Source organism: Kocuria sp. CPCC 205231 (genome assembly GCF_040980965.1).
Taxonomy (GTDB): Bacteria; Actinomycetota; Actinomycetes; order Actinomycetales; family Micrococcaceae; genus Kocuria; species Kocuria rosea.
Map to the genome: position 1 here is coordinate 167,648 of NZ_JAVKPP010000001.1, position 55,885 is coordinate 223,532.

The 55,885-nt window shown below is 72.6% G+C and carries 54 protein-coding genes and 1 riboswitch (1 of these 55 only partly in view); of the genes, 31 read left to right on the top strand and 23 right to left on the bottom strand.

All coding sequences use genetic code 11. The features are described 5' to 3' along the window. The 3 genes from RF640_RS00855 to RF640_RS00865 form a co-directional block, all read right to left on the bottom strand. On the bottom strand, positions 1–432 hold the beginning of the coding sequence (locus RF640_RS00855) for a sugar porter family MFS transporter (RefSeq protein ID WP_017835090.1). The gene continues 984 nt to the left of window position 1, outside the view; only the first 432 of its 1,416 coding nucleotides appear in the window; the start codon lies at positions 430–432; its stop codon lies off the left edge, out of view. A gap of 186 nt (positions 433–618) precedes the next feature. Beyond that, positions 619–1,812 (bottom strand): ROK family transcriptional regulator, encoded by a 1,194-nt coding sequence (locus RF640_RS00860; protein ID WP_017835091.1) that lies wholly within the window; start codon positions 1,810–1,812, stop codon positions 619–621. A gap of 104 nt (positions 1,813–1,916) precedes the next feature. Beyond that, positions 1,917–2,249 carry a glutaredoxin domain-containing protein gene (locus RF640_RS00865; RefSeq protein ID WP_186374839.1) on the bottom strand — a complete coding sequence of 111 codons (333 nt, stop codon included), beginning with the start codon at positions 2,247–2,249 and terminating at the stop codon, positions 1,917–1,919. 437 nt (positions 2,250–2,686) lie between these two features. Here RF640_RS00865 and RF640_RS00870 point away from each other — a divergent pair, with 437 nt between their 5' ends. Continuing rightward, positions 2,687–3,520, top strand: a complete 834-nt coding sequence (locus tag RF640_RS00870) for a phosphatase PAP2 family protein (RefSeq protein ID WP_244296610.1) — start codon at positions 2,687–2,689, stop codon at positions 3,518–3,520. A 41-nt stretch (positions 3,521–3,561) separates the two neighbouring features. Here the strand turns inward: RF640_RS00870 and RF640_RS00875 are convergent, their stop codons facing one another. The 3 genes from RF640_RS00875 to RF640_RS00885 all read right to left on the bottom strand — a co-directional run bounded on the left by RF640_RS00875 (position 3,562) and on the right by RF640_RS00885 (position 7,822). Then, a complete protein-coding gene (locus RF640_RS00875; RefSeq protein ID WP_109268887.1) occupies positions 3,562–5,802 on the bottom strand; it encodes an MMPL family transporter in 2,241 nt (746 codons plus the stop codon). Positions 5,803–5,929: 127 nt separating this feature from the next. Continuing rightward, positions 5,930–6,319 (bottom strand): universal stress protein, encoded by a 390-nt coding sequence (locus RF640_RS00880; protein WP_017835095.1) that lies wholly within the window; start codon positions 6,317–6,319, stop codon positions 5,930–5,932. 39 nt (positions 6,320–6,358) lie between these two features. Then, positions 6,359–7,822 carry an APC family permease gene (locus RF640_RS00885; protein ID WP_368826182.1) on the bottom strand — a complete coding sequence of 488 codons (1,464 nt, stop codon included), beginning with the start codon at positions 7,820–7,822 and terminating at the stop codon, positions 6,359–6,361. Between the two features lie 129 nt (positions 7,823–7,951). On the opposite strand from RF640_RS00885, the gene RF640_RS00890 reads away from it, so the two are divergent. Continuing rightward, on the top strand, positions 7,952–9,031 hold the full coding sequence (locus tag RF640_RS00890) for a nitronate monooxygenase (protein WP_017835097.1): 1,080 nt from the start codon (positions 7,952–7,954) through the stop codon (positions 9,029–9,031). 22 nt (positions 9,032–9,053) lie between these two features. Here RF640_RS00890 and RF640_RS00895 read toward each other — a convergent pair whose 3' ends face one another. From RF640_RS00895 to RF640_RS00905, 3 genes are all read right to left on the bottom strand, one after another. Beyond that, positions 9,054–10,580: an oligopeptide:H+ symporter gene (locus RF640_RS00895; RefSeq protein WP_229586511.1), complete on the bottom strand. Its 1,527-nt coding sequence runs from the start codon at positions 10,578–10,580 to the stop codon at positions 9,054–9,056. 171 nt (positions 10,581–10,751) lie between these two features. Continuing rightward, positions 10,752–11,591, bottom strand: coding sequence for an aldo/keto reductase (locus RF640_RS00900; protein ID WP_109221592.1), 840 nt, complete (start codon positions 11,589–11,591; stop codon positions 10,752–10,754). Between the two features lie 229 nt (positions 11,592–11,820). Then, a complete protein-coding gene (locus tag RF640_RS00905) occupies positions 11,821–12,660 on the bottom strand; it encodes an NAD-dependent protein deacylase (protein WP_368826185.1) in 840 nt (279 codons plus the stop codon). Positions 12,661–12,771: 111 nt separating this feature from the next. On the opposite strand from RF640_RS00905, the gene RF640_RS00910 reads away from it, so the two are divergent. From RF640_RS00910 to RF640_RS00950, 9 genes are all read left to right on the top strand, one after another. Continuing rightward, positions 12,772–13,149, top strand: coding sequence for a hypothetical protein (locus tag RF640_RS00910; RefSeq protein WP_017835101.1), 378 nt, complete (start codon positions 12,772–12,774; stop codon positions 13,147–13,149). 104 nt (positions 13,150–13,253) lie between these two features. Then, on the top strand, positions 13,254–13,406 hold the full coding sequence (locus RF640_RS00915) for a hypothetical protein (RefSeq protein ID WP_160291625.1): 153 nt from the start codon (positions 13,254–13,256) through the stop codon (positions 13,404–13,406). A gap of 91 nt (positions 13,407–13,497) precedes the next feature. Further along, positions 13,498–16,425: a DUF4040 family protein gene (locus RF640_RS00920; protein ID WP_368826188.1), complete on the top strand. Its 2,928-nt coding sequence runs from the start codon at positions 13,498–13,500 to the stop codon at positions 16,423–16,425. After that, positions 16,425–16,871, top strand: a complete 447-nt coding sequence (locus tag RF640_RS00925) for a sodium:proton antiporter (protein WP_052132767.1) — start codon at positions 16,425–16,427, stop codon at positions 16,869–16,871. Before RF640_RS00920 ends, RF640_RS00925 begins: the two co-directional genes overlap by 1 nt. Continuing rightward, positions 16,868–18,373 carry a monovalent cation/H+ antiporter subunit D family protein gene (locus tag RF640_RS00930; protein ID WP_035924319.1) on the top strand — a complete coding sequence of 502 codons (1,506 nt, stop codon included), beginning with the start codon at positions 16,868–16,870 and terminating at the stop codon, positions 18,371–18,373. The genes RF640_RS00925 and RF640_RS00930 overlap by 4 nt, the downstream gene beginning before the upstream one ends. Beyond that, complete coding sequence (locus tag RF640_RS00935; protein ID WP_017831716.1) at positions 18,370–18,789, top strand: Na+/H+ antiporter subunit E; 420 nt, start codon at positions 18,370–18,372, stop codon at positions 18,787–18,789. Before RF640_RS00930 ends, RF640_RS00935 begins: the two co-directional genes overlap by 4 nt. After that, positions 18,786–19,043 (top strand): monovalent cation/H+ antiporter complex subunit F, encoded by a 258-nt coding sequence (locus RF640_RS00940; protein ID WP_017831717.1) that lies wholly within the window; start codon positions 18,786–18,788, stop codon positions 19,041–19,043. The genes RF640_RS00935 and RF640_RS00940 overlap by 4 nt, the downstream gene beginning before the upstream one ends. Before the next feature lie 2 nt (positions 19,044–19,045). Continuing rightward, entirely contained in the window at positions 19,046–19,441 is a 396-nt protein-coding gene (gene mnhG, locus RF640_RS00945) for a monovalent cation/H(+) antiporter subunit G (RefSeq protein WP_237740394.1), read from the top strand. Beyond that, positions 19,438–20,115: an MOSC domain-containing protein gene (locus RF640_RS00950; protein WP_368826191.1), complete on the top strand. Its 678-nt coding sequence runs from the start codon at positions 19,438–19,440 to the stop codon at positions 20,113–20,115. Before mnhG ends, RF640_RS00950 begins: the two co-directional genes overlap by 4 nt. Before the next feature lie 10 nt (positions 20,116–20,125). Here RF640_RS00950 and RF640_RS00955 read toward each other — a convergent pair whose 3' ends face one another. After that, positions 20,126–20,818 (bottom strand): hypothetical protein, encoded by a 693-nt coding sequence (locus RF640_RS00955; protein WP_017831720.1) that lies wholly within the window; start codon positions 20,816–20,818, stop codon positions 20,126–20,128. Between the two features lie 73 nt (positions 20,819–20,891). Between RF640_RS00955 and RF640_RS00960 the strand changes: the two genes are divergently transcribed. From RF640_RS00960 to RF640_RS00975, 4 genes are all read left to right on the top strand, one after another. Continuing rightward, positions 20,892–21,380 carry a MarR family winged helix-turn-helix transcriptional regulator gene (locus tag RF640_RS00960; protein ID WP_368826193.1) on the top strand — a complete coding sequence of 163 codons (489 nt, stop codon included), beginning with the start codon at positions 20,892–20,894 and terminating at the stop codon, positions 21,378–21,380. 61 nt (positions 21,381–21,441) lie between these two features. Next, positions 21,442–21,933, top strand: coding sequence for a DoxX family protein (locus RF640_RS00965; RefSeq protein ID WP_081615660.1), 492 nt, complete (start codon positions 21,442–21,444; stop codon positions 21,931–21,933). 259 nt (positions 21,934–22,192) lie between these two features. Next, positions 22,193–24,040 carry an ABC transporter ATP-binding protein gene (locus tag RF640_RS00970; protein ID WP_051063693.1) on the top strand — a complete coding sequence of 616 codons (1,848 nt, stop codon included), beginning with the start codon at positions 22,193–22,195 and terminating at the stop codon, positions 24,038–24,040. 3 nt (positions 24,041–24,043) lie between these two features. Continuing rightward, complete coding sequence (locus RF640_RS00975) at positions 24,044–24,613, top strand: DUF421 domain-containing protein (protein WP_017831724.1); 570 nt, start codon at positions 24,044–24,046, stop codon at positions 24,611–24,613. Positions 24,614–24,628: 15 nt separating this feature from the next. Here the strand turns inward: RF640_RS00975 and RF640_RS00980 are convergent, their stop codons facing one another. Beyond that, positions 24,629–25,636, bottom strand: a complete 1,008-nt coding sequence (locus tag RF640_RS00980; protein WP_115163273.1) for an AsnC family protein — start codon at positions 25,634–25,636, stop codon at positions 24,629–24,631. 162 nt (positions 25,637–25,798) lie between these two features. Here RF640_RS00980 and RF640_RS00985 point away from each other — a divergent pair, with 162 nt between their 5' ends. The 3 genes from RF640_RS00985 to RF640_RS00995 are packed head-to-tail and all read left to right on the top strand — an operon-like array spanning position 25,799 to position 28,620. Next, complete coding sequence (locus RF640_RS00985) at positions 25,799–26,554, top strand: DUF5058 family protein (RefSeq protein WP_017831726.1); 756 nt, start codon at positions 25,799–25,801, stop codon at positions 26,552–26,554. Between the two features lie 58 nt (positions 26,555–26,612). Beyond that, the gene (locus tag RF640_RS00990) at positions 26,613–27,365 is read left to right on the top strand and encodes a hypothetical protein (protein ID WP_035924306.1); all 753 of its coding nucleotides are present in this window, start codon (positions 26,613–26,615) and stop codon (positions 27,363–27,365) included. Positions 27,366–27,393: 28 nt separating this feature from the next. Further along, positions 27,394–28,620, top strand: coding sequence for an amidohydrolase (locus tag RF640_RS00995; protein ID WP_368826196.1), 1,227 nt, complete (start codon positions 27,394–27,396; stop codon positions 28,618–28,620). A gap of 25 nt (positions 28,621–28,645) precedes the next feature. Here the strand turns inward: RF640_RS00995 and RF640_RS01000 are convergent, their stop codons facing one another. The 7 genes from RF640_RS01000 to RF640_RS01030 all read right to left on the bottom strand — a co-directional run bounded on the left by RF640_RS01000 (position 28,646) and on the right by RF640_RS01030 (position 37,030). Further along, positions 28,646–29,740 carry an SDR family oxidoreductase gene (locus tag RF640_RS01000; RefSeq protein WP_368826198.1) on the bottom strand — a complete coding sequence of 365 codons (1,095 nt, stop codon included), beginning with the start codon at positions 29,738–29,740 and terminating at the stop codon, positions 28,646–28,648. Positions 29,741–29,831: 91 nt separating this feature from the next. Further along, positions 29,832–31,262, bottom strand: coding sequence for an L-serine ammonia-lyase (locus RF640_RS01005; protein WP_272026399.1), 1,431 nt, complete (start codon positions 31,260–31,262; stop codon positions 29,832–29,834). Positions 31,263–31,385: 123 nt separating this feature from the next. Further along, complete coding sequence (gcvH, locus tag RF640_RS01010) at positions 31,386–31,763, bottom strand: glycine cleavage system protein GcvH (protein ID WP_272026398.1); 378 nt, start codon at positions 31,761–31,763, stop codon at positions 31,386–31,388. Between the two features lie 67 nt (positions 31,764–31,830). After that, positions 31,831–32,952, bottom strand: a complete 1,122-nt coding sequence (gene gcvT / locus RF640_RS01015; protein WP_109221596.1) for a glycine cleavage system aminomethyltransferase GcvT — start codon at positions 32,950–32,952, stop codon at positions 31,831–31,833. A gap of 31 nt (positions 32,953–32,983) precedes the next feature. Next, positions 32,984–35,854 carry an aminomethyl-transferring glycine dehydrogenase gene (gene gcvP / locus RF640_RS01020; RefSeq protein ID WP_017831733.1) on the bottom strand — a complete coding sequence of 957 codons (2,871 nt, stop codon included), beginning with the start codon at positions 35,852–35,854 and terminating at the stop codon, positions 32,984–32,986. A gap of 151 nt (positions 35,855–36,005) precedes the next feature. Continuing rightward, positions 36,006–36,108: riboswitch (glycine riboswitch) on the bottom strand. A gap of 108 nt (positions 36,109–36,216) precedes the next feature. Continuing rightward, positions 36,217–36,453, bottom strand: a complete 237-nt coding sequence (locus RF640_RS01025) for a hypothetical protein (protein ID WP_017831734.1) — start codon at positions 36,451–36,453, stop codon at positions 36,217–36,219. A 49-nt stretch (positions 36,454–36,502) separates the two neighbouring features. Beyond that, positions 36,503–37,030 (bottom strand): 2'-5' RNA ligase family protein, encoded by a 528-nt coding sequence (locus RF640_RS01030; RefSeq protein WP_017831735.1) that lies wholly within the window; start codon positions 37,028–37,030, stop codon positions 36,503–36,505. Between the two features lie 119 nt (positions 37,031–37,149). Between RF640_RS01030 and RF640_RS01035 the strand changes: the two genes are divergently transcribed. The 11 genes from RF640_RS01035 to RF640_RS01085 all read left to right on the top strand — a co-directional run bounded on the left by RF640_RS01035 (position 37,150) and on the right by RF640_RS01085 (position 48,130). After that, positions 37,150–38,259 (top strand): ABC transporter ATP-binding protein, encoded by a 1,110-nt coding sequence (locus RF640_RS01035; RefSeq protein ID WP_109221598.1) that lies wholly within the window; start codon positions 37,150–37,152, stop codon positions 38,257–38,259. Further along, complete coding sequence (locus RF640_RS01040) at positions 38,256–38,930, top strand: ABC transporter permease (RefSeq protein ID WP_284563015.1); 675 nt, start codon at positions 38,256–38,258, stop codon at positions 38,928–38,930. Before RF640_RS01035 ends, RF640_RS01040 begins: the two co-directional genes overlap by 4 nt. Continuing rightward, positions 38,927–39,598: an ABC transporter permease gene (locus RF640_RS01045; RefSeq protein ID WP_272026396.1), complete on the top strand. Its 672-nt coding sequence runs from the start codon at positions 38,927–38,929 to the stop codon at positions 39,596–39,598. The genes RF640_RS01040 and RF640_RS01045 overlap by 4 nt, the downstream gene beginning before the upstream one ends. Before the next feature lie 74 nt (positions 39,599–39,672). Beyond that, entirely contained in the window at positions 39,673–40,608 is a 936-nt protein-coding gene (locus RF640_RS01050; RefSeq protein ID WP_017831739.1) for an ABC transporter substrate-binding protein, read from the top strand. A 470-nt stretch (positions 40,609–41,078) separates the two neighbouring features. Then, on the top strand, positions 41,079–42,950 hold the full coding sequence (locus tag RF640_RS01055) for an amylosucrase (protein WP_284563801.1): 1,872 nt from the start codon (positions 41,079–41,081) through the stop codon (positions 42,948–42,950). Between the two features lie 3 nt (positions 42,951–42,953). After that, entirely contained in the window at positions 42,954–43,271 is a 318-nt protein-coding gene (locus RF640_RS01060; protein WP_095650008.1) for a multidrug efflux SMR transporter, read from the top strand. Further along, a complete protein-coding gene (locus RF640_RS01065) occupies positions 43,261–43,647 on the top strand; it encodes a multidrug efflux SMR transporter (RefSeq protein ID WP_126349584.1) in 387 nt (128 codons plus the stop codon). The genes RF640_RS01060 and RF640_RS01065 overlap by 11 nt, the downstream gene beginning before the upstream one ends. After that, positions 43,644–45,020, top strand: a complete 1,377-nt coding sequence (locus tag RF640_RS01070) for an MFS transporter (protein ID WP_284563016.1) — start codon at positions 43,644–43,646, stop codon at positions 45,018–45,020. Before RF640_RS01065 ends, RF640_RS01070 begins: the two co-directional genes overlap by 4 nt. 455 nt (positions 45,021–45,475) lie before the next feature. Further along, entirely contained in the window at positions 45,476–46,006 is a 531-nt protein-coding gene (locus RF640_RS01075; RefSeq protein WP_126349582.1) for an SRPBCC family protein, read from the top strand. A gap of 115 nt (positions 46,007–46,121) precedes the next feature. Next, entirely contained in the window at positions 46,122–46,742 is a 621-nt protein-coding gene (locus RF640_RS01080; RefSeq protein ID WP_017831745.1) for a superoxide dismutase, read from the top strand. Between the two features lie 206 nt (positions 46,743–46,948). Further along, the gene (locus RF640_RS01085) at positions 46,949–48,130 is read left to right on the top strand and encodes an NADP-dependent malic enzyme (protein ID WP_368826205.1); all 1,182 of its coding nucleotides are present in this window, start codon (positions 46,949–46,951) and stop codon (positions 48,128–48,130) included. A gap of 89 nt (positions 48,131–48,219) precedes the next feature. On the opposite strand, the gene RF640_RS01090 is transcribed toward RF640_RS01085, so the two are convergent. The 4 genes from RF640_RS01090 to RF640_RS01105 all read right to left on the bottom strand — a co-directional run bounded on the left by RF640_RS01090 (position 48,220) and on the right by RF640_RS01105 (position 51,830). After that, a complete protein-coding gene (locus RF640_RS01090) occupies positions 48,220–48,696 on the bottom strand; it encodes a MaoC family dehydratase (protein WP_229586825.1) in 477 nt (158 codons plus the stop codon). A 65-nt stretch (positions 48,697–48,761) separates the two neighbouring features. After that, positions 48,762–49,958: an acyl-CoA dehydrogenase family protein gene (locus RF640_RS01095; RefSeq protein WP_368826207.1), complete on the bottom strand. Its 1,197-nt coding sequence runs from the start codon at positions 49,956–49,958 to the stop codon at positions 48,762–48,764. Continuing rightward, positions 49,955–50,848, bottom strand: a complete 894-nt coding sequence (locus tag RF640_RS01100) for an amidohydrolase family protein (RefSeq protein ID WP_368826209.1) — start codon at positions 50,846–50,848, stop codon at positions 49,955–49,957. Before RF640_RS01100 ends, RF640_RS01095 begins: the two co-directional genes overlap by 4 nt. Positions 50,849–50,858: 10 nt before the next feature. After that, entirely contained in the window at positions 50,859–51,830 is a 972-nt protein-coding gene (locus tag RF640_RS01105; protein WP_368826211.1) for an SDR family NAD(P)-dependent oxidoreductase, read from the bottom strand. Positions 51,831–52,041: 211 nt separating this feature from the next. Between RF640_RS01105 and RF640_RS01110 the strand changes: the two genes are divergently transcribed. After that, positions 52,042–52,500 (top strand): MarR family winged helix-turn-helix transcriptional regulator, encoded by a 459-nt coding sequence (locus RF640_RS01110; RefSeq protein ID WP_017831751.1) that lies wholly within the window; start codon positions 52,042–52,044, stop codon positions 52,498–52,500. A 122-nt stretch (positions 52,501–52,622) separates the two neighbouring features. On the opposite strand, the gene RF640_RS01115 is transcribed toward RF640_RS01110, so the two are convergent. After that, the gene (locus RF640_RS01115; protein ID WP_035924272.1) at positions 52,623–53,960 is read right to left on the bottom strand and encodes an MFS transporter; all 1,338 of its coding nucleotides are present in this window, start codon (positions 53,958–53,960) and stop codon (positions 52,623–52,625) included. A gap of 306 nt (positions 53,961–54,266) precedes the next feature. On the opposite strand from RF640_RS01115, the gene RF640_RS01120 reads away from it, so the two are divergent. Next, on the top strand, positions 54,267–55,814 hold the full coding sequence (locus tag RF640_RS01120; protein WP_368826214.1) for a long-chain fatty acid--CoA ligase: 1,548 nt from the start codon (positions 54,267–54,269) through the stop codon (positions 55,812–55,814). The last annotated feature ends 71 nt before the right edge of the window (positions 55,815–55,885 follow it).

Sequence of the window (55,885 nt, forward strand, 5' to 3'; positions counted from 1 at the left end):
GCCGCGGATGGAAGCCGGGGCGACCTCGGCGATGTAGGCGGGAGCGATGACGGAGGCGACACCCACGCCGATGCCTCCGACGACGCGCCAGAAGATCAGCCAGCCGAAGCTGTCCACCACACCGCAGCCGATCGCGCTGACGAGGAAGAGGACCGCGGCGATCTTCATCACCGGGACGCGGCCCAGGGCGTCGGCGACCCGGCCGCCGAAGAACGCACCTGCGGCGGCGCCGAGCAGGGCCGAGGCCACGGCGAAGCCGAGCGGTCCGGGAGCGACCCCGAACTCCTCCTGGATGGCCGAGACCGCGCCGTTGATGACCGCGGAGTCGTAGCCGAAGAGGAAGCCGCCGAAGGCGGCGACGATGGTGATCCGGAGGACCGCCGAGGTGTTCGGGTGCTCCGCGACCCTGGGGGTCGTGGCGTCTTGGCTCATCGGACAGCTCCCTTGCTGGTGGAGATCGGCTGCTGGTGGAGGAAGCGGCGTGGGCTCGGGACGTGCCGTCCGCCGCACCCCGGGGCGGACGCACCCGCCGACGCCGTGGGGTTCGTGTGACGCGGTCCACACTAAAACTCAGTGCGCTGAATGTCCATTAGTCGAAGACAGGTGTCGTCCGGCGCGTCATCCTGCCGGAAGGGCCCCGACGGGCAGCTCCGCGTGCTGCAGGGCGAGGATCACCGCGCCCGCCACGTGCGCCTCGATCCCCAGCAGGGCGGTCTCGATCCGCAGGCCCCGGACGCTGCCGCGGACGCCCTGGCGGGAGACGACCTCGCGCAGCGGGCCGAGCAGCAGCTCGCCGGCCCGGGCGATCTCGCCGCCGACGACCACGAGCTCCGGGTTGATGGTGTTGCACAGGTTGGCCACCGCCGTGCCGAGCAGGCGGCCGGTGTCGCCGATGACCCGCCCGCAGCCGACGTCGCCGGCGAGCGCCGCCGCCACGAGTTCGGGGACGGTCAAGTCGGTCCCGTGCGTGGCGCTCAGCAGGCCGGTGACGTCCCCGGAGGACACGTAGGTCTCGAGGCACCCGCGGTTTCCGCACCGGCACACCCGGCCGTGCTCGTCCACGGTCGTGTGGCCGAGCTCCCCGGCGGACCCGGTGGCGCCGCGGAAGAGGGACCCGTTGAGGATCAGACCGGCGCCCACGCCGTGGCCGATCTTGAGGTAGGCCATGTGCTGCGCTCCGCGCCCGGCGCCCCAGGCGTGCTCGCCCAGGGCACCCGCGTTGGCGTCGTTCTCGACGACGACGGGCAGTCCGAGTCGGCGGCCGGCCTCCTCGCGCACGTCGATCCCGCTCCACGCCGGGAGGATCGCGCTCGCACTGACCAGCCGGCCCTCGAGGTCCACAGGGGCCGGGAGGGTGAGGCCCGCGGCGAGCAGCCCGGACCGTGCCGTGCCGTGCTCCCGGAGGAGGGCGTCGAGGGTCCGGTCGACCAGCTCGAGGTCCTCGGCGAAGCGGTGCTCGGCGGGCAGCTCGTGACGCCGCTGGGCGAGGATCCTCTGGTTCAGGTCCGCGACGGCCACCGTGACGTGGCGGTGTCCCACGTCGATGCCGACCACGTGGCCGGCGGAGCCCCGGAAGCCGATGCGCTGACCCCGGCGGCCGGCGCCGTCCGTCTCCATGACGAGCAGGCCGGCGCCGATCAGCTGGTGGACGATGCTGGACACCGTCGAGGGCGCCAGTGCGGTGCGACGGGAGATCTGCGCCTGGGTCAGGTGCCCGTCACGGCGCACCGCGTCGAGCACCCGGCGCTGGTTGGCGTTGCGCAGGGACGTCTGCGAACCGGGTGGAACGGGGGACCCCGCGGGCTCGGACATCATCGTCCTCTTTCACCGGTGAACGTGAACAGGACTGTCATCCTAATCAGCGTTCACAGGTCGAAGACAGGGGTGGGCGGGCCGGCGGTTCCGCCCGCCTGCTCTCAGATGACCTTGCCGGCCTCGGCGATCAGCCCTCTGGCGGCGGCGACCTGGGCGGGGGAGGCCGCGACGAAGTGCTCGTCGCGGGTCACCACCGTGGGCACCGTGGCGTTGCCGTCGTTGAGGGACTCCACGAAGGCAAGGGCGTCCCGGTCCTCCCAGATGTCGGTCCACATGGCGCGCTCGGCGTCCGGTCCGAGTCCGCGCTCGAGCATGCCGCAGAACGGGCACCCGGGCCGCCAGTAGATGGCGACCCCGCCCTCCGCCACGTGCTGGACGGCCTCGGCGTGGGAGGCGGCCGGGCGGCGGCTGCGGGACTTGTCCTTCTTGAACACGGGGGCTCCTCGCGGGTCGGGCGGCAGGGTGGGAGTGGCGGCCCAGTCTATCCGGACCGTTCCACGTCAAGAGCTGTCCCCCGATGAGGGGACAGGGACTGGAAGTGGCAGAAGCATGGCAAGAGGGTGGCGGAGGCCCGTCGTGGCGGTGTCCGTCTTCGAGAACGCCCAATAAGGTTTGATCTTCCCGCAAATGTCCGGCGTTCCACGTGAAACTGCGCGGCTTCGTTCGAGCATCAGCCTTTTTCGGCTGATCGCGTTGCCGGTGTCGCGCGGGGGACGCGGAGCGTCACACAGCGGCCCCGACGGCACCGTTCCCGCCGCCAAGCTTCATGATTTGTCATTCTCTGTACCGATTCGGGGAATTCTTCCCGAACTCTCTTGCGGGCCGGGCGTTCGGGGACTCCCGGAACGTGGCGTGTGTCATGGTGGTGGGCATGGCAATTCCGGCGCAGCACTCTTCCCCCCGGCCGGCCCGCTCCACCTGGTCCCTCCCCCAGCTGCACCAGTGGGTGGTCGTCCCCTTCATCGTCGTGCTCGTCACGGCGACCGTGGGGCGGCTGCTGGTGTACTCCCCGGGAGTCGCGGCACAGGAGATCGAGGTCCTGCACCGGCTCGACGCGGCGCGCCTCGGCGTCCTGGACGCGCTGGCGCTCGTCCTGCACCACGCGTTCTCCACCCCGGGGGCGTTCGCGATCATCGCCGCCCTCACCGCCTGGCTCGCCCTGGCGCGCCGGCGGCCCTGGGACGCCGCCGGCTTCGCCGTCACGGCGCTCTCCGGCTGGGCCGCGGTCGGGATGGTGAAGGTCGCCGTCGGCCGCCCCCGGCCGGACAGCACGGCGTTCCCGGAACCCCTCGTCCTCGTGGACGGCCTCACGTCCTTCCCCTCCGGGCACGCGGGTGCCGCGCTGGCCATCGCGGCGGCGTTCTGCCTCGCGATGCGCCGGTCGAGGTCCGCCTCCGCCGTCCTCGTCGCGGGACTGGGCACGGCCGTGCTCGTCGGGCTGTCCCGGCTCTACCTGGGCGTGCACTACCCCCTCGACGTCCTCGCCTCGTTCCCCGTCGCCTGGGCGGGCCTGGCCGTGGGGTGCGGTCTCGCCAACCACCTGGTGCCCGCGCTCGCCTACGGCTTCGGCTGGCAGCAGGAGGACGCGGCGTGGCACGACGTCGAGCAGGGGCGCGCCGCCGAGGAGAGCCCCGCCGAGGACGCTCGTCCGGACACGGCACGGGTGCCGGTCGTGGCCCGGCGGACGGACCACCACGCCGCCTGACACGCCGCCCGCGGCCGTGGCACCGGGCGCCCCGCCGGGTCTCAGGGCTCGATCCGCCGGTGGAAGGGCCACCAGATGGCCCGGCCGATGTCGTAGGTCAGGGCCGGCACCAGCAGCGACCGGACGATCAGCGCGTCCAGGAGCACGCCGAACGCCACGATGAACGCCAGCTGCACCAGGAACATGATCGGGATGACGGCCAGCGCCGCGAACGTGGCCGCGAGCACGATGCCGGCCGAGGTGATCACCCCGCCGGTGAGGGTGAGACCCCGGAGGATGCCAGCCCGGGTGCCGTGCACCAGCGACTCCTCCCGCACCCGGGACATCAGGAAGATGTTGTAGTCGATGCCCAGCGCCACGAGGAAGACGAAGCCGAAGAGCGGGACCGAGGGGTCCGCACCGGGCAGGTCCAGGACGTTGTTGAACACGAGGGCGGAGACGCCCAGGGCCGTGAAGAACGAGACCACGGTGGTGAGGATCAGCAGCACCGGGGCCAGGACGGAGCGCAGCAGCAGCATGAGGATCAGGGTGATGACCACGAGGATCACCGGGATGATCAGCGTGCGGTCGGCGATCGAGGTCTCGTTGGTGTCGATGTTCGTCGCTGTGGTGCCGCCCACGAGGATCTCCGCGTCCGCCGCGCGCAGGTTCTCGCGCAGCTCCCGGACGGTCTGCTCCGCCTCGGGGGAGTCGGCGGCGTCGGACAGCGTGGCCTGGAGCTGATAGAGGCCCTCGGCCTCCGTCGGCTCGGCCCCGGCGAAGGGCCCGGCCGGGGGCGGGGCGTCCTCCCCGAGGGGCAGGGTGCCGGACGGGGAGTCGTTGGCGACGGCGACGACGCCGGCCACGCCCTCCGTGCCCTCGACCGCCTCGACCGCGGCGTCCAGGGAACGGGTCGGGACCAGCAGGACCGCTGGGCTGCCGGAGCCGCCGGGGAAGTGCTGGGCCAGGGCCTCCTGGCCGTCCCGCGCCTGGGACTCGCCGAGCACGAGCTCGCTCTGCTCCACGCCCGAGGCCTCGAACTGGGTGCTGAACCCGGCGAGGGCGAGGAGCACCACAGTGGTCACCACCCAGATCGCCCGCGGGGCGCGGGCCACGAACCGGGCCACCGAGGCCCACACGCCTCGCCCCTCGACGGTCGGGCGGGTGCCGGCCCCGTGCTCGACCACGCGCACGCGCTCCGCGCCCGAGGCGTCGTAGCGGGGCCGGAACGGCCAGAAGGCCCCCCGTCCCGTGGCGTAGAGGACCGCGGGCAGGAAGGTCAGGGCCGCCAGGACGGACATCACGATGCCGACGGAGGCCACCGGGCCCAGCGCCTTGTTCGAGGCGAGGTCCGAGAGCAACAGGCACAGCAGGCCCGCGATGACGGTGGCGCCGGAGGCCACGATCGGCTCGACCGAGCCCTTGAGGGCCGCCCGGGTCGCGTCCGCCCGTCCCCGGTGGTGCAGGAGGGCGTCCCGGTACCGGGCCGTGTAGAGCAGCGAGTAGTCGGTGGCGGCGCCGACCACGAGGATGAACAGGATGCCCTGCACCTGGCCGCTGATGGTCACGAGCTCGTTGGCCGCCAGCCAGTACACGACCAGGATGGCGGCGCTGAGGGCGAAGACCGAGGTCAGCAGCACCAGGACGGGCAGCACGGGGGAGCGGTAGACCACGAGGAGGATCACGAACACCACGGCCAGCGCCACGCCCAGCAGGATCCCGTCGATGCCCTCGAAACCGGCCACGAGATCGGCCGTGAACCCGGCGGGGCCCGTCACGTAGCTCTGCAGGCCCTCCGGCCGGTCCGTCTCGAACCGTTCCGCGAGCGCCTCGACGTCGTCGACGACCTCGCCGTCGGGCAGGGGGACGACGAGCTGGAAGGCCTCCCCGTCCTCGGACGGGATCAGCGGCGAGGTCTGCCCCTCGGCAAGGCCGCTCTCCTGCACCGCCGCGGCGGCGTCCTCCGCCCACGCCCGGTCGGCGGCGGTCAGCCCGCCCTCCCGGGCGAGGAGGACGATCGCGGGGATCGTCTCCGAGTCCCGGAACTCGCCCAGCAGCCGGGTGACCTGCGTGGACTCGGTGGACTCGGGCAGGAAGCTGGACTGGTCGTTGGTCGAGACCTCGGAGATCTTCCCGAAGTACGGCCCGCCCACGCCGGCCACCGCGAGCCACCCGACGATCAGCAGCGCCGGCAGCAGGATCCGCAGCAGCGTGGTCCAGCGGGAGCGCCGCGGGGGTGCGGGGGACCCGGGGGCCTCGGCCCACGGGGCGGGACGGGACGCGGTGGGGGCCGGGGTGGTCATGGCGTGCCTTTCACGAGCGGCAGGAGCAGGTCGGAGCCGCGGCGACCGACGGACCCCACCGCGGAACCGGAGGCGCCGGGGTCTGGGATCAGACTAATATTTCGAAAACAGAAATAAAATCCCGGGCTCAGTCGTAGACGGCCTTGACGCACAGCACCGGGCAGGGGCTCTCGAGCAGGACGCGCTGGGCGGTGCTCGCCATGATGATCTTGCCCACGGGGGAGCGGCGCCGGATGCCCAGCACGATGAGCTCGGCCCCGTGCTCGCGGGCGGTGTCGAGGATGACGTCGGCGGGGTCGCTGTCGTGGTCGGGCTCCCGCAGCTCGTAGCGCACTCCGGCACGGGCGAGCCTCTCCCGCTCCACGTCGATGTCTGCCTCGATCTCCGGCGGCTGGTGGCGCCTCGGCCGCGGCTGCACCACCACCAGGTCGGTGCCGCGGCGCTCTGCCTCGAGGATGGCGGCGTCCAGCGCCGCGTGTCCGGGGGCGGTGGGCATGTATCCGACGACGACGGTCACGGGTTCTCCTGGGGTAGCGGCACGGTGGGGCGGAACGGGTCAGGGACCGCGGTGGGGGTCCTGGTCCGCGGGCTCGTCCTCCATGCGGGCGAGGGCCTCCGGGTGCTCGAACCGCACCTTGCGGCCGAGGAACAGGCGGTCGTAGACGAAGTTGACGATCCACAGGCCCAGCCCGATCAGCAGCAGGACCACGGCGATCTGGTACTCGATGAGGTCCTGTGCCCAGGGCCCCACGAGGTAGGCGCAGGTGATCGCGCCCAGGTAGGGCAGGACCCGGGGGGCGTGGAAGTAGTCGTGGGTGGGGCTGTGGTCCTTGCGCAGGATGATCGCCGCGACGTTGACGATGGTGAACACGCCCAGGAGGAGAAGAGCCGTGGTGCCGCCGAGGGCGCTCGCCGTGCCGCTGCCGAGGATGTTGTTGATGACGACGATCAGCGCCATGGCGAGAAGGCTCGTGAACACGATGGCCGACCAGGGGGTGCGCCGGCCCTGCAGGACGTGGCCCAGGAAGTCCGGCAGCACGCCCTGGCGGGCCATGCCGTAGAGCAGCCGGGAGGCCATGAGCATGTTGATCAGGGCGGTGTTGGCCACGGCGAAGATCGTCAGGAACGGGTAGATCGTGTCGATGGGGATGTTGGGGGCGCCGATCCGGACCATGTCCAGCAGCGGCGTGGTCGACTCCCCGAGCACGCCGATGGGGACGACCGCCACGGTGAAGATCGAGACCAGGATGTAGACCACGCCCGTCAGGCCGAGGCCGAAGAGCATCACGCGCGGGAAGTCGCGGCTGGGGTTCTTGGTCTCCTCGACCATGTTGACGGAGTCCTCGAAGCCCACGAAGGAGAAGAACGCGAGCGAGGTCACCGCGGTGAGGGCCAGGAAGATGCCCTTGTCCTCCGAGGTCTCGAACACCATCGTCTGGCTGAAGTCGGCCTGGCCCTGGAACGCCGCCCAGAACCCCACGAGGATGACGATGAGCAGGCCGGTGAGCTCGATCGACGTCAGCACCACGTTGAACGCGAGGCCCTCGGTGACGCCGCGGATGTTGATGGCGGCGAGGATCGCGATGAAGATCACGGCGATCACGGTGATGGTCGTGGTGTCCACCTCCAGCCCGAAGCCGCGGGCGAAGTTCGAGGCCACGGCCGAGGCCGCCGTCGAGGCGGAGGTCAGGCCCGAGCTGAGCACCGCGAACGTCACGAGGAAGGTGATGAAGTGGATGCCGAAGGCCTTGTGCGTGTACAGCGCTGCGCCCGAGGCGCCGGGGTACTTGGTCACGAGCTCGAGGTAGGAGAAGGCCGTGATGGTCGCCACGAGGAACGCCACGAGGATCGGGGCCCACGCGGCGCCGCCGATCTCTCCGGCGATGTTCCCGGTGAGGGCGTACACCCCGGTGCCGAGGATGTCGCCCACGATGAACAGCAGGAGCAGGCCGGGGCCCATGACGCGCTTGAGCTCCGGCTGGGGGCGGGACCGGGTCCCGGATTCGGCTGACTGGGCCATCGGATGCCTCGAATCGGTGGTGACGGGCTGGCGGGCCCCGGCGTGCGGTGACCGTGGCCACAGCCTATGCCACGCCCCGCGCCCGGCCCAGGTGGTGACGACGAGCCGCCGTGTTCCTAGCCTGGGACCATGACGAGCACAGCGCCCCGCTTCCGGCTGACCGAACTCCGCCTCCCCTTCCTGGGCGCCCCGATGGCCGGCGGGCCCTCGACCCCGGCGCTGGCCGCGGCGGTCACGGCCGCCGGCGGCCTGGGCTTCCTGGCCGCCGGCAACCGTCCCGCGGCGGGCGTCCGCGCGGACGTCGAGGAGGTCCGGGCGCGCACGGACGGCCCGTTCGGGGTGAACCTGTTCGTCCCGCAGGCGGCGAACACCGCGGCCCCCGGGACGGCGGTCGACCCCGCCGTGCACCGGTCGGTCGCGGCCTACCGGGAGGCGCTGGAAGACACGGCCCGCCGGTACGGGGTGGAGCTGCCGGACACGGACCCCGCCGACGACGACGGGTGGGCCGCCAAGCTCGAGCTCGTCGAGGCGCTGCGGGTCCCGGTCGTCTCGTTCACCTTCGGGCTCCCCGCGGTCTCCGTGCTGGCGCGGCTCGCGGCGGTGGGCACCACGACGTCCGTCACGGTGACCTCGGTCCCGGAGGCCCAGGCCGCCGTGCGGGCCGGTGCCCACCTGCTGACGGTCCAGGGCCCGGCGGCCGGCGGGCACCGGGGCACCCACCGCGCGGAGGACGTCCCGGGCGAGGAGCCCCTGGTGGAGCTCGTCGCCGCGGTCCGCGCCGCCGTGGACGTCCCGCTCGTGGCCGCGGGCGGCATCGCCTCCGCGGCGGACGCGGACGCGGCCCTGACCGCCGGGGCGGACGCCGTGCAGGTCGGCACGCTGCTGCTGCGCACACACGAGGCCGGGACGTCCGCCGCGTACCGGGAGGCCCTCGGCTCGGGCCGCTACACGGAGACCGCCGTGACCCGCGCGTTCTCGGGACGGCTGGCGCGCGGGGTGCGCAACGGTTTCCTCGACCGCTTCACGAATATGGCCCCAGCGGCATATCCCCAGGTCAACCAGATGACCAAGCCCATCCGGGCGGCCGCGGCGCAGGCCGGGGACCCCGAGGCCATCGCCCTGTGGGCCGGTCCGCAGTTCGCGGCCGCACAGGAGGTCCCCGCCGCCGAGGTGGTGCGCGGCATCCTCCGCGCACCGACCGGTCCCTGACGGCGGGTGCCCGGCACGGCCGTCAGCGCACCCCGCGCATCATCCGCCGGATCCAGGGGGACAGCACGAGCAGGGCGGCGCCGACGACGATGGTCACGGCGCCCAGGATCCCGAAGTAGGCGGCCTCGGTCTGCTCGCTGTAATAGCCGGCCAGCGCGCCGGACAGGGCCGTGCCCAGGGCCACCGACAGGTAGAAGAGGGCGACCATCAGCACGGGATAGGCCCGCGGGGCCAGCCGGGTGGACAGGGACAGGCCCACCGGGGAGACCATCAGCTCGCCCAGGGTGGCGACCAGCAGGATCAGCGCGGCCCACAGGACCGGCACCGAGGACACCCCGACCATGGGCAGGAAGATCAGGAACGCCGATCCCATCAGCACGATGCCGAGGCCGAACTTGGTGGGCGTGCCGGGCTGGCGGTCGCCCAGCTTCGTCCACAGCACCGCGAACACCGGCGCGAGCAGGATGATGAAGAAGGGGTTGAAGGACTGGACCCAGGAGATCGGCATGGTCCAGTCGCCGAGCGCGCGGTCCAGCCGGGTGTCCGAGTAGATCGTGATGACCGTGAACTGCTGCTGGAACAGCGCCCAGAACGCGGCCGAGCCGATGAACAGCGGGATGAACGCCCGCACGCGGGAGCGCTCGTCGTCGTCGACCTTCTTGCTGGTGAGCAGGAGGACGAACAGCGCCACGGCCGCCACCACGATCACCCCCACCACGACGTCGGCGAGGTTGGCCGCGTTGAGCACCCCCGTGAGGGCGGCGGCCACGACGACGGCGATCGCCGCCGCGGCGATCCCCGCCCACTTCCCGTACTGCTCGCGCGGCAGGGGGTTGGGCACGTGGTGGACCTCTGCGGGAAGCCTCCTGCGCCCGAGGGCGTACTGGGCCAGGCCGAAGGCCATGCCCACCGCGGCCAGGCCGAAGCCGAGGTGGAAGCCCCAGGTCTTCTGCGCGAAGCCGGTCAGGAGCGGCCCGAGGAGTCCGCCGATGTTCACGCCCATGTAGAAGATCGAGAAGCCGGCGTCGCGGCGCGGGTCCTGGCGGTCGTAGAGGGCACCCACGAGATTGGTGATCGTGGCCTTGAGCCCCCCGGACCCGATCGCGATGAGGACGAGACCGATCGTGAGGCCCGCGACGGCGGGGATCAGCGCCAGCGAGACGTGGCCGGCCATGATGAGGACGCCGCTGAGGAACATCGTCCGCTCGGAGCCGAGGAGCCGGTCGGCGACCCACCCGCCCAGGATGGCGAACAGGTAGACGGCGCCGCCGTAGGCGCCCACGATGCCCGCGGCCGTGGCGCGGTCGATGCCGAGCCCGCCCTCGGTGGTGGCGAAGTACATGTACAGCAGGACGATGCCCTGCATGCCGTAGAAGGAGAAGCGCTCCCACAGCTCGACGCTGAACAGGTTCGCCAGCATGCGCGGCTGGCCGAAGAAGGACCGGGCACCGGGGCGGGGGAGCTCCGCGCCGGGGCGGTTGTCGTGGTGGTCGCGCGGGTCGGGGGCGCCGGTGGCGCCGTCCGCCGCGCGGGGGGTGTGGGAAGTCATGCGCACCATGATCGGCCTGCCGGGCGGTCGAGCACCAATCGGTGCGCGCCCGCGGCCGGCGGCCCCGTCGCGCTCACCCCCGGTGGGCGGTGCCGGCGGCGGGACGGGCGACGCCCGGGACCGCGGTGCACCCACCGCGGTCCCGGGCGTCGCCGGGGAAGGAGCCAGGACTCAGTTGAAGTCCTTCGGGTCGGAGCCGATCCGCCCGCCGTTGTCGAGGCCGCTGATCGCCCGGACGTCCTCGTCGTCGAGCCGGACGTCGAGGGCCGCGTAGTTCTCGCGGATCCGCTCCGGCGTGACGGTCTTGGGGAAGACCACGTTGCCGATCGCCAGGTGCCACGCGATGATGACCTGTCCCGGGGTGGCGCCGTGCTTGCGGGCGATCGAGTCGATCACCGGGTCCTTCAGCAGGTCGCCGCCCTGGCCCAGGGGGGACCAGGCCTCGGTCAGGATGCCGTGCGAGGCGTTGAAGTCCCGCAGCGCGGACTGGTTGAAGTAGGGGTGCAGCTCCACCTGGTTCACCACGGGGACCACGCCCGTCGCGTCGATGATCTCCTGCAGCTCCTCCTGCGGGAAGTTCGAGACGCCGATGGACCGGGCCTTGCCGCTCTCCCGGATCTCCTGGAACGCCTTCCAGGTCTCCAGGTACTTCCCGCGCTTCGGGGTGGGCCAGTGGATGAGGTACAGGTCGACGTACTCCAGGCCGAGACGCTCCAGGGAGGCGTCGATGGCCTTCAGCGCGGAGTCGTGGCCGTGGTCGTCGTTCCACAGCTTGGTGGTCACGAAGATCTCGTCGCGCGGGATGCCGCCGTTCGCGATCGCCCGGCCGACGCCCTCCTCGTTGCCGTAGATCATGGCGGTGTCGATGTGGCGGTAGCCGGCCTCGAGGGCCTGGCCCACCACGTCCTCGGCGATGTCGGCGTCGACCTGCCACACGCCGTAGCCGAGCTGGGGGATGGTCCTGCCGTCGTGCAGGGTGAGGGTCGGGGACTGCGTCGTGGACTGCGTCATGGACCGTGCCTTTCGTGGGGAGACAGCCAGGGGCTGACAGGGAGGGCCGGGAGGAGCTCGTCCGGGCCCGGTGTCCGTCGAACAGTCTCCTGCTGTCGCCGCACGCTGACAAGAAGGACAGCGTGCTTTCTGCTCTCAGCAATCGGCCTCCGCTGCCCAGCCGCAGCGGGAGGCCCCGGGAAGGCGGGGAACGGTGGCCGCAGCCGCAGCCGCAGCCGGCGGCGGGCGCTCAACCGTCGGCGCGTGGCCGCCGGGCGGCCGGGCGCCGGTCGCCCCACGGGGTCAGGAGGCGGGGCAGGGCCTCGGCGGCGCCGGCCCGGACGGTCCGGTCGGCGTGCGGGGTGAGCGCGGTGTCCTCGGGGTTGATCTCGACCACGGGCGTCCCGCGGCCGGCCGCGATCAGCGGCAGGGAGGCGGCGGGCTGCACGAGCCCGGACGTGCCCACCACGAGCACGAGCTCCGCCTCGGCCACGGCCGCGGCGGCGCGCTCCACGGCGCCCTCGGGCAGCTGCTCCCCGAACCACACGACCGCGGGCCGCACCGCTCCGCAGCAGGAGGGGCACACCGGGGGGCGCTCGCGGCCCGGCTCCTCGTGGTCGGGCTCCTGGGGAGCGGGTGGTGCCTCCGGACGGGCCTCCGCTGCCAGGCCCGGGAGGAGACGCTCCGGGAACGGGGCGCCGCAGTCCGAGCAGCGGAACGCGAACAGGCTGCCGTGCAGGTGCGCGAGGACCGCGGAGCCCGCCCGCTCGTGGAGGTCGTCGACGTTCTGGGTGACCACGTGGACGCGGGCGCAGTCCGCCCACCGGGCGATCGCCCGGTGTCCGGCGTTGGGGCGGAGCCGGCGCACCTGGCGGGCCCGCCAGAGGTACCAGGACCAGACGAGCCCGGGGTCGGCGTCCCACGCCTCGGGGGTGGCCAGCTCCTCGGGGGACCAGCGGGCCCACAGTCCGGTGCCGGCGTCCCGGAAGGTGGGCACCCCGCTCTCGGCCGACATCCCGGCGCCGGAGAGCACGGTCACGGTGCGCGCGGAGCGCGCCAGCTCGAGCAGCTCGGGGTCGAGGTCGTCCATGCCGCCGACGGTATACGCACGGAGGCTCCCGGACCAGGGTGCCCGGGCCGGTGCGGGGAAACGCCCGGGCCCGTTGGTCGATCCGCACGCGCGCGTGGTGGAATGGAAACCATGAAGTTCAACGTCCAGCGCGTGCTGACCCCCGCCTACCTGACCTCCGTCGCCCTCGTTGTGGTCGGAGTGGTCCTCGGTCTGGCGTGGTACCCCGTCGCGGCGTGGCTGTTCGTGCTCGCCGGTCTCGCGCTCAACGCGATGGCCGTGTCCGTCACCGAGATCAACGACGCCCCGCGCCGTCGTCCTGCCCTCGCCCCCCGCGACGGCGACCGCGGTGGCGACGGCGAGCTCGTCGAGGACCGGGACGAGGACCTCGGGGACGCGCTCCCGCCGGAGGAGCCGGCACGCCGCGCGCCCGTCGAGCCGGACGCCGAGACCGCCGCCACCCCGACCGTCCCGCACTCCGGTTCGAGTCCCCTGCGGGAGCGGCGCTGACCCCGTCACCGGCCGGAAGGGCGGCCGGACCGCGCGCGGAGGAGTCACGGGCACCGCAGCACCTCGCCGGGGGCTGTGGTGGCCGTCATGGTAAATTCGGGGCGATGACCAGCCCCAGGAACCACGTCCACGGCCGCGGCCCCGCTGTGCCGCCGGGCCGCGTGCTGTCCTCGGCGGTCCGGTGCGTGTCCAACGGGACGAACGGCTACCTGAACTCCTGGGGGCCGCTGCTCTCCGGATGCCCCCGGGACGCCTGAGCACTCCGGCCGGGACACCGGCCGGTGCGGCCGGTCAGTCGACGGCCGAGTCCACCTCGTTCCCATCCCACCGACCGGACGGTTGCCAGGCGTGTCCCTCCTGATCATTCTTGCTCTCACCACCCTGCTGTGCCCTGCGGCGGCCGTCCTGGGCCGCCGGGCGGGCCGTGACGCCGGCTGGCCGCTCGCCGCGGGCCTCCTCGTGCTCGCCGGTGCGCTGGTCGCGGTGTGGAACGGCCGGGGGGACGCCGACGCGGTCTCCCAGCAGATCCCGTGGATGCCGACCCTGGGCGTGACCCTCCACCTGCGGCTCGACGGGCTCGGGCTGTTCTTCGGCCTCATCGTGCTGGTCATCGGCGCGGTGGTCATCGGCTACTCGGCCCGCTACCTCGCCAAGGGCTCGCACAGCGCCTTCTACACCCTCATGACGTTCTTCGCCGCGGCGATGCTCGGGCTGGTCCTGGCCGACGACGTGGTCCTGCTGTTCGTGATGTGGGAGTTCACCACGCTGTGCTCCTTCCTGCTCATCGCCCGCTCCGGCCCGCACGCCAAGGACCCGGCGATCCGGACCTTCCTGGTGACCATGGCCGGCGGGCTGTGCCTGCTCGCCGCGGTGGTCGCGATGTGGGTGGCCACCGGCACCACGCGCCTCAGCGACATCCTCGTCGACGACGTGTGGTCCACGTCCCCCGGGTTCGCCGCGTTCGTCGCGGTGCTGATCGCCCTCGCGGCCTTCACCAAGTCCGCGCAGTTCCCCTTCCACGCCTGGCTGCCCGACGCCATGGTCGCGATCACCCCCGTGAGCGCCTACCTGCACGCGGCGGCCATGGTGAAGGCCGGCATCTACCTCATGCTGCGCTTCTCCACGGCCCTCAGCGAGGTGCCGGTGTGGAACGTCCTGCTGATCTCCGTGGGTCTGTTCACCGCCCTGATGGGGGCGGTGTTCGCGCTGCAGCGCAACGACCTCAAGGAGCTGCTCGCCTACTCCACCGTGAGCCAGCTGGGCTTCCTGACGGCGACCATCGGCATCGGCACCTCCTACGCGGTGGTGGGGGCCGTGGTGCACGTGGCGGCCCACGCGCTGTTCAAGTCGGCGCTGTTCATGTCCCTGGGGGTGGTCGACCACCAGGCCGGCAGCCGGGACATCCGCAAGCTCTCCGGGCTGGCGCGGACGATGCCCGTCACGGCCGTCGTGATGACGCTCGCGGCGGTCTCCATGGCCGGGGTCGTCCCGCTGTTCGGGTTCGTCTCCAAGGAAGCCATGTTCAAGGCCATGGCGGAGAGCCCGGCGCCCACCGCGGCGGTGTGGCTCGTGGGCGCCGTGGCGGTCCTGGCCGCGTCCTTCACCTTCGCCTACTCGGCCCGGATGATCATCACGATCTTCCCCGGCCGCCCCGCCCAGGACCCGCCGAAGGAGGCCTCCGCGGCCTTCCTGGCGCCCGTGGCCCTGGTCTCCGTGGCCGGTCTGGTGCTGGGGCTGGCCGGTGTGCTGGCCGAGCCGCTGCTCGGTGCCGCCGCCGCCGCCGTGGCCGGGCCCGACGCCGAGCCCCACCTGGGGCTGTGGCACGGCCTCGCCCCCGAGCTGTACATGTCCGTGGCGGTCTTCACCCTGGGCACGATCCTGGTGCTCGCCCGGAGGAGCGTGGACCGGCTCCTGGACCGGGAGCTGTCGCCCATCACCGGGGTGGGCACGGTCGAGGCGCTGCGCGGCGGCTCCGTCGCCCTGGGCGCGTGGATCGGCGGCCTCACCCGCGCCGACGCCCCCTACCGGCACCTGGTCCCGCCCGTGGTTGTGCTGGTGGCGCTGACGGTCGTCGGCGTGTTCACGGTCGACGTCCCGCCGCTGCACGGGGACGTGACGCGCCCCCTGGACTGGGTCCTGCTCGGCGTGGTCCTGGTCGGGGTGCTCCTGGCCCTGGGCGTGCGCAGCCGGATCGCCCTCGTGACGATCATCGGCGTGGTGGGCTTCGCGGTCGCGCTGTGGTTCTACGAGCTCGGCGCCGCGGACGTGGCGCTGACCCAGCTGCTGGTCGAGATCCTCACCGTGGTGGTGATCGTCCTGCTGCTCAACCGCCTGCCCTCCACCTTCCACCGGACCGGGAAGCGGCGGTCGACCACGGCGGCCGTCGTCGCGGTCCTCGCGGGCACCTCCGCCGCCGTGGCCACGTGGGCGCTCACCGGCCGGCGCGGGCTCTCCGACGCGGGCCAGTACTTCCTCGCGGAGGCCAAGACGGAGACCGGCGGGTCGAACGTGGTGAACACGATCCTCGTGGACTTCCGCGCCCTGGACACCCTCGGTGAGCTCACCGTCCTGGGCGTGGCCGGCATCGCGATCGTCGTGGCCCTGGAGTCGCGGGGGCTGCTGCCCAAGCTGCACAGCCCCATCACGGAGCCGCCCGGGTCGCCGATCAGCGACGCCCGGGACAACACCATGGTCCTGCGGGTCACCGAGCGCCTGCTCGGGCCGGTCATCGTGGTCCTGTCCCTCTTCTTCCTGCTCCGCGGGCACTACCAGCCCGGCGGCGGGTTCATCGCGGCCCTCATCGGTGCCGCGGGCATCTCCCTGGTCTATCTCTCGGCGCAGGACGACCGGGTCAGCCGGCTCGGCGTGCCCTACGTGAAGCTCATCGGCGCCGGGGTCGCCGTGGCGGTGGTCGTGGGCCTCCTGGGCCTGGCCGAGGGCTCGTTCCTGCGCGCCCTGCACTTCGACGTGTTCGGGGTCGCGATCACCACGGCGCTGTTCTTCGACGTCGGCGTGTACCTGGCGGTGGTCGGCGTGATCCTGGCCGCGGTCAGCCGTCTCGGCGTGGAGGAGAAGGAACCACCGCCCCTGCGGCGGGTGGGCTCCACCGCGGTGGACGGTCCCGCCCCCCGCCCGACCCCCACCACGGACGAGCCGCACCACCCCAGCACGGCGCCCATGGACCTCAGCAGCATCCGGGTCCTCGACCGGAGTTCCGGACGGCCTTCCGGGGCGTCCGCCGAGCACCCCGACCGACCCCGAGGAGACGATTCCTGATGGCACTCGCACTGACCGTGGGCGTGCTCATCGGAGGCGGCGTGTTCATGATGCTGCGACGTGGCATGGTCCGCCTGATCATCGGCTTCGCCCTCCTCAGCCACGGGGTGAACCTGCTGATCATGTCCACCGGCGGCATCGACCGCCGCGGTGAGCCCCTCGGTTACTCCCCGGATCCGGCGACCACGGCGGACGCCCTGCCGCAGGCCTTCGTGCTGACGGCGATCGTCATCGCGTTCGCCATCACCATGTACATGCTCGTGCTCGCCGTGACCGGCGACGAGGACGACGACACCGATCTCGAGCTCACCGGCCGGGAGATGGAGACCCCTGACCTGATGGACGACCCCGCAGACAGCGCCGCGACGCACGGTGACGCCCCCACGGACCCGGATCCGGTGGGCACCCGCCCCGAGCGGCGCCCGGGGCGGGGTGGTCGCGCATGAGCGCGGACCTGATCCCGTTCTTCGTCATCGTCCCGCTGCTGGCCGCCGGTCTGCTGGTGCTCGCCGGCGGCTCCGGGCGGATCGGCAAGGCGGGGCTGCTCGCCGTCCTCGGGGCGGACGTGGTGTGGGCCGTGTGGCTCGTGGCCACCCTCCTGGACGGCGGCACCGTGCTGGCCCACCGGATCAGCGGCTGGCCCGCCGGCATCGCCATCCCCTTCGCGGCCGATCTGTTCACCGCCCTCATGCTCACCGCGACCGGCTTCGTGACCCTGGTCAGCTCCTGGTTCGGGGTGGTCTCGGGGCAGGCGGAGAAGCGCTACTTCGGCCCCCTGGTGCTCGTGCTCACGGCCGGCTTCAACGGAGCCCTGCTCACGGCGGACCTGTTCAACCTGTTCGTGTTCATCGAGGTCATGCTCGTGCCGTCCTACGCGCTGATCATCCTGGCCCACCGCGGCCGGGGACGGCTGATGCAGGTCACGTCCTCGCGGATCTACGTGAGCGTCAACCTGCTGGCCTCCACGATCTTCCTCGCGGGGGTGGGGCTCGTCTACGGCACGGCCGGCACCGTGAACCTCGCCGAGCTGGCGGGCCGGGCCGCGGAGTCCACCGCCGTGGCCGTGTCGGTCGCCGTTGCTCTCACCGCCCTGGCCGTGAAGGCGGCGGTGGTCCCCGTGCACGGGTGGCTGGCGCGCACCTACCCCTTCATGTCGCCCACCGTCACCGCCCTGTTCTCGGGGCTGCACACGAAGATCGCGGTCTACGCGATCTACCGGATCTACGCCGTGATCTTCGACGGCGCGGAGCAGTACCTGTGGATCGGGCTGGTGGTCTTCACCGTCTCGATGGTGGTCGGTGTGCTCGGCGCCGTGGGGGAGCGGGACGCGCGGGCGATCCTCGCCTACTCCACCGTGAGCCAGATCGGCTACATCCTGCTGGGCGTCGCCCTGTTCGGGGCCGCCGGACTCACCGCGGGCATCTTCTTCCTGCTGCACCACACGGTGGTGAAGGTGTCCCTGTTCCTGTCCACCGGTGCGGTGGAGATCGCCTACGGGCGGCAGCCGCTGGGCGAGGTCACGGGACTGCTGCGGCGGGAGCCGCTCACCGCCGTGGTGTTCTTCGCCGCCGCCATGTCCCTGACCGGCATCCCGCCGTTCTCGGGGTTCGTGGCCAAGCTGGCGCTGATCCTGGCCGCGTTCGAGGAGCAGCAGGTCGTGGTGGCCCTCGTGGCGGTCGGCGTCAGCCTGTTCACGCTCCTGTACCTGCTCAAGATCTGGGGGAAGATGTTCCTGGGGAATCCGGAGGACTCGTCGAGCGAGGTCGTCGCCGCGGTCGGCACGAAGGAGCGCCGCATCCCGGTGGGCCTCATCGCACCGGCCCTCGTCCTGGCGGTCGTCACCCTCGTCCTCGGTGTGGGCGGTGAGCTGCTGCTGGGCGTCGCCGCCACGGCGGCGGACGGGCTCGTGGACACCAGCGCGTTCGTGGAGGCGGTGGTGAACTCGTGAAGTGGTTGACCTGGCCGCTGCGCCTGATCGGCTTCCTGCTCTGGTACGCCTGGGAGCTGGTCCTCTCCAACGCCGCGGTGACCCGCGACGTGCTCACCCCGGGTCAGGGGTCCTCGCCCATCGTGGTCCGCTACCGGACCCGGTGCCGCAGCGAGTTCGAGACGGTCCTGCTCAGCGTGCTCATCACCCTGACCCCTGGGACCCTGACCCTGGCCACCGTGGCCCGGACCCGTGGCGGCGCGGACGGTCCCGCGGTCGACGTGGGCACGGGGGACGACGGGGCTCCGGGCACGGAGGGCTACGACATCTTCGTGCACGCCATGTACTCGGACGGACCGCAGGACGCCCGGTCGGGCCTGCGAGAGATGGAGACCCACATGCTGAACGGCATCCGACCGGGAGGGGGACCCCGATGATCGGCATCCTCTTCGGCGTGCTGGTGCTCGCCGCCTCCGTCCTCGTCGCGGGGGTGCGGATGTTCCGCGGCCCCAACGACGCCAACCGGGCCATCGCCGCGGACCTGCTGTTCTCCTCCGTGGTGGGGCTCATCGCCCTGTTCGGCGTGCTGGCGATGAGCCCTCCGGTCTTCGACCTGGTCCTCATCGCGACTCTCGTGGGCTTCCTGGCGACCCTGTCCCTGGCACGTGCACTGACCAAGGGAAGGCGGTGACCGTGGACTTCGACCCGATCATGCACGACACCCTGTGGATGAGCGTGGTGGGACAGGCGTTCATCGTCCTGGGCTCGCTGATCTTCCTCAGCGCCACGGTGGGGATCACCCGGTTCCCCGACCTCTACACCCGGTCCTCGGCGGTCGCCACGGCCACGGGCCTCGGCGTCTCGTTCGTCCTCACCGGGGCGTTCTTCTTCCTGCCCGGCGTGGAGAACGCGGTGAAGCTGATCGTCGCGGTGGTCCTGCAACTGGTGACCTCGGCCGTGGGCAGCATGGCGCTGGCCCGCTCCGGGTACCTCATCGGCTCCGCGGTCTACTCCCCGACCCACCACAACGAGCTGGAGGAGCGCACCGAGGACGAGGCCGGCCGCCCCGGCGAGGACGTCCGGCCGTGACCGGACGCGTGCACAGCGTCAACGTGGGACGGTCCGGGGTCAATCCCGCCCGGCCGAACCGCGCCACCGGCATCCGCAAGCGCCCCGTGGGCGGACCGGTGGAGGTCCGCGACCCGGGCCCCCGCAGGGGTGGTGTCGGCTCTGGCCTGGCCGGGGACTTCATCGGGGACGGCAAGTACCACGGCGGCACGGACCAGGCGGTGTACGCGTTCGCGCGCGAGGAGCTGGACTTCTGGGCGCAGGAGCTGGGGCGGGAGATCCCCGACGGCTCCTTCGGGGAGAACCTCACGCTCTCGGGCGTCGACGTCGACGACGCGCGGCTGGGCGACGTCTGGCGCATCGGCGGGGTGCTGCTGCAGGTCACGGACGCCCGCATCCCCTGCGGCACGTTCCGCGCGAGCATGGAGGTGCGCGGCTGGCTGCGCCGCTTCACGGAGCGGGGCCGCTCCGGGGCCTACCTCAAGGTCCTGGAGCCGGGCACGCTGCGGGCCGGTCTGCCGGTCGAGCTCGTCCGCCGCGCCGGGCACGGGGTGGGCGTGGCGGACGCCTTCCGCGCCCAGACCACGGAGCGGCACCGGATGCCGGAGCTGCTCCGGGCGGGCGAGGACCTGTGCGACCAGCTCCGGCTGCGGGTCGAGAAGGAGCAGCGGGCGGCCGGCCGGCGCGACGAGTGAGCCGCCGCCCTCAGTTGAGGGCTGCGCCCCGGTAGACCTGCGCGACCTGCTCCTCGGAGAGCCGGGTGTCGATCACGGTGGTGCCCTCCGGGTCGTCGCGCAGGAAGCGGACGGGCCCGTGCGAGCCGGTCTCCAGGAGGAGCGCGGCGTCGGCGTCGTACAGGGCCTCCACGGAGGTGCTGAAGCGGTCCCCCCGCACCGGGGTCACGGACAGCTCCAACCGGGCACGGACCCGGCCGCCGTCCGTCGCCGCGTCCGCCGCCGTGCTCCCGCCCGTGCTCCCGCCCGTGCGCCCGGCGGCGGACGCGTCCTCGGCGACCGGCTCGAGGGCGACCTCCCGGACGACGCCCACGCCGTGCTCCACGACGTTCGCCAGGCGGGCGCCCAGCCGGCCCTGCGCGGTGCTGAAGGCGCGCTTGAGCCGGGCCGTCCACCACAGGGCCGTGGCCACCAGCACCACGGCGACGAGGGCGAGGTAGAGCACCGAGCCGGACCGGGACCACTGCTGCCACAGCAGGACCACGGCGAGCGCGGTCAGCACCGGGACCACCAGCAGCAGCGACGTGCCCAGGCGCTCGCCCAGGGAGGGGCGGTCGGGCGCCCCGTCCTCGCCGGGGGCGGTGCGCAGCCGCCGCATGACCTGGACGTCGAAGTCGCGGTCGTCCGCGGGTACGGGCCGGGGCCAGGTGCCGAGGGAGTCCATGGGTTCCATTATGGGGCGCGCTCGGCGGACGCGTTCCCATGAGGCGTCAAGGACCGGCTCGTAGAATCGGGCCATGACCGAGACCCGATGGCTGTCCCCCGAGGAGCGCGAGGCCTGGCTGGCGCTCGTCTCCATCATGTTCACGCTGCCCGGCAGCATCGAGTCCCAGCTGCAGGCGGAGGCGGACCTCAGCCTGGCCGAGTACCTGGTGATCGCGATGCTCTCGGAGGCCCCCGACCGGCGCCGGCGCATGTCGGACCTCGCGGCGGCCACCAACACCTCCCAGTCCCGGTTGTCCCGGATCGTCGCGCGTCTCGAGCGGGACGGCCTGGTGGTGCGCGCCGGTGGGGAGCAGGACAAGCGGGTGGTGCTCGCGGAGATCACCGACCGCGGCCTGGAGCGGGTCCAGCAGGTGGCCCCGGGCCACGTGGAGCACGTCCGGCGGACGGTGATCGACCGGCTGACGCCGGTGCAGGTCCAGCAGCTCGCGCTGATCGGCCGCATGGTCGACGACGCCGCGGCCGGCCCCACGGCCCGGGGACTGGCCTCGGACCAGCCGTGACACCGGGCCCCCTTCACCAAGAAGCTTGACACAGAAAGTATCTGCCCCCTACTGTGGTGACATGTCCACAACACAGGTGCCGCAGCGCACGTCCTCCGCCCGTTCCTCCGCCCCCACCGTCCCCACCGCCGACTCTTCGGCCGCGACCCTCGGCCTGACCGTCCTGCGCGTCGTCCTCGGCACCACGTTCCTCCTGCACGGCTGGCAGAAGGTCACCGAGTGGACCGTCGCCGGCACCCAGGCCTCCTTCGCCCAGATGGGCGTCCCGGCGGCCGAGCTCGCCGCGCCCGTCGCGGCCGTCCTCGAGCTCGTGGGCGGGCTGATGCTCCTCCTGGGTCTCGGCACCCGCGTGGTCGCCGCCCTGCTCGCCCTGACCATGCTGGGCGCCCTCGTGCTGGTGCACCTTCCCGCGGGCTTCTTCGCCGCCGACGGCGGGGTCGAGCTCGTCCTGCTCCTCGCCGCCGCGTCCGTCCTCTTCGTCCTGGCCGGTGCCGGCCGCTGGTCGCTGGACCACCTGGTCGCGGCGCGGCGCCGCGGGTCCGCCCGGGCCTGACCCCTTCCCTCCGACGTCCCGGCTACTCCGCCGCGCCGGAGCGACCCGCCCCCGACCGCAGCACCCTGCGGCGCGGGGGCCCGTCGTCGTCCGGCGTTCCGTCGGCGGGCCGCGGCGGGCGGGCGCGGACGTGTCGGCGCGGCCGCGTAAAATCAGTGGCGGCGCGGCACGCACGACCACCACGGTGCCGCGCCTGGTGCAGCGCGGGCGATCCCCGCAGATCGGGGTTGGCCGCATGAGCATGCAGAACTCGCCGTACATGGTGCTGTGGCGCACCGTCCAGGGTCAGGACGTCAAGGACCGGAAGATCGACCGGGGCACGCTCCGGCGCATCGTCGTCTTCGCACGCCCGCACAAGACCAGGCTCACGGTGTTCCTGGTGATCTCGGTGCTCACGGCGCTGCTCGGCGTGGTCACCCCGATCCTGGCCGGCGACGTGGTCCGTGCGATCAACGCCGGGGACGCGGTCTCCGTGGTGGTCTGGCTCGCGGTGGCCATCGCCGCCGTGGCGGTCGTGGACGCGGGGCTGAGCATCCTCAACCGGTGGCTCTCCTCCCTGATCGGCGAGGGGCTCATCCTGGACCTGCGCACCGCCGTCTACGACCACGTGCAGCGGATGCCGATCGCCTTCTTCACCCGCACGCGCACCGGGGCCCTGGTCTCCCGGCTCAACAACGACGTCATCGGCGCCCAGCGGGCGTTCTCCAACACGCTCTCCGGCGTGGTGAGCAACATCGTCTCCCTGATCCTGACCGTCGTCGTCATGGTCTCGATCTCGTGGCAGGTCACCGCGCTGTCCGTGCTGCTGCTGCCGATCTTCCTGGTCCCGGCCCGGGCCATGGGCGGGCGCCTGGCGAACCTTCAGCGGGAGGCGGCCCAGCACAACGCGTCCATGTCCACGCAGATGACCGAACGGTTCTCCGCGGGCGGCGCCACCCTGGTCAAGCTCTTCGGCCGGCCCGACGCCGAGGCCGCCGAGTTCGCCCGTCGTGCCGGCCGCGTCCGGGACATCGGCGTGCGGGTGGCGATGCTGCAGACCGTGTTCGTCACGGCCCTGACGCTGGTCTCGGCGCTCGCCCTGGCGCTCGTCTACGGGCTCGGCGGCGCGCAGGCGATCCTCGGCAACCTGGACGCCGGCGCGGTCGTGACCCTCGCCCTGCTCCTCACCCGGCTGTACACCCCGCTGACCATGCTCGCGAACGCCCGGATGGACGTCATGAGCGCCGTGGTGAGCTTCGAGCGGGTCTTCGAGATCCTCGACCTCGTCCCCCTGATCCAGGAGCGGCCCGGGGCCCGGTCGCTGCCCGCCGGGCCCGCGTCGGTGGAGTTCGACGACGTCCGGTTCGCCTACCCCTCCGCCGAGGAGGTCTCGCTCGCCTCGCTCGAGGACGTCGCGGTGCTCGACACCAGGGGCGGCGAGGAGGTGCTGCACGGCGTGGGCTTCACCGTCCTGCCGGGGCAGACGGTGGCCCTCGTGGGGTCCTCCGGCGCGGGCAAGTCGACGATCGCCCAGCTCGTGGCCCGGCTCTACGACGTCACCTCGGGAGCGGTCCGGATCGGGGGCACGGACGTGCGGGACGCCACCTTCGCCTCGCTGCGGGAGACCATCGGGATGGTCACCCAGGACGGGCACCTGTTCCACGAGTCGATCCGGGACAACCTCGCCCTGGTGAAGCCGGAGGCCACGGACGAGCAGCTGTGGGACGCGCTGGCCCGGGCCCGCATGGAGCACGTGATCCGCTCCCTCCCGGACGGGCTGGACACCGTGGTGGGCGAGCGCGGCTACCGGCTCTCCGGCGGCGAGCGGCAGCGGCTGACCATCGCCCGCCTGCTGCTCGCGGCCCCGCGCGTGGTGATCCTCGACGAGGCCACCTCGGCGCTGGACTCCACCAACGAGGCCTACGTCCAGGCGGCACTGGGTGAGGCGATGGAAGGGCGCACCGCCCTGGTGATCGCCCACCGGCTCTCGACCATCCGCTCCGCCGACCAGATCCTGGTGGTCGAGGACGGCCGGATCGTGGAGCGGGGCCGGCACGCCGAGCTCCTCGCCGTGAGCGGGCGCTACGCGGAGCTCTACGAGACCCAGTTCGCGGACCAGGAGGTCTGACCGGTGCTCGACGACGCCGTGGCGCGCCTCGGCGTGGACGCCCCGGGGGCGCTGGCGGTGGTGGCCTCGGCGGTGGGGATCTACCTGGCGTTCCTGCTCATGGTGCGGGTCCTGGGGCAGCGCGTGCTGTCCCGGCTGTCGACCTTCGACGCGGTCGTGGTGGTCATGCTCGGTGCCGTGGCCGGGCGCGCGGTCCTGGGGGACACGCCCACGCTCGCCGCGGGCGTGCTGGGGCTCGGCACGCTGTTCGCGCTCGAGGCGGGCTTCGGCCGGCTCCGCGCGGGGATCCGCGTGTCGGCGCTGATGAACAACCGGGCGGTGCTGCTGATGGCCGGCGAGCGGGTCCTGGAGGCCAACCTCCGCCGGGTCCACGTGGTGGAGTCCGAGCTCTTCGGTGCGCTGCGGGGCGCCGGGGTGCGCAGCCCCGACGAGGTCGCGTGCGTGGTCTTCGAGGCCGCCGGCACGATCAGCGTCCTCCGGCGCGGCACGCCGGTCGACCCCCGGCTGCTCGAGGGCGTCCGGGACGCCCACCTGGTCCCGGCGGACCTCCTGCGGGAGCCGGGCCGGGGCTGAGGACCGCGCACGGCGTCACGGGGCGGCCGGGCCGAGCTCGGTCACCACCTCGCCGGTCGCGGTCGAGTCGTCGCGCAGCATCCAGCCCATGCGCTTGTGGGTCCGCACCCCCACGTCGGACTCGACCACCTGGACCCCCGGCGCGGCGGCCTGCAGCTCCGCCTCCACGTCGAAGATGTCCCCGGGGGTGCGCAGCCAGAGCAGGAAGGTGAGGTTGGTGTCGCCCGTGGTCGAGGCGCACAGGCGCAGCGTCCGGTGGGAGCGCAGGCAGCGCACGGCCGCCTCGAGCTGCGCCGGCGGCACCCGGACGTACCACTGGCAGGACACCGGGTAGCCGGAGTGCTGCTGGGCCAGTTCGCAGCGGAGGGCCACCAGGCCGGTCTCGAGCGCCTGGTGCAGGTGCCGGGCCGCCGTCGTCGGGTGGGTCCCGGTCGCGGCGGCGATCTGCGCGGCGGTGGCCCGCCCGTCGGCCTGGAGCACGGCCGTCATCTCCTCGAGGTGGGCGGGGACGGCGCCGTGCGGGCGGTGCGCCTCCGAGCGCAGTGCGCTCACGCGGCGCTGCTGCTCCGGGGACAGCACGTCCAGGCGCCAGTTGCTGCCGATGGCATGGAGCCGGGTGGCCACCGTGAGCTGGGCCCGCAGGATCGCCGGATCGGCGCGCACCAGCGGCAGCACGTCCCGGGTCATCTGCTCCCAGCTGCGGGTGAGGACGGTGAGCCGGACGTCCCAGGCGCGCGCGGACTCCTCCACGGTGCCGATCTCCGGGACGGCGCACAGCCGCTCCAGCACCTCCGCCCGGCGGCCCGGGCGGCACTCGAGGCCGATGAAGGTGGCGCAGCCCTGCGTGCCGGAGGTGCCCAGGTGGGCGGTGACCCAGCTGCGGCCGTCGGCCCGGAGCCGGTCCCAGCGGGCGGCCAGCGTGGTGGGGTGGCGGCCGAGCGCGGCCCCCAGCTGGGTCCAGGACGCCCGCGGCGCGATCTGCAGGGCGTGCACGAGCTCGAGGTCCTCTGGGGGCAGCTCCATGCTCGTTCCTTCGGTCGAGAGTGCATTCGGTGCAGTTTATTGAAGATCTCCAATGAGAGTGATCGGCGTCACGTCACGCTCGGAGCAGAGATCCGCCGGCGACGGACTCCTCGTGGCCCCGCCTCTCCTTCCCCGCCGATCCGACCACCTCCGGGAGTTCCCATGAACCTGCGCACCGCTGTCGACGGCGCCTCCACCGACATCCTGTCCGTGGCCAACCTGCCCGTGCTGTGGATCTGCGCCCTCGGCGTCTTCGCCGTCATCGTCGTGCAGACCGTCATCTACGTCCGGGCTGCCCGTGTGGCGGCCCCCGCCGCCGGGGTGAGCCCGGCGGAGCTGAGGACCTCCTTCCGCGCCGGGGCGGTCTCGGCGATCGGGCCGTCCCTGGCCGTGGCCCTGGTGGCCGTCGCGCTGCTGACCGTCTTCGGCGCTCCCGCCGTGCTGGTGCGGATCGGGCTGATCGGGTCGGTGTCCTTCGAGACCGGTGCGGCCAGCATCGCCGCGGGAACCATGGGGGCCGACCTGGGCGGCCCGACGTACACGCAGGGCGTCTTCGCCGTGGCGTTCATGGCGATGAGCCTGGGCGGGGCGATGTGGATGCTCGCCACGCTGGTCCTCACCCCGCTGCTCAAGCGCGGCGACGTCAGCCTGCGCAAGGTCAACCCCGCCGTGATGACCGTGGTCCCCGGGGCGGCCCTGCTCGGGGCGTTCTTCGCCCTCGGGCTCGGGGAGCTGCCGAAGTCGGGCAACCACGTGGTGGCCTTCCTCGCCTCCGCGGCCGTGATGGCGGTGTGCCTGGGCATCGCCAAGGCCCTCCGGGCGCAGTGGATCCGCGAGTGGGCGCTGGGCATCGCCATCCTGACCGCGCTGGTCGTCACCTACGCCACCGTCGGCGCCGGCGTCTTCCCGACCGCCTGAGACCGTCCCCGAGCCCGTGCCCGAGACCGTGCGTCAGACCCACCGAAGGACTTCTGCCATGACCACCGTGAACCCCGCCGCCGTCCCCGCCCTGGAGCAGTTCGACGCGACCACCGCCCGCTGGGGCCGGCTGACGATGATCGCCGGGCTGCTCTTCGCCCTGGCCGGCCCCGCCTACCTCGTGCTCTTCTCCGGCCTGGACGTGGACCAGGCCCGGATCTGGACCGCCCTGCTGGCCATCGCCGGCACCTTCGGGGTGCTCTGGATCGTGGAGCCGCTGACCTACTACCCGATCCTGGGCCAGGCCTCGATGTACCAGGCCTTCATGATCGGCAACATCTCCAACAAGCTGCTGCCCTCGGCGCTGATCGCCCAGTCCGCCATCGGCGCGAAGCCCGGCACCCGCCGCGGGGAGCTGGCGGCGGTGATGGCCATCAGCGGAGCGGCCATGGTGCACCTGGTCTCGCTGCTCGTCCTGGTCGGTCTCCTGGGCTCCTGGCTGGTGAGCGTCGTGCCCGCCGACGTCGTCGCCGTGGTCCAGACCTACATCCTGCCCTCGGTGCTGGGCGCGGTGCTCGTGCAGGCCGTCGTCTCGACCCGCAACCTGCGGATGACGGTGACCGCCGGCGTCGTCGCCGCGGCCGTCGTGTTCCTGCTGGTGCCGACCGTGCCCACCCTGGCGTTCTTCGGCACCGCCATCGCGGTGATCGCCACCGCTGTGCTGGCATGGTTCCTGCGCGACAGGTCGGCCGAGGCCGATCCCGTCGCGCCCCAGCCGGAGGCCTCCTCCGACGACCTCCGCATCGGCTAGCACCGTTCTCCCGAAAGGACCCCGCACCATGAGCACCACCACGGACCTCCAGCTGACCGACGACCTGCGCCGGCGGATGCACCTGCTGTACCGCGAGCTGCACGCCCACCCGGAGCTGTCCATGCAGGAGCACGCCACCGCAGCCCTGCTCGAGCAGCGGCTCACCGCCCTGGGCATCGAGAACTTCCGCTGCGGCGGCACCGGGGTGGTCGGGGTGCTGCGCAACGGGGACGGGCCCACGGTGGCCTTCCGCGCCGACACCGACGGCCTGCCCCTGGCCGAGGACACCGGTATGGACTACGCCAGCACCGCCACCGGGCGGCTGGAGGACGGCACCGAGGTCCCCGTGATGCACGGGTGCGGCCACGACACGCACATGACCGCCCTGCTGACGGCCGCCGAGCTGCTGGCCGGCGCGCGGGAGGCCTGGGCCGGGACCGTGGTGCTGATCTTCCAGCCCGGGGAGGAGACCGCCGCCGGCGCCCGGGCGATGCTCGAGGACGGGCTGTGGGAGCGGGCGCCGCTGCCGGAGGTCGTCCTCGGCCAGCACGTGATGCCCTCCCGGGCCGGCACGGTCAGCTGGGCTGCGGGGGACGTCATGGCGATGGCCGACTCCTGGCGGGTCACCGTCCACGGCAAGGGGGCCCACGCGTCCCAGCCGCAGGACGCCACCGACCCGATCGTGCTCGGGGCGCACATGATCACCCGGATCCAGACCATCGTCTCCCGAGAGATCGACGCGCGCCGGGCCGCGGTGGTCACCGTGGCGACCTTCCACGGCGGGCTCAAGGAGAACATCATCCCGGCCTCGGCCGAGTTCACGCTCAACGTGCGCACCTTCGACCTCGCCGTCCGGGACCACGTCCTGGGCGCGCTGCGGCGCATCATCGCCGCGGAGGCGGCGGCCTCGGGGGCCCCGGAGCCCACCATCGAGGAGCTCTCGACCTTCCCCCGCAACTACAACGACCCGGCGGCCACCGCTGCTCTCGTCGAGCGCTTCCGCGAGGTGCTGGGGGAGGACAACGTGGTGGAGGTCGAACCGATGATGGGCTCGGAGGACTTCGGGGCCCTCGGCGCGGCGATCGGGGTGCCCTCGGTGTTCTGGATGTTCGGCGGCCACGACGGAGCCGTCCTCGAGGGGGAGGGACCCGTGCCGGTGAACCACTCGCCGTTCTTCGCCCCGGCGATCGAGCCGACGCTCTCCACCGGGGTGCGGACCGCCCTCACCGCGATCCTCTCCCGCGTGGGCGGCTGACCCCTCCCGGGTCCCTGTCTGGGGGTCAGGGGATGATGTGCTCGGCCCGGTAGCGGTCGAAGAGGCCGGTGAAGCAGTCCCGGGTGCGGCGGTAGCCGGTGAACCCGGCCAGCCGGCTCTTGCTCATGTCGGCGACCACCTCGATGGGCCGGCCGAGGTCGGCGTCGGTGTGCCACCAGGAGGCCACGCGGGCGAGGTCGGGCTCCGCGAGCCCGTGCTCGGCGACGATCCGGGCCCAGACGTCCTCGGCGCCGCGCATCTGCTGCTCCAGCGGCCGCGGTGCGTCCTGGTAGCCCTCCCACTCGAGCCCGAACCAGGCGGCCAGCGCCGGCCACATCCGGCGCCAGCGGAAGACGTCGCCGTTGACCACGTTGTAGGCCTCGTTGCCGGCGGCCTCCTCGGTGGCGGCCCAGACCATGTGCTCGGCCAGCAGGGACCCGTCGGTCATGTCGGTCAGGCTGTTCCACTGGACCTCGGAGCCGGGGAACACGAACGGGCGGCCCGTCTCCCGGCAGATCGCCGCCTGCGCGGCCAGGGTCAGCCCCATGTTCATGGCGTTGCCCACCGCGTGGCCGATGACCGTGTGCGCCCGGTGCACGGACCAGCGGAAGCCCTGGCGGCCGGCGGCCGCCCAGAGCTCGTCCTCCTGGGCGTAGTAGAAGTTCTCCACCGGCAGGCGCGGCTCCTCCTCGAGGAAGGGGGTGTCGGGCATGTCCCCCTTGCCGTAGGCCTCGAAGGGGCCCAGGTAGTGCTTGAGCCCGGTCATCAGCGCCACGTGCTCCACCGGGGCGTGGGCCAGGGCGGCCAGGAGGTTGCGGACCATCCCGGCGTTGACCTCGATGTTCTCCTTCTCGGTGGCCTGGCGGGACCAGGCGGTGAAGAACACGTGCGTGGGCCGCTCCCCGGCCAGGGCCGCGGCCAGGCTCTCGGGGGAGCGGAGGTCGGCGCCGAGGTGCCGGGCCGAGCTGCCGGGGACGGGGTTGCGGGAGAGGGCGAGCACGTCCCCGTCCTCGGTGCGGGTCAGCTGCTCGACGATCGCCGAACCGGCGATGCCGCTGGCCCCCACCACCAGGGCGGTGGGACGCTGCGGGGAACGGGTGTCCTGGGCGGGGGCTGTCACGGTGCGGTCTCGTCTCCTCGGTGGGTGCCAACGCTGCTCGCCGGTCCGCACGGACAGGACCGTCCGGGTCGACGGGCTCAGCGTCTCACGGTCAGCACTCCACGACGTTCACGGCGAGTCCGCCCAGGGCGGTCTCCTTGTACTTGTGGCTCATGTCTCTGCCGGTCTCGCGCATGGTCACGATGACCTCGTCGAGGCTGACCCGGTGGGTGCCGTCGCCCCACATCGCCATCTTGGCGGCGTTGATCGCCTTGGCCGCGGCGATCGCGTTGCGCTCGATGCAGGGGATCTGCACCAGTCCGCCGATGGGGTCGCAGGTCAGCCCGAGGTTGTGCTCCATGGCGATCTCCGCGGCGTTCTCCACCTGGGCCGGGGTCCCGTCCAGGACCTCGGCGAGGCCGGCGGCGGCCATCGAGGAGGCGGAGCCGACCTCGCCCTGGCACCCCACCTCGGCCCCGGAGATCGAGGCCTGCTCCTTGTAGAGCACCCCGACCGCCCCGGCCGTGAGCAGGAAGCGGACCACGATGTCCCGCCGGGCGGCCGCGAGCGCCTCGGGGCCCTCCGCGGCGGCGGCGCGGGCGGCGGGGGAGTAGTGGGTGGCGTAGAACAGCACCGCCGGGATGATGCCGGCCGCCCCGTTGGTGGGGGCGGTGACCACGCGTCCGCCGGAGGCGTTCTCCTCGTTGACCGCCAGGGCCACGAGGTTCACCCACTCCGGCCAGAAGCCCGGGTCCCGGTCCGGGTCCTCGGTGCGCAGGCGCCGGTGCCACTCGGGGGCGCGGCGGGCCACGTTCAGCCCGCCCGGCAGCGGGCCGGTGCGCCGGAGGCTGGAGTCCTTGCACTCCTCCATCACGGTCCAGATGTGCAGCAGCTGCTGCCGGATCTCGTCCTCGTCGCGCCAGGTCCGCTCGTTGGCCAGCATCACCCCGCTGATCGGCAGGCCGGTGCGCTCGCAGTGGGCCAGCAGCTGTGCGGCGGTGCGGAAGGGGTGGGGCACCTGGGCGCTGGCGGCGTCCAGCTCGGCCGCGGCGGCGCCCTCCTGGCCCTCGCGGACGATGAAGCCGCCGCCCACGGAGAACCAGGTCTCGTCGGCCAGCACGGCGCCGGAGGCGTCCAGGGCCTGGAAGCGCATGCCGTTGGTGTGCCGCTCCAGGACGGTCAGCGGGTGCTGCACCATGTCCTCGACCCGGTAGGGGAGGTCCTTGCGCTGCCCGAGGGCCGCGCACAGCCGCAGCGTCCCGGTCTCGGCGAGGTCGGCGAGCCGCTCGTCCACCTCGGCGGGCAGCACGGTCTCGGGGTCGTAGCCCTCCAGGCCGAGCAGGATCGCGGTGAAGGTGCCGTGGCCCCGGCCGGTCGCGGCCAGCGACCCGTAGACGTCCACGCGCAGGTCCGCGGTGCGCTCCAGCAGCCCGCTCCCGGTCAGGGTCTCGGCGAAGCGCCGTGCGGCGCGCATGGGGCCGACGGTGTGGGAGCTCGAGGGGCCGATGCCCACGGTGAACAGTTCGAAGACGCTGATGGCCATGAGGGTGATGCTCCAAAGGAGGTGGTGCCCCGGTGCGGGGCGGTGGTGGGTGGAACGGTCGTGGTGCGGGCCGGGACCCAGCCCGCACCACGGTCCTCGACGGTACCCGGGCGCGGCCGGTGCTCAGCCCTGTTCTTCCTGGGCCTGCTCGTACTGCTCCGCGGTGAGCAGCTCGCCCTCGTCGGTGACCTCGACGGTGAACAGCCAGCCGTCCCCGTACGGGTCGGAGTTCACCAGCCCGGGCTCGTCGACGACGGCCGCGTTGACGTCCACCACCGTGCCGGAGACCGGGGCGAAGAGCTCGGAGACGGACTTGGTGGACTCCACCTCGCCGCAGACCTCGCCGGCGGTCACGGTGGAACCGGCCTCGGGCAGGTCGAGGTAGACGACGTCGCCGAGGGCGTCGACGGCGACCGCGGACAGGCCGACCTTCACGGGGGAGGACTCGTCCACCCACTCGTGCTCGGCGGAGTAGCGCAGGTGGGACGGGATGTTGCTCATGATCGAGAACCTTTCAGCAGGAGGGGAGGACGACTGGTGGTGGAAGGGGCTGCCGGAGCCGGCCGGGTCACTGCCCGCGCTGGTAGAACGGCAGGGACACGACCTCGAACGGGACCGGCTTGCCGCGCAGGTCGACCTGCACCTCGGTGCCGGGCTCGGCGTGCGCGTTGTCGACGTAGGCCATGGCGATGGGGTAGCCCAGGGTCGGGCTGAGCGCCCCCGAGGTGACCTCGCCGACGACCTCGCCGTCCACGCTGATCGGGTAGTGGCCGCGGGCCGCGCGCCGGCCCTCGCCCCGCAGACCGACCAGCTTGCGGTCCGTCCCGGCGCCCCTGCGGGCCTCCAGGGCCGTGCGGCCCACGAAGTCCTCCTCCTTCTTGAAGGAGACGACCGGGCCGAGACCGGCCTCGTAGGGGGTGAGGTCCAGGGTGAGCTCCTGGCCGTAGAGCGGCATCCCGGCCTCCAGGCGCAGGGAGTCGCGGCAGGCGAGGCCGCAGGGGACGAGCCCGTGGCCCTGCCCGGCCTCCAGGAGCTTCCGCCACAGGGACACCGCCTGGGCGTCGGGCACGTAGAGCTCGAACCCGTCCTCCCCGGTGTAGCCGGTGCGGGCGAGCAGCACGTCGGTCCCGGCGACGGTGACCGGCGCGGCCGAGTAGTACTTCAGCTCGGCGACCAGCTCCTGCTGCTCGGCGGGGACGAGCTCCTGCAGGATCGCCTGCGCGGCGGGGCCCTGGACGGCGACCAGCGAGGTGTCGGCGGACTCGTCGGCCACGGTGACGTCGAAGCCGGCGGCCCGCTCCTGGAGGGCGGCGAGCACGGTCGGCGCGTTGCCGGCGTTGGGCACCACCAGGTACTCCTGCTCGGCCAGCCGATAGCTGATCAGGTCGTCGATGATCCCGCCCTCGGGGGTGCAGATGAGGGAGTACTTGGCCCGGCCCACGGCGATGGCGGCGAGGTTGCCCACCAGGGCCGTGTTCAGGAAGGCCGCCGCGTCCGGGCCGGTCACCCGGATCTCCCCCATGTGGGAGAGGTCGAACAGACCGGCGGCGGTGCGCACGGCGCGGTGCTCGGCCAGCTCTGAGCCGTACTTCAGGGGCATGTCCCAGCCGCCGAAGTCGGTGAAGGACGCCCCCAGCGCGGCGTGCTCGTCGTGCAGGGCGGTGTGGCGGGAGGTGGTGCTGACGCTCATGTCGTGCCTTTCGTGGCGGTGCGGTGCCGGATCAGTTCTCGAAGGCCTCGGGGGCCGGGCAGGAGCAGATCAGGTTGCGGTCCCCGGCGGCGCCGTCGATGCGGCCCACCGGCGGGAAGTACTTGTCCTGGCGCAGCTCCGGGACGGGGAAGGCGCCCTGCTCGCGGGGATAGCGGCGGTCCCAGTCGCTCGCGGCCACGACCTCGGCGGTGTGCGGGGCGTGGCGCAGGGGGCTGTCCTCGGCGCTGAGCTCACCGCGGGCGACCTGCTCGATCTCCTCGCGGATGGTGGTCATCGCGGTGATGAACCGGTCGATCTCGGCGAGGTCCTCGGACTCGGTCGGCTCGACCATCAGCGTCCCGGCCACCGGGAAGGAGAGGGTCGGGGCGTGGAACCCGAAGTCGATCAGCCGCTTGGCCACGTCCTCGGCGGTCACCTTGGTGCGGGCCGTGAGCGGTCGCAGGTCCAGGATGCACTCGTGGGCGACCAGCCCGTTGTTGCCGGTGTAGAGCACCGGGTAGTGCTCGTCGAGCGCGGCGGCGACGTAGTTCGCCGTCAGGAGCGCGGTCTGCGTGGCCCGGGTGAGGCCGTCGCCGCCCATCATCGCGATGTAGGCCCAGGAGATCGGCAGCACGCCGGCCGAGCCGAACATCGTGGCGGAGATCGGCGCGCCGGACTCCCCGTCCGCCTCGGCGCGGGTGGCGTCGCCGGGCAGGAAGGGGGCCAGGTGCGCGGCCACCGCCACGGGGCCCACGCCGGGCCCGCCGCCGCCGTGCGGGATGCAGAAGGTCTTGTGCAGGTTCAGGTGGGAGACGTCCCCGCCGAACTTCCCCGGCTGGGCCAGCCCGACCAGGGCGTTGAGGTTGGCCCCGTCGAGGTACACCTGCCCGCCGGCGGCGTGGACGGCGTCGCAGACCTGGCGCACGTCGGCGTCGTAGACCCCGTGGGTGGAGGGGTACGTGATCATGATGGCGGCCAGCTGGTCGCGGTGGGCCTCGATCTTCGCCTCGAGGTCGGCGTGGTCGATCGTGCCGTCGGTGGCCGTCTTCACCACGACGACCTTCATGCCGGCCAGGACCGCGGAGGCGGCGTTGGTGCCGTGGGCCGAGGCGGGGATGAGGCACACGGTGCGCTGCTCCTCGCCGCGGGACCGGTGGTAGCCGCGGATGGCCAGCAGGCCCGCCAGCTCGCCCTGGGAACCGGCGTTGGGCTGGAGGGACACGGCCGCGTAGCCGGTGATCTCCTCCAGGCGGCCCTCCAGGTCGGCGATCAGCTCGCGCCAGCCGGTGGTCTGGTGGGCCGGGGCCAGCGGGTGGATCGAGGCGAACTCGGGCCAGCTCATGGCCGCCATCTCGGCGGTGGCGTTGAGCTTCATGGTGCAGGAGCCCAGCGGGATCATCGTCCGGTCCAGGGCCAGGTCCCGGTTCTCCAGGCGCCGCAGGTAGCGCAGCATCTGCGTCTCGGAGCGGTGGGTGGAGAACACCGGGTGGGTGAGGAACTCCGTGGTGCGCCGCAGCCCGGCGTCCAGCTCCGGGCCGCGCGGCCCGGCGGCGACCGCCGCGGCGGCGTCCGCCACGCCGAAGGCCTCGGCGACGAGCACGAGGTGCTGCTCCGTGGTCGCCTCGTCGCAGGAGATCCCCACGTGGTCGGCGTCGACGAGCCGCAGGTTCACGCCGCGGCCCTCGGCCGCGCGGACCACCTGCTCCGCCCGGCCGGGGACCCGCACGGTGAGGGTGTCGAAGAACTGCTCCGCGACGAGCTCGTGGCCGGCGCCCTGCAGCACGGTGGCCAGGGTGCGGGCGAGGCCGTGCACGCGCCGGGCGATGGCCTTCAGCCCCTCCGGGCCGTGGTAGACGGCGTACATGCCGGCCACGACGGCCAGCAGCGCCTGAGCGGTGCAGATGTTGGAGGTGGCCTTCTCCCGGCGGATGTGCTGCTCGCGCGTCTGCAGCGCCAGGCGGTAGGCGGCCCGTCCCGTGGCGTCCTTGGAGACGCCCACCAGGCGGCCGGGCAGGTTGCGCTCCAGGCCGGAGCGCACCGCCATGTAGGCGGCGTGCGGGCCGCCGAAGAACAGCGGGACCCCGAAGCGCTGGGAGGAGCCCACCGCGATGTCCGCGCCCTGCTCGCCGGGCGGGGTGATCAGGGTCAGGGCCAGCAGGTCGGCCGCGACCGTGACCATCGCCCCGCGCTCCTTGGCCTCGGCGATCACCGCGGCGTGGTCGACGACCCGCCCGGAGACCCCGGGCTGCTGCAGGACCACGCCGGTGATCTCGCCCTCGGGCAGGCCCGCCGTCAGATCGGCGACCTGCACGGCGAAGCCCAGCGCCTCGGCGCGGGCCAGCACCACGGCCAGGGTCTGCGGCAGGATGTCGGCGTCGACCACGATCGCGCCGTTGCCGCGGGCCTTGTTGGCCCGGCGCATCAGGAGCACGGCCTCGACCACCGCCGTGGCCTCGTCCAGCAGCGAGGCGTTGGCCACCGGCAGCCCCGTGAGGTCGGAGACCATGGTCTGGAAGTTCAGCAGCGCCTCGAGGCGGCCCTGGGAGATCTCGGGCTGGTAGGGGGTGTAGGCGGTGTACCAGCCCGGGGACTCCAGCACGTTGCGCAGGATCACCGGGGGCGTGTGGGTGTCGTAGTAGCCCTGCCCGATCATCTGCACGGCCGTGGTGTTGCGGTCCGCGAAGGCGCGCAGCTGCTCGAGCACCTCCTGCTCGCTGAGCGCCGCGGGCAGGTCCAGAGGGGTGTTCTGCCGGATGTCGGCGGGCACGGCGGCGTCCGCCAGGTCGTCGAGGCTGGTGCGGCCCACGCGGGCGAGCATGGTCCGGACGGCGTCGGAGCCGGCACCGATGTGCCGGTCGGCGAAGACGGTGGTCGGGGACGTGGTGGCGAGCTGGATCGTCATGAGGAACTCCCGGGTGCTGCACGCCAGGGCGGCGTGGATCGGTTCGAGTTCCTCCCCGCTCTGTCTGGGACCTGAGAGATTCCGCGGCCGTGGAGCCGCTTGCACCGTCGGTGAGTCCGGCGACGCGCGCCGGGCTGCTTTCCAGAGTTGCCGATCCGTGGTGGTACGGGGGCCTGAGAGTTTCCTGGGGAGGAATTGCTCCTACGGCGCCCGCCGGTCCGAGTGCACCGGCGGGACTCTCCCACCACAGCTCATGGGCGTCTTCTGCTCCTAGGATAGCCGGAGCCGGAAAGAGGTGTCCACCGTCACGCGGGGAACCCCGGCCGTGCCGGGGGAGCCGCCCGGCGGATCGGCCCGGCGGCTCAGCTCTTGAGGGACCAGAAGCGGCGGTCGCGGTCCCACTGCACCGTGCCGCCGTGGGCCTTGCGGAACTCCGCGAGGACCTCCTTGCTGATCCCGGTGTGCCCGTTCTCCAGGGTCCGGACCCACTCGGGGCCGAAGGTCCCGGGGATGTCCTGGACGGCCTGGTCCTGGGACAGTCGTCCCTCGGTCCGGATGCGGTCGATCATCCAGGTGGCGATGTCCTGTGCGCTCGTCATGATCCGAGCCTACGCGGCTCCGCACCCGTCGCCGGCACGGGGCCGGACCTCAGGCCAACTGCACCACGGTGCGGGCGTCCGCGTCCCAGCGGCGCAGCGCCACGGCGCGAAGCGGCTCGGGGTGCGGGGCCAGGACGTCGAGCGCGGCGGCCACCTGCTCCGGGCGCATCCGGCGCGCCAGGGTGATGTGCGGCGTCCAGGCCCCGGGGAAGGAGGTGCGCGCCTGCCCCGGGACCGAGCCCACGGCGTCGCAGACCCGCCGGTGCAGCTCGAGCAGCTCAGGGGTGGTCACGACCTGGCGGACCACCACGTAGCCGCCCCGGCCCGGACCGAACAGCAGCACGCCCGCGCTGGTCAGCGGCAGGTCCACGAACCCGGCGGCCGCGGCGACCCGCTCGTCGACCCCCGGCACGGTCTCCGGGGCCAGGGACGGGGCGGCCACCAGGGTGATGTGGGGGCGGTTGGACTCGGAGCGGTGCCGGCCGGAGCTGGGCAGTCCCGCCTCGGCCAGCCGGTCCCAGTCCGCGCGCACGGCCGCCTCGGCGTCCTCGCCGAGCAGCAGCTCCAGGCTGTGCACCGTCCACCTCCTCGCGCGTCGGCCGGCGGTCCCGCGGGATCCGGCTCCGGTGGACGCGAGTCTAGCGGGGCGTCCGCCGTGCTTGCCTATACTGGCCGGACGGCAACGGGAGGATCTCCATGACCGACATCGCGATCCGTTTCGAGGGCGCCGGCAAGACGTACCCGGACGGGACCACGGCCGTCGAGGCCCTCGACCTCGAGATCCCCCGCGGGTCCCTCACCGTGTTCGTGGGACCCTCCGGCTGCGGCAAGACCACCTCCCTGCGGATGATCAACCGCATGGTGGAGCCCACCTCCGGCTCCGTCACGGTCGAGGGCCGTGACGTCACGTCCGTGCCCGCCCACGAGCTGCGCCGCTCCATGGGCTACGTCATGCAGCAGTCGGGCCTCCTGCCGCACCGGACCGTGGTGGACAACATCGCGACCGTCCCGCGGCTCAACGGCGTGCCGAGGAAGCAGGCGCGGGAGCGGGCCCACGAGCTGCTGAGCACCGTGGGGCTCGCCGAGGCCCTGGGCTCCCGCTACCCCTCCCAGCTCTCGGGCGGTCAGCAGCAACGCGTGGGCGTGGCCCGGGCGCTCGCCGCCGACCCGCCGGTCCTGCTCATGGACGAGCCGTTCTCCGCCGTGGACCCCGTGGTGCGCCAGGACCTGCAGCGCGAGCTGCTGGACCTCCAGCGCCGGCTGCACCGCACCATCGTGTTCGTCACCCACGACATCGACGAGGCGATCCTGCTCGGCAACCGGGTGGCCGTCTTCGCCACCGGCGGGCGGCTGGCGCAGTACGCCACCCCGGAGGAGCTGCTGCGCGCGCCCGCCGACGACTTCGTGGCGGACTTCGTGGGCCGGGACCGCGGCTTCCGCTCCCTGACCTTCGACTCGGCCCACGACATCCCCGTGCACCCGGTGGCCACCGTGCGCCCGGACGGCACCCAGGGCGTGGCCGGCACCGGGGACGGGCCCGTCCCCGACGGGTGGACGCTGCGGGTCGACGACGACGGCGCCCCCCGCGGCTGGGTGCGGCCCGGCGCGGAGGACGACCCCGTGGTCGGCGGCACCCTGCACCGGCCCGGCAGCTCCCTGCGCAGCGCCCTGGACGCGGCCCTGTCCTCGCCGTCGGGCCTCGCCGTGGTCGTCGACGACGACGGCCGGGCGGTCGGGATCATGCAGCCGGGGGAGATCATCGCGGCCATCGAGGACGCGCGGCTCGGCGGGCGGACGCCCCGATGAACTGGACGAGCCGGAACTGGCCCTACGTCCTGGAGCTCACGGGCACGCACCTCGTCCAGTCGGTGCTGCCCCTGCTGCTCGGCGCCCTCGTCGCCGTCCCGGTGGCGCGGATCGCCGCCCGCAACCGCACGCTGCGCCCGGTGCTCGTCACGGGCTCCTCCCTGCTCTACACCATCCCCTCCCTGACCCTGTTCGTGGTGCTGCCCCTGCTCCTCGGCACGCAGATCACCTCGGTGGTGAACGTGGTCGTGGCGCTGACCGTCTACGTCGTGGCCATCCTGGTGCGCTCCTCCGTGGACGCCTTCGAGTCCGTGGACCGCGACATCCTGCAGGCCTCCACCGCGATGGGCTACCGCCCGCTGCGGCGCTTCTTCGCGGTCGAGCTGCCGCTCGCGGTGCCCGTGCTGGTCGCCGGGCTGCGGGTCGCCTCCGTCAGCAACATCTCCATGGTCAGCGTGGGAGCGGTGATCGGCGTGCAGTCCCTCGGCACCCTGTTCACCGACGGGCTGCGCCGGTCCATCCTCGAGGAGATCGCGGTGGGCATCGTCCTGACCGTGGTCCTGGCGGTGCTCATGGACCTCGTGCTGCGGGGGGCCGGCCGCGCCCTGACGCGCTGGCAGCGGGCGGGCACGGCCCCGGTCCCGCGCGTGCGCAGAGGAGCGGTCGCGTGAGCCTCGCCGGCGGCGCCCTGGAGTGGCTGACCGATCCCGAGAACTGGTCCGGGGCCGGCGGCATCCCCGCCCGGCTGCTGGAGCACCTGACGTACAGCGGCGTGACGATGGCCGTGGCCCTGGCCGTGGCGGTCCCCCTGGGCCTGTGGGTGGGGCACACGGGGCGCGGCTCCGGCGTCGTCGTCGGCCTGGCCGGGGCGCTGCGCGCCCTGCCCACGCTGGGCCTGCTCACCCTCTTCACCCTGCTGCTCGGGCTCGGACTGGTGCCGCCGATCATCGCGCTCGTCCTGCTCGCGATCCCCCCGATCCTGTCGGGGGCCTACGCGGGGGTCGCGAACGTGTCCCCGGCCCTCAAGGACGCCGGGGCGGCGATGGGGATGACCGGGAGCCAGGTGCTGACCCGCGTGGAGGTGCCCAACGCCCTGCCCGTGATCCTGGGCGGGGTCCGCAACGCCGCCCTGCAGGTCGTGGCGACCGTGACCGTGGTCGCCTACATCAACCTCGGCGGCCTCGGCCGCTACCTCATCGACGGCCTCGCCGTGCGCGACTACGACCGGATGCTCGGCTCCGTGGTGCTCGTGGCGATCCTCGCGCTCGTCGTGGACGCCGTCCTGGCCCTGGCCCAGCGGCTGTCCACCTCGCCGGGGCTGCGCCTCGCCGCTCCCTGACCCACCGCTGCCCCTGACCCCCGTCCTCCCGAGCCCCACCGTCCTCCGTGCCACCGACCGACAGGAGAACCACCATGACCACCGCTCCCGCGCTCCGCCGCCGCGCCGCCGCGCCCGCCCTGGGCGCCGCCCTGCTGCTGGGCCTGACCGCCTGCGGCGGCGGCGACCCCCTCGCTGAGGAGGACGGGTCCGCGACCACGTCCTCGGAGACCGTGACCGTGGGCTCCGCCGACTTCCCGGAGAGCCAGATCGTGGCCGAGCTCTACGCCGGGGCGCTGAAGTCCGCCGGGGTCGAGACGGAGACGTCCCTGGGCATCGGTGCCCGCGAGGCCTACGTGGGGGCCGTGCAGGACGGGTCCGTGGACGTGGTCCCGGACTACTCCGGCAACCTGCTGCTCTTCGCGGACCCCGAGGCCACGGCGAGCTCGGCCGACGAGATCATGGCGGCCCTGCCGGAGGCGCTGCCCGAGGGCCTGACCGTGCTCGAGGCCTCCGAGGCGGAGAACAAGGACGCCATGGTGGTCACCTCCGGGACCGCGGAGCAGTACGGGCTCACGAGCATCGCGGACCTGGCGGAGGTGTGCGGGGAGCTCGTGATCGCGGGTCCGCCCGAGTTCGCCGAGCGCGCCTACGGCCTCGACGGCCTGGAGCAGAAGTACGGCTGCGTGCCGGAGTCCTTCGAGCCGATCAACGACGGCGGCGGCCCGCTCACCGTCCAGGCCCTCCTCGACGGGGACGTGGACGTCGCCGACATCTTCACGACCACCCCGGCGATCGCCGACAACGACCTCGTGGTGCTGGAGGACCCGGAGAACAACTTCATCGCCCAGCAGGTCCTGCCGCTGGCCGCGGCGGACCGGCTGCCCCAGGAGGCGGTGGACGCGCTGAACGAGCTCTCCGGCAAGCTCACCACGGAGGCCCTCATCGACCTGAACCGCCAGGTCAGCGGCGAGGACCAGGTCAGCCCGGCCGACGCCGCGCAGGAGTGGCTGTCCGCCAACGGGTACTGAGCCCGCGCACGGCACCGGCACGGGCGCCGCGTCCCGGGGTCCGCGATCCCGGGGCGCGGCGTCCGCCCTGCACAGGGTTCTCCACACGCACGGCGTCGTCTCCAGGGGTCCTCCGCGCCCGCCGGGGCGCTCCTGGAGGGAGCCGGCGGGCCTTTCCCCACAGTGTCCCCAGGACTCGTCCACACCTGTGGACAACTCTGTGCACAGGCATGTGGAGGAAGCCCCGGGTCATCCGCTGAAAAGCTGGGAGCGCATCAGTATGCTGAGGGGCGGACCGCTCCCACCCACCGGTGGCAGCTGGTCCTCGACCATCCGAGGGCTCGTCGTCAAGGAGGATCTCGAGTTCGGAGACTGCCCGCCCCGGGGCGGACGACCGAAGGAGCAGTGTGCCGAACACCAGTACGCCCGGTATCCCGGGCCTGTCGCCGGAGAACCAGGCGCGCGTGATCACCGCGTGCGTCCGCCAGCGGGTGCAGGAGGGCCGCCCGGCGGACCTGCCAGGCACGGGGTGGACGGACTTCGACCGCAGGTTCGACGAGCACTTCCCCCGGCTGACGCTGCTCTTCGCCGAGATCTACGGCCACCGCGAGGACTTCCTCGAACAGCTCAGCGAGCTCGGGCTGCAGCTGGCGCGCTCCTGGGCCGAGCGCCCCGACGACCTCAAGGACCTGGACGCCCGGCGCGAGCAGGACCCCGCGTGGTTCGGCGCGCGGCAGATGCTCGGCGGGGTCTGCTACGTGGACCGGTACGCGGGGAACCTGCGGGGCATCCGGGAGCAGATCCCCTACTTCCGGGAACTGGGCCTGACCTACCTCCACCTCATGCCCCTGTTCGAGGCGCCGGAGGGCAACTCGGACGGCGGCTACGCGGTGTCCTCGTACCGCCGCGTGGAGCCGAGGCTGGGGACCATGGAGGAGCTCGCCGAGCTGAGCCGCGAGCTGCGCCGGAACGGGATCAGCCTGGTCCTCGACTTCGTCTTCAACCACACCTCCAACGAGCACGAGTGGGCGCGCCGGGCCGCCGCGGGGGAGCGGGAGTACGAGGACTACTACTGGATCTTCCCGGACCGCACGGTCCCGGAGCAGTTCGAGCGCACCACGCGGGAGATCTTCCCGGACGACCACCCCGGCTCCTTCACGCGGATCGGCGCCGGCGAGGAGGACCCCCGGTGGGTGTGGAGCACCTTCTACTCCTTCCAGTGGGACCTCAACTACACCAATCCCGCCGTCTTCCGGGCGATGGCCGCGGAGCTGCTGTTCCTGGCCGCCCAGGGCGTCGAGGTGCTGCGCATGGACGCCGTCGCGTTCATCTGGAAGCAGCTGGGCACCGCCTGCGAGTCGCTGCCCCAGGCCCACGTGCTGCTGCGCGCGTACAACGCGCTGTGCCGGATCGCCGCGCCGGCCGTGCTGTTCAAGTCCGAGGCGATCGTCCACCCGGACGAGGTCGCCCGGTACATCGAGCCCGGCCAGTGCCAGCTGTCCTACAACCCGCTCCAGATGGCCCTGACCTGGGAGGCGATGGCCACCCGGGAGCCGAAGCTGCTCGCGCAGGCCCTCGAGGAGCGCCACGCCCTCCCGCCCGGCACGGCGTGGGTGGACTACGTGCGCGGCCACGACGACATCGGCTGGACGTTCTCGGACGAGGACGCCGCCCGGCTGGGCGTGCACGGCCACGACCACCGCCGCTTCCTCAACGCCTTCTACACCGGGCGCCACCCCGGCAGCTTCGCGGACGGCGTCCCGTTCCAGGAGAATCCCCGCACGGGGGACTGCCGCGTGTGCGGGACCACGGCGTCCCTGCTGGGCCTCGCCGAGGACCCGGCGTCCGCGGTGGACCGGGTCCTGCTCGCGCACTCCGTGGCGATGAGCACCGGCGGCATCCCCCTGCTGTACCTGGGTGACGAGGTCGGCCAGCTCAACGACCCCGCCTGGAACGAGGACCCCGCGCACGCCGGCGACGCCCGGTGGGTGCACCGGCCGCCGCGGCCCGTCCAGGACTACGAGCGCCGTCACGAGCTGTTCTCCGTGCAGGGCCGGATCTTCGGGGGCATCCGGAGGATGGTCGAGCTGCGCCGGAACTCCCCGGAGTTCGACGGCAACACGCTCCTCCCGTTCGACGCGCACAACCCCCACGTGCTGGGCTACCAGCGCCCGGGCGGCAACACGGTGGTGCTGTGCCTGGCGAACTTCTCCGACTGGTCCCAGTTCGTCACGGGGGAGACCCTCTCGGGGTTCCTGCCCCAGGCCGTCGAGCTGCACGGCAACACCGAGCTCGACCTGCGCCACGGTCTGCTGCTCGACGCCCACGGGTTCCTCTGGATCCGCGTGCTCCCGAAGCGCTGACCCGTGGGTGCGTGGACGGTGCTGGTGCTCTCGGGCGTCCTCGAGGCGGTGTGGGCGTCCGCGCTCGCGGCCTCGGACGGTCTCCGCCGTCCCGTGCCGGCCGTGGTGTTCGCGGTGACGGCCGCCGTGAGCCTGGCCGGACTGTCCTACGCCATGGCCACCCTCCCCACGGGCACGGCGTACGCCGTCTGGGTGGGCATCGGCGCGGCCCTGACCGTGGCCTGGTCCATGCTGACGGGCCGCGAGTCCGCCACGCCCCTCAGGATCCTGCTGGTGCTCGGACTCGTCGGCTGTGTGATCGGGCTCAAGGTTGTCGGCTGAGGCCGGCGCGGCGCGGGCCGAGCGGGACCGGCGCGCCCGTGCCTGGGCGCTGCTGGTGCTCAGCGGGATCCTGGAGGCGGTCTGGGCCACCGCCCTGGGCGCGTCCGAGGGCTTCTCGCGGCCGGGCCCCGGTCTGCTCTTCGCCGTGACCCTGGTGCTGAGCATGCTCACCCTGGCACGCGCCGCCCGGGTGGTGCCGATGGGCACCGCCTACGCCGTGTGGACGGGCATCGGCGCCGTGCTCACGGTCGCGTGGGCGGCCGGCACGGGGCAGGAGCAGATCTCGTGGGCGAAGGCCCTCTTCCTGGCGGGGATCGTGGCGTGCGTCGTGGGCCTGCACGCCGCCGACCGGCCGACCCCGGGGAAGGACCGGTGACCCGGGACCGCAGGCCGGGCGCGCACCTCATGCTGGTGCTCACCGCCACGATGGCCGTGGGCCCGCTGCTGACCCACAGCCTCTCGGCGATGAGCCCCCTGGTGATCGCGGACCTGGAGCTCACGGAGGCGCAGTTCGGGCTGCTCGCCACCACCACCTTCTTCGTCGCGGCCGTCACCGCGGTGCGCACGGGCCGCTGGGCGGACCGGCTGGCCGCCCGCACCCTGCTGGTCGTGATGTTCGGCGGCGCCGCGCTCGCGATGCTCCTGACCGCCGCCGCGCCGGGCTACGCGGTCCTGCTCGCGGCCATGGTGCTCTCGGGGCTCGGGCAGGTCATGGCCAACCCCGCGACCAACCGGCTCATCCGCCTGCACGTGCCCGCCGGGCGGCGCGCGAGCTGGCTCGGGATCAAGCAGGCCGGCGTGCAGGCCTCGCAGCTCGTGGCGGGCCTGACCTTCCCCGCGCTGGGCCTGCTGCTCGGCTGGCGCACCGCGGTCCTGGTGGCTGTGGGCGCGGTGCTGCTCCTGCTCGTGCACGGCTGGTGGACGGTCCCGGACAACCACCCCGGCACCCCGGCGGCACGCCCGTCCCGGACGACGTTTCCGTCCGGGGCGGCATCACGGCCGCGGACAGCGTCCGGGCCGCGGACGGCCTCCCGGTCCGGGACGGGGTCTCCGTCGCCGGCGACGCTGCCGTCCCGGTCCTGGGCGGCCCTCCGGTCGTGGACCGGTCGCCGGACCCGGCGGCCGGAACCGACGAGCCGGCCCCGGACGGCGGGCGCCGCCGCACGGCCGCCGATGCCCGGTGCCGTCAAGGCGTACGCCGCGGCCGCGGCACTGACCGGGCTGGGGGCGCAGGCCGCCAACGTCTACCTGCCGCTCTACGCCCACCGGGAGCTGGGCCTCGACGTCGTCGCCGCCGGGGCCACCGTGTCCGTCTCCGCGCTCGTGGGCATCGCCTCCCGGGTGCTGTGGGCGCGCGTGATGGACCGGCCGGGCGCGGACGGCTTCGTGCTGCTGGCCGGCATGGCCCTGGGGGCGGCCGCGAGCGCCGTGCTGCTGATCCTGGCGCCGCTGCACCCCGGCCTCGCGTGGGCGGTGTGGCCGGCGGCCGTCCTGCACGGGGGCGCGGCACTCGCGGTGAGCGTGGTGGTGATGTCCGCGGCGATGCGCGCCGTGCCCGCCGACCGGGTGGGGGCGTCCACCGGCGTGGTGACCATGGGCCTGTACGCGGGGTTCTGCGCCGGTCCGCTCGCCCTCGGCGGACTGCTCCAGCTCACGGGGTCCTTCGCGGTGGGCTGGGGCGTGGTGCTCGTCTGCTACCTGGCCTGCGCGGCGCTCGCCGTCCTCGTGCGCTCCCGTGCACACCGCTAGGACGCCGCCGTCCGGAGTGCTCCCGGCCGCTGCTGCCCCGGTCGGCGGGCCCCCCGGCTGCCCGCCGACCGGTGCTGTCCCCCGTTCAGGGGGACCGGCCGGCCTCTGTGCGACGCTCCGTGACGTCTTGGCACGGTCTTCTCAACAGCTTCTCCACAGGCGTTGTCCACAGCGTGGATAACTTCCACCGGTGGAATTACGGGACTCCCTGTCCCGCCCACCCCGCGCTGACCTGCAACGGCGCCGCCGGCCGGGGATTGGGTGCACCGGTGCTCGCTCTGTGCACGCGTTCCTCCACACCTGTGGACAACTTTCTCCACCCCCTGTGCACCCGGACGGGCGGGCCCCGCGAGGGCCAATCACTAGAGTAGTTGTGTGCACATGCGAATTGCTCCCGTCCGTGCGCTGCGCGTGCCTGCCCGGGGCGCGGATCCGACCGGGGACCGGAGGACACGATGCTGAAGGGCGCCACGACGTTCCGGCTGGTGGACACGGCCGTGGTCGGGGCCGACCCGGCCCTGGTGGAGCGCTTCCTGCTCGACCCCGGCTGCCTGCGCCGCTGGAACCCCATCCCGGAGCGGAACTACCAGGTCAGCACGGCCGTGCTGCAGCTCGGCACGTCGATCGAGTCCACGGTCCGCGTGGGCCCCCTCCGCTTCTCCTTCGTGAACATCGTCTCCGACCACGTCCCGGGCCGGCGCCTGGGGATGCGCACCACCAAGGGCGTGGTGGACCTGCTGGTGACCATCACCTGGGAACCGGTGGAGGGGGGCACCCGAATCGAGAAGGCCGTGGACGGGCGGTTCACGGAGTCCAAGGCCTGGCTGTGGCGCCTGCTCGAACCGGCCGCACGCCGGAGCGCCCGGAACGCCCTCGAGACGCTGGGGCGGATGATCGAGACGGGGGACTACGAGTTCACGGTCCCGTCCCAGCTGACCCCCCACCCGCCCCGTTGCCCGCTCGAGAGCCCGCCCGACTTCTTCTGAGTCCCCGCGGAGCCTGCCCGGGGCTCGCCGTACGCTGGTGGCGGAACCTCCTTGACCCCTGCTCGCGCGCGGGACGAGGGTGGAACCACACGACAGCACTCGAAAGGACTCTCCTATGGCCGAGAAGTACACCCTTCCCGATCTTCCCTACGACTACGCGGCGCTCGAGCCCCACATCTCCGCGAAGATCATGGAGCTGCACCACGACAAGCACCACGCCACCTACGTGGCCGGTGCCAACACCGCCCTGGAGAAGATGGCGGAGGCCCGCGCGAACGGTGACGGCGCCGCCGCGGCCAAGCTGTCCAAGGACCTGCAGTTCAACCTCGGTGGCCACGTGAACCACTCGGTGTTCTGGCAGAACCTCTCCCCCGAGGGCGGCGACAAGCCGACCGGTGAGCTCGCCGCGGCGATCGAGGACCACTTCGGGTCCTTCGACGCCTTCCGCGACCACTTCACCGCCGCGGCCACCACGATCCAGGGCTCCGGCTGGGCGATCCTCGCCCTCGAGCCCGTCGGCGGCAACCTGGTCATCGAGCAGATGTACGACCAGCAGAACGGCGTGCCCGTCGCCACGATCCCGCTGCTCCAGCTGGACATGTGGGAGCACGCGTTCTACCTCGACTACCAGAACGTCAAGGCGGACTACGTCAAGGCCTTCTGGAACATCGTGAACTGGGCGGACGTCCAGGAGCGCTTCGAGAAGGCGCGCACCGGGGGCCGGTCCATCATCTGATCCCCGATCCGCACCGTCGGGCGCCGCGCGCGCCCGACCCCGCGAGCAGAGCCCCCGGACCACGCGGTCCGGGGGCTCTGTGCCGCCCGGGCAAGGGGCACCGCGGAGGTCCCGGAGCGTCACACGGGCGGGGGAGGGGGCCTGGCGGTGGGGCACAATGGCGGGGACCCTGTTCGCACTCAACGACGAGAGCACGAGGACCCCGCATGAGCGACGAGAACCAGCAGCCCGGCCCCATCACGCACGAGGAGATCTTCCGCTCCCACGAGGGCGGCAAGCTCTCCGTGGTCTCGAAGTCCCCCCTGGCCACCCGCCGGGACCTGTCCATCGCCTACACCCCCGGGGTCGCCGAGGTGAGCCGGGCGGTGGCCGCGGATCCCGACATGGCGGCCACGCACACCTGGGCGGGCCGGCTCGTGGCGGTGATCTCCGACGGCTCCGCCGTGCTGGGCCTGGGTGACATCGGCCCGGCCGCGTCCCTGCCGGTGATGGAGGGCAAGGCCGCCCTGTTCAAGACCTTCGCGGACCTGGACTCGATCCCGATCGTGCTCGACACCCAGGACGTCGACGAGATCGTGCGCACCGTCAAGCTCCTGCGCCCGTCCTTCGGCGCGGTGAACCTCGAGGACATCTCGGCCCCGCGCTGCTTCGAGATCGAGCAGCGTCTGATCGAGGAGCTCGACATCCCGGTGATGCACGACGACCAGCACGGCACCGCCGTCGTCGTCCTGGCCGCGCTGCTCAACGCCGCGACTCTGGTGGGCAAGGACCTGGCCGGGCTCAAGGTCGTGATCGCCGGAGCCGGCGCGGCCGGCATCGCGATCACCGAAATCCTGCTGGCACAGGGCATCGACGATGTGGTGCTGATGGACTCCCGGGGCATCGTCTCGAGGGAGCGCGACGACCTCAACGCGATCAAGGCCGGCTGTGCGGCGCGCACCAATCCGCGCGGGCTGATCGGCGGACCCAAGGACGCCCTCGAAGGCGCCGACGTGTTCGTGGGCGTCTCGGGCGGGACGGTCCCCGAGGAGTACCTCACCGAACTCGCCGAGGACGCGATCGTGTTCGCCCTGGCCAACCCGGACCCGGAGATCATGCCCGAGGTCGCCGCGAAGTACGCCTCCGTGGTGGCCACGGGCCGGTCGGACTTCCCGAACCAGATCAACAACGTGCTGGCCTTCCCCGGCATCTTCCGCGGGGCCCTGGACGCCGGTGCGCGGCGGATCACCCCGGTCATGAAGCTCGAGGCCGCCCGGGCGATCGCGGCGATCGCCGCCGCGGACGGCCTGGCCGCGGAGCACATCGTGCCCTCCGCCCTGGATCCCCGGGTCGCCCCGGCCGTGGCCGAGGCCGTGGCGGCCTGCGCGCGGGCCGAGGCGGCCGTCTGACCCGCTCCGCACCCGCTGACCCGCGACGGCCCGGGTGACCACGGAATGTCGTGGTCACCCGGGCCGTCGCGGGTCAGGGGGCAGCGCGTTCAGGCGTAGAAGCGGTTGAGGAAGGTGGCGACCACGGCGGGCCGCTCCTCGCCCTCGATCTCGATCGTGCCGTCGGCCACCAGGTGCAGGCCGTTGCCCTTGACCTCCTGGACGTCGGTGATGGTCACGGTCATGCGGATCCGCGAGCCCACCTTGACGGGAGAGGTGAAGCGGACCTTGTCCAGGCCGTAGTTGACCTTGGTCTTCACGCCGGTGACGTCGAAGAGCTCGGACCACATCGGGATGAGCAGGGACAGGGTCAGGAAGCCGTGGGCGATCGGGGCGCCGAACGGGCCCTCCTGGGCGCGCTCGGGGTCCACGTGGATCCACTGGTGGTCGTCGGTGGCGTCGGCGAACGTGTTCACCTGCTCCTGGGTGATCTCCCGCCAGGCGGAGTGCCCGAGGCTCTTGCCGACGAGGTTCTTCACCTCGTCGAAGGCGACGACGGTCTGGGGCTGGGTCTGTGCTTCGGTCATGGCGTGTCCTTACGTGGTGGCGTCTGTGGTGTCGGTGGTGGATCGGGTGGTGTCGGGCGGGCGGCTCAGACGAACGCGCTCCGGCCGGTGATCGACCGGCCGACCACGAGCGCGTTGATCTCGTGGGTGCCCTCGTAGGAGTAGACGGCCTCGGCGTCGGCGTGGAAGCGGGCGACGTCGTGGGCCAGGGTGATGCCGTTGCCGCCGACCAGCTCGCGGGCCAGTGCCACGGTCTCGCGCATGTGCAGGCTGATCCACATCTTCGCCAGGGCGGAGTCCTCGTCCCGGTAGACGCCGCACTCCTGCCGCTCGGCGAGGCCGGCGACCATGGTCAGGGACGCGGTGACGTTGCCGAGCATCCGGGCCAGCTTCTCCTGGACGAGCTGGAAGCCGCCGATCGGGCGGCCGAACTGCTCGCGCTCCCGCACGTAGCGCAGCGCGGCCTCGTAGGCGCCGGCCTGGATGCCGGTGGCGATCCAGGCGACGTCGGAGCGCATGGCGCGCAGCATCGCGGCGACGTCCTTGAACGAGTTCACGTTCCCCAGCCGTTGTGCCTCCGGCACCCGTGCCCCGTCGAGGTGGATGTCGGCGTTCTGCATCATCCGCAGGGACGTCTTGCCGTGGATCTTCTCCAGCCGCACGCCCGGGGCCTGCCGGTCCACGAGGAAGCCCTTGACCTGCCCGTCGGCCTCGTCGCGGGCGAAGACGGCGAGGAGGTCGGCGGTGAAGGCGCCGCCGATCCAGCGCTTGGTGCCAGTCAGCACCCACTCGTCGCCCTCGCGCCGGGCCGTGGTGGCCAGACCGCCGGCGATGTCGGAGCCGTGCTCGGGCTCGGTCAGGCAGAACACTCCCGTCATCTCGAAGGACGTGATCCTCGGGTCCCACTGCGCGAACTGCTCCGGCGTGCCGCCCACGCGGCAGGCCGTGCGGAACAGCCCGGCCTGGGCGGTGTAGAACGTGGCGACCGAGGCGTCGGTGCGGGCCAGCTCGAAGATCCGGAACCCGTGGTACAGGGACCGGGGCTGCCCGCCGTCGGCCGTGAGCTCGGGCGGGGTCATGAGGTCGAGGGCGTGCAGGGAGGGGGCGATCTGGTAGGGGAACTCCCCGGCCTCCCAGTACTCGGCCAGCAGCGGCCGCACCTCGTCCTCGAGCACCCGGCGCAGCCGGCGCAGGGGGGCCTTCTCGGCCGCGGTCAGTCTCTCCGCGATCCCGTACGGGTCGCAGTCGGGGTAGAGGCGGGTCTGCTCGAGCTGCGCGCTCATGCCCGCGCCCCGTCGAGGCCGAGCAGGCGCACGGCGTTGTGCTTGAGGATCTTGGGGCGGACCTCGTCCGTGAAGGACTGCTGTTCAAAGGCCCCGAGCCACTTCTGCGGGGTGATCAGCGGGTAGTCGGTGCCGAAGAGCACCTTGTCCTGCAGCATCCGGTTGGAGGCCTTCACCAGCGACTCGGGGAAGTACTTGGGGGACCAGCCGGAGAGGTCGATCCACACGTTGGCCTTGTGGGTGGCGATGGAGTTGGCCTCCTCCTGCCAGGGCACCGAGGGGTGGGCCATGATGACCTGGAGCTCGGGGAAGTCCGCGGCCACCGCGTCCAGCAGCAGCGGGTTGGAGTAGCCCAGCTTGATCCCGCCCCCGCCGGGCAGCCCGGCGCCCATGCCGTTCTGCCCGGTGTGGAACAGGGCGGGGACGCGCAGGTCCTGGATCGCCGCGTAGAGCGGGTAGAACCGCTCGTCCGAGGGGTCGAAGCCCTGCAGGGAGGGGTGGAACTTGAAGCCCTTGACGCCGTGCTCCTCGACGAGCGTCCGGGCCCGCTCCACCGCGGCGGAGCCCTGGAGCGGGTCCACGGAGCCGAAGGGGATCAGCACGTCGTTGTTGCGGGCCGCGCCCTCGGCGATCTCCTCGATGGAGTTCGGCTCGTGGCCCAGGGCCGTGGTCGCGTCGACGGTGAAGACGACGGCGGCCATCCGCCACTCGCGGTAGCGCTCGGCGATGGTGTCCAGGGACGGGGACCGGTCCTCGGCCTTGAAGTACTTGGCCGAGGCCTCGGTCAGGGCCGCGGGCAGGGACGGGTGTCCGTGGTCGGAGCACTCGATGTGCACGTGCATGTCGATCGCGTCGAGGGACGCGAGGTCGAGACCGTACTCGTAGCGCATGGTGGTCCCCCTAGGACTGCTGGGTCGCGGACTCGGGCTTCAGTTCCTCCGGCAGCGGGGGCAGGGTCTCGCCGACCGGCTGCAGGCTGCCCTCGAGGATGGTGGGGAGCTGCTCGCGCAGCGCCTCGAAGGTCCAGCCGCCGTCGCGGTACTCGGTGGCCACGGGGCGGGGGTGGCTGAAGACCTGGAGCCGGTCGCCGCCGGCGCCGATGGCCTGGCCGGTGACGCCCGCGGCGTCGTCGGAGGCGAGCCAGGCGATCAGCCCGGCGACGTCGGCGGCGTTGCCGAAGCCGAGGTCCTTGCGGAAGAAGTCCGGCATCGGCTCGCCGCGGCGGTCGGCCTCGACGGCGGAGCGGAAGAAGGGGATGGTCTCGGTCATGGCGGTGGCGGCCACGGGGATGACGGCGTTGGCGGTGACGCCGGCCTTCTTCATCTCCAGGGCCCAGGTGCGGACCATGCCCACGATCCCGGCCTTCGCCGCCGCGTAGTTGGTCTGGCCGAAGTTGCCGTACTGGCCGGTGGGGGAGCCGATGGTGATGATCCGTCCGGGGACCCCGTTCTCCTTGAAGTGCCGGTAGGCCTCGCGGGCGCAGGTGAAGGTGCCGCGCAGGTGCACCTGGATGACGAGGTCGAAGTCCTCGTCGGTCATCTTCAGCAGGGACTTGTCGCGCAGCACCCCGGCGTTGGTGACGAGGACGTCGAGGCGGCCGAAGGTCTCCACGGCGCCGTTCACGAGCGCGGTGGCGGTCTCGGTGGAGCCCACGGGGGCGACGACGGCGACGGCCCGCCCGCCGGTGGCGGTGATGGAGGCGACGGCGCGCTCGGCGATGGCCTGGTCGACGTCGTTGATCACCACGGCCGCGCCCTGGCGGGCGAGCTCCTGGGCGTAGGCGAGGCCCAGACCCTGGCCGGAGCCGGTGACGACGGCGACCTTGCCGGCGAGGGGGGTGGTGCTCGGGGATGCGGTGCTGTCCTGTGCCATGGGGTGGCTCCTTCGCTGACGGATCGGCGCTGACGGATCGGCGCTGACGGATCGGCGCTCGTGGATGGGCGGACGGGGTGACGCCCGTCACTGCTGCGGGTTCGTCCCTATTCCACCGCTATTCGTTGAGAATGTCAATGGTTAAGAACCTCCATCTATGCTGGGGGCACGGATTCCGTAGACTGGGGTCCCCGGCCCCAGGAGAGACGCTATGACCACGCCCACCGACCCGTCCGCCGGTCTCGAGCGCCTCCTCGAGGCGGAGCTGACGGCGGAGCCGGTCTTCCTGATGGCCCGCGCCGCCTCGACGGGCTCCTCGGCGGCCAATCGGAGGCTGGCGGAGCTGGAGCTGAAGGTGCGCCACTACTCGGTCCTGGCGCTGGCCTGCGGCGAGGAGCAGCTGACGCAGCGCGAGCTCAGCCAGTTCCTGGTGCTGGACCCCAGTCAGATCGTGGCCATCCTCGACGACCTCGAGCGGCGCGGCGCGGTGGAGCGCCGGACCGACCCGCGGGACCGCCGCTCGAAGATCATCGCCCCCACCGCCGCCGGCCGGGAGCTGTACGCCCGGGCCAGGGTCCTGGTGGAGAACTCCACCGCGGAGTCGCTCTCCCCGCTCTCCCCGGCGGAGCGGGAGGAGCTGTCCCGGCTGCTGAAGAAGGTGGCCTTCTGACGGACCGCTCCCCCGGCCCTCGACGACGCCGAGCCCCCGCCCCGCCCCCTCTCCCCGGTCGAACGGGGAGGGCGGTGACGAGGCGGGGGCTCGGTGCCGCAGGTGCTCCGCAGCGGGCGGCGTCAGTGCTCGTGGGTCTCCAGGTCGAAGTCCTTGGACTCACGGGTGAGCAGGATGAACACCGCGCTGACCACCGCCATCCCGGCCAGGTACCAGACCACGGGGGCGATGGCCTGCCCGGAGGAGGCGTAGATCGAGGCGAGGATCGTGGGGGTGAAGCCCGCCCCGATCAGGGTGGCGAACTGGTAGCCCAGTGACGCGCCGGTGTAGCGGGACGACGTGCCGAACTGCTCCGAGATGAAGGCCGCCAGCGGTCCGTAGATCGCGGCGTGGCAGGCCAGCCCGATGGTGAAGGTCACGAAGATCAGCAGCACGTTGCCGGTGGCCAGCCAGGAGAACATGGGGAGGATGAGGGCGATGAACAGCACCAGCCCCACGACCATGACGGGGCGCCGGCCCAGCTGGTCGGACAGGCGGCCCATGCCGACCACGAAGAACACGCTGAGCACGGACGCGAGGGCGAAGGCGTAGAGGACCGGCTGCCGGTCGGCGCCGCGCTCGACCGCGTAGGCGACCGCGAAGGTGGCCAGGAAGACCTGGAGGGCGAACCCGGAGGCCCCCGCCAGCATCGTGTAGACCAGGGCGCGGGGGCGGCGCAGCACCTCGACGATGGGCACCTTGCGCTTGGCGGTGGGGCCCTCCGCGGCCTCCTTGGCCAGCGCGGCCTGGAAGATCGGGCTCTCGGACACCTGGGAGCGCACGAAGACGCCCACGGCCAGCAGCAGGACGGACAGCAGGAACGGGACGCGCCAGCCCCACGAGAGGAACTGCTCCTCCGGCATGGCGGCGAACAGGCCCAGGACGAAGGTGCCCAGCGCGGCACCGGTCGGGGCGCCGGCGTTGGTGAAGGACGCGGCGAACCCCCGCCTGCCCTTCGCGGAGTGCTCCAGGGCCATCAGTGCGGCCCCGCCCCACTCGCCGCCCACGGCGATGCCCTGGCACACCCGCAGGAGGATCAGGATGACCGCCCCCCAGGAGCCGATGACGGCGGCGCTGGGGATGAGGCCGATGAGCGTCGAGGCGATGCCCATGATCAGCATCGAGATGATGAGCATCTTCTTGCGGCCCAGGCGGTCGCCGAAGTGGCCGAAGACCGCCCCGCCCAGCGGGCGGGCCAGGTAGCCGGCGGCGAAGGTGCCGTACGCGGCGATCGTGCCGGCCAGCGGGTCGAGGTCGGTGAAGAACACGTAGGGGAAGACCAGGGCGGAGGCCGAGGCGTAGAGCAGGAAGTCGTAGAACTCGATGGTGGAGCCGAGGTAGCTGGAGAAGATGACCTTGCGCGCCTCTTTGTTCCTGGCGCGGGCGTCCAGGGACGCCAGGGTGCCGGGTGCTGCTGACATGGCGATTCCTTGCTCTGGGGCGGAGAGAGTGGGTGTGCCGCCGGGACGGGGCTCCGGTGCGGCGGACGGGCCGGCCCCGGTCCTCGGGTGCGTCCGGGCGGTGGTGTGGGCCGACTCACAGTGCGACCATTGGAACAGCAATCAATTGAAGATGTCAATCATTGAGAAGATGACATAAGTGGGAAAGTCGCGCGGGGCGGGTTCGCCCGGGGGCCTGGACAATGTGATCCAGCTCTCTCTACGCTGGAGGCTAATAGTGGAATTTTTCAACTATTGGCTTTGACGACTGTTTGAGGAGACGATCGCATGCGCAATCAGGGACTGGGATCCTGGCTCGTCCGGAGGCTCGAGAAGTCCGGGCCCAGGAGGGCCGTGATCCACGGCGAGCGCACGCTGACGTACCGGGAGCTGCACGACCGGTCCCGGCGCCTCGCGACGGCCCTGTCCGGCCGGGGCGTGGGCCCCGGGGACCGGGTGGCGTTCCTCGGGGAGAACAGCCCGGCCTTCCTGGAGGCGATGTTCGCCGCAGGAGCGCTCGGCGCGGTGCTCGTCCCCCTCAACACGCGCCTGGCCGTCCCCGAGATCCGCTACCAGCTCGAGGACGCGGACGTCTCGGTGCTGATCCACGACGCCGCCCTGACGGGCCTGGCCGCACCGGCCGCCCGGGACCTGCCGGACGTGGTCCGCTGGGTCGTGGCGGGGGAGGACGCGGCCGAGGAGGACGCGGCCGGGGAGGACGCGGACGGGGTCCCCGCCCTCGGGGCGGTGATCGCGGCGGCCGAGCCCTGGACGGAGGACGTCCCGGTGGGCCTGGACGACCTCGCCGTGATCCTCTACACCTCCGGGACCACCGGCCGGCCCAAGGGCGCCTGTCTGACCCACGGCAACTTCACCTGGAACTGCTTCAACGTCCTGGTCGACTACGACGTGGCGGCCGACGACGTCGCGCTCATGATCTCCCCGATGTTCCACGTGGCCTCGCTCGGGATGGGGGTGCTGCCGACGCTGCTGAAGGGCGCCACGCTGGTGCTCGAGTCCAAGTTCGTGCCCGGCCGGGTGCTGGAGCTCATCGAGCGCCACCGCGTCACCTGGCTCTCCGGGGTGCCGACCACCTACCAGATGCTGTGCGAGCACCCGGACTGGGACACCACGGACCTCTCCTCCCTGCGCAAGCTCACCTGCGGCGGCTCCGCGGTGCCCATGCGGGTCCTGGACGCCTACGAGAACCGGGGACTGGCCTTCACCGCCAGCTACGGCATGACGGAGACCTCCCCGGGCGCCACCAACCTCCCCGCCGCGAAGTCCCGCGAGAAGGCGGGCTCCTCCGGGCTGCCGCACTTCTTCTCCGACGTGCGGATCGTGGACGCGGCGGGGGAGCCCGCGGCTCCCGGCGAGGCGGGGGAGATCCTGCTCTCGGGGCCCAACGTCATCCGGGAGTACTGGAACCGCCCCGACGCGGCGGGGTCCTTCGAGGGGGAGTGGTTCCACTCCGGGGACCTGGGCTACCTGGACGAGGACGGCTACCTGTTCGTCGCGGACCGGATCAAGGACATGATCATCTCCGGCGGGGAGAACATCTACCCGGCGGAGGTCGAGGCGGCCATCCTCGAGCTGCCGCAGGTGGCCGCCGTGGCGGTCATCGGCGTGCCCGACGAGAAGTGGGGCGAGGTGCCGCACGCCGTCGTCGTCCCCCGGGAGGGGCAGGAGCTCACCGCGGGGACGATCCAGGAGCACCTGGCCGGCCGGCTGGCCCGCTACAAGGTGCCCAAGACGCTGAGCCTCGTGGACGAGATGCCCCGCACCGCGTCCGGCAAGATCCGCAAGAACGTCCTGCGCGAGCAGGCCGCCGGCTGAGGCGCGGGACCGGTCGCGCGCCGTCCGGGCTGGACGCGTCCACGACTTTTCATTAGCCTCCCAGCACGGCC

Bases quoted from the DNA above. Each gene is read 5' to 3' on its own strand.
- RF640_RS00860 (WP_017835091.1), bottom strand. From the start codon at position 1,812: ATGTCCGAGCCCGCGGGGTCCCCCGTTCCACCCGGTTCGCAGACGTCC.
- RF640_RS00870 (WP_244296610.1), top strand. From the start codon at position 2,687: ATGGCAATTCCGGCGCAGCACTCTTCCCCCCGGCCGGCCCGCTCCACC.
- RF640_RS00875 (WP_109268887.1), bottom strand. From the start codon at position 5,802: ATGACCACCCCGGCCCCCACCGCGTCCCGTCCCGCCCCGTGGGCCGAG.
- RF640_RS00885 (WP_368826182.1), bottom strand. From the start codon at position 7,822: ATGGCCCAGTCAGCCGAATCCGGGACCCGGTCCCGCCCCCAGCCGGAG.
- RF640_RS00890 (WP_017835097.1), top strand. From the start codon at position 7,952: ATGACGAGCACAGCGCCCCGCTTCCGGCTGACCGAACTCCGCCTCCCC.
- RF640_RS00895 (WP_229586511.1), bottom strand. From the start codon at position 10,580: ATGACTTCCCACACCCCCCGCGCGGCGGACGGCGCCACCGGCGCCCCC.
- RF640_RS00900 (WP_109221592.1), bottom strand. From the start codon at position 11,591: ATGACGCAGTCCACGACGCAGTCCCCGACCCTCACCCTGCACGACGGC.
- RF640_RS00905 (WP_368826185.1), bottom strand. From the start codon at position 12,660: ATGGACGACCTCGACCCCGAGCTGCTCGAGCTGGCGCGCTCCGCGCGC.
- RF640_RS00910 (WP_017835101.1), top strand. From the start codon at position 12,772: ATGAAGTTCAACGTCCAGCGCGTGCTGACCCCCGCCTACCTGACCTCC.
- RF640_RS00915 (WP_160291625.1), top strand. From the start codon at position 13,254: ATGACCAGCCCCAGGAACCACGTCCACGGCCGCGGCCCCGCTGTGCCG.
- RF640_RS00925 (WP_052132767.1), top strand. From the start codon at position 16,425: ATGGCACTCGCACTGACCGTGGGCGTGCTCATCGGAGGCGGCGTGTTC.
- RF640_RS00930 (WP_035924319.1), top strand. From the start codon at position 16,868: ATGAGCGCGGACCTGATCCCGTTCTTCGTCATCGTCCCGCTGCTGGCC.
- RF640_RS00940 (WP_017831717.1), top strand. From the start codon at position 18,786: ATGATCGGCATCCTCTTCGGCGTGCTGGTGCTCGCCGCCTCCGTCCTC.
- RF640_RS00955 (WP_017831720.1), bottom strand. From the start codon at position 20,818: ATGGACTCCCTCGGCACCTGGCCCCGGCCCGTACCCGCGGACGACCGC.
- RF640_RS00960 (WP_368826193.1), top strand. From the start codon at position 20,892: ATGACCGAGACCCGATGGCTGTCCCCCGAGGAGCGCGAGGCCTGGCTG.
- RF640_RS00965 (WP_081615660.1), top strand. From the start codon at position 21,442: ATGTCCACAACACAGGTGCCGCAGCGCACGTCCTCCGCCCGTTCCTCC.
- RF640_RS00970 (WP_051063693.1), top strand. From the start codon at position 22,193: ATGGTGCTGTGGCGCACCGTCCAGGGTCAGGACGTCAAGGACCGGAAG.
- RF640_RS00980 (WP_115163273.1), bottom strand. From the start codon at position 25,636: ATGGAGCTGCCCCCAGAGGACCTCGAGCTCGTGCACGCCCTGCAGATC.
- RF640_RS00985 (WP_017831726.1), top strand. From the start codon at position 25,799: ATGAACCTGCGCACCGCTGTCGACGGCGCCTCCACCGACATCCTGTCC.
- RF640_RS00990 (WP_035924306.1), top strand. From the start codon at position 26,613: ATGACCACCGTGAACCCCGCCGCCGTCCCCGCCCTGGAGCAGTTCGAC.
- RF640_RS00995 (WP_368826196.1), top strand. From the start codon at position 27,394: ATGAGCACCACCACGGACCTCCAGCTGACCGACGACCTGCGCCGGCGG.
- RF640_RS01005 (WP_272026399.1), bottom strand. From the start codon at position 31,262: ATGGCCATCAGCGTCTTCGAACTGTTCACCGTGGGCATCGGCCCCTCG.
- gcvH (WP_272026398.1), bottom strand. From the start codon at position 31,763: ATGAGCAACATCCCGTCCCACCTGCGCTACTCCGCCGAGCACGAGTGG.
- gcvT (WP_109221596.1), bottom strand. From the start codon at position 32,952: ATGAGCGTCAGCACCACCTCCCGCCACACCGCCCTGCACGACGAGCAC.
- gcvP (WP_017831733.1), bottom strand. From the start codon at position 35,854: ATGACGATCCAGCTCGCCACCACGTCCCCGACCACCGTCTTCGCCGAC.
- RF640_RS01025 (WP_017831734.1), bottom strand. From the start codon at position 36,453: ATGACGAGCGCACAGGACATCGCCACCTGGATGATCGACCGCATCCGG.
- RF640_RS01035 (WP_109221598.1), top strand. From the start codon at position 37,150: ATGACCGACATCGCGATCCGTTTCGAGGGCGCCGGCAAGACGTACCCG.
- RF640_RS01040 (WP_284563015.1), top strand. From the start codon at position 38,256: ATGAACTGGACGAGCCGGAACTGGCCCTACGTCCTGGAGCTCACGGGC.
- RF640_RS01050 (WP_017831739.1), top strand. From the start codon at position 39,673: ATGACCACCGCTCCCGCGCTCCGCCGCCGCGCCGCCGCGCCCGCCCTG.
- RF640_RS01075 (WP_126349582.1), top strand. From the start codon at position 45,476: ATGCTGAAGGGCGCCACGACGTTCCGGCTGGTGGACACGGCCGTGGTC.
- RF640_RS01080 (WP_017831745.1), top strand. From the start codon at position 46,122: ATGGCCGAGAAGTACACCCTTCCCGATCTTCCCTACGACTACGCGGCG.
- RF640_RS01085 (WP_368826205.1), top strand. From the start codon at position 46,949: ATGAGCGACGAGAACCAGCAGCCCGGCCCCATCACGCACGAGGAGATC.
- RF640_RS01090 (WP_229586825.1), bottom strand. From the start codon at position 48,696: ATGACCGAAGCACAGACCCAGCCCCAGACCGTCGTCGCCTTCGACGAG.
- RF640_RS01095 (WP_368826207.1), bottom strand. From the start codon at position 49,958: ATGAGCGCGCAGCTCGAGCAGACCCGCCTCTACCCCGACTGCGACCCG.
- RF640_RS01100 (WP_368826209.1), bottom strand. From the start codon at position 50,848: ATGCGCTACGAGTACGGTCTCGACCTCGCGTCCCTCGACGCGATCGAC.
- RF640_RS01105 (WP_368826211.1), bottom strand. From the start codon at position 51,830: ATGGCACAGGACAGCACCGCATCCCCGAGCACCACCCCCCTCGCCGGC.
- RF640_RS01110 (WP_017831751.1), top strand. From the start codon at position 52,042: ATGACCACGCCCACCGACCCGTCCGCCGGTCTCGAGCGCCTCCTCGAG.
- RF640_RS01115 (WP_035924272.1), bottom strand. From the start codon at position 53,960: ATGTCAGCAGCACCCGGCACCCTGGCGTCCCTGGACGCCCGCGCCAGG.
- RF640_RS01120 (WP_368826214.1), top strand. From the start codon at position 54,267: ATGCGCAATCAGGGACTGGGATCCTGGCTCGTCCGGAGGCTCGAGAAG.